The sequence below is a fragment of the Streptomyces sp. NPDC002680 genome (genome assembly GCF_042889145.1).
GTDB lineage: Bacteria > Actinomycetota > Actinomycetes > Streptomycetales > Streptomycetaceae > Streptomyces > Streptomyces adonidis.
The window spans coordinates 94,418-150,779 of sequence record NZ_JBIAQP010000002.1; the positions used below are offsets into that span (position 1 = coordinate 94,418).

At 69.7% G+C, this 56,362-nt stretch carries 51 protein-coding genes (1 of these 51 only partly in view); 35 read left to right on the plus strand and 16 right to left on the minus strand.

Annotated features, from left to right (window positions below; translation table 11 throughout):
• Window positions 1–310: 310 nt before the first annotated feature.
• Window positions 311–1,855 carry a hypothetical protein gene (locus tag ACFYXF_RS07020; RefSeq protein ID WP_389348551.1) on the minus strand — a complete coding sequence of 515 codons (1,545 nt, stop codon included), beginning with the start codon at window positions 1,853–1,855 and terminating at the stop codon, window positions 311–313.
• A 116-nt stretch (window positions 1,856–1,971) separates the two neighbouring features.
• On the opposite strand from ACFYXF_RS07020, the gene ACFYXF_RS07025 reads away from it, so the two are divergent.
• Window positions 1,972–2,277: a hypothetical protein gene (locus tag ACFYXF_RS07025; protein WP_389348552.1), complete on the plus strand. Its 306-nt coding sequence runs from the start codon at window positions 1,972–1,974 to the stop codon at window positions 2,275–2,277.
• Between the two features lie 21 nt (window positions 2,278–2,298).
• On the opposite strand, the gene ACFYXF_RS07030 is transcribed toward ACFYXF_RS07025, so the two are convergent.
• From ACFYXF_RS07030 to ACFYXF_RS07045, 4 genes are read right to left on the minus strand one after another with little or no spacing between them, the layout of a single operon-like run.
• Window positions 2,299–3,078, minus strand: coding sequence for a succinate dehydrogenase/fumarate reductase iron-sulfur subunit (locus tag ACFYXF_RS07030; RefSeq protein ID WP_389348553.1), 780 nt, complete (start codon window positions 3,076–3,078; stop codon window positions 2,299–2,301).
• Window positions 3,075–5,015 (minus strand): fumarate reductase/succinate dehydrogenase flavoprotein subunit, encoded by a 1,941-nt coding sequence (locus ACFYXF_RS07035; protein WP_389348554.1) that lies wholly within the window; start codon window positions 5,013–5,015, stop codon window positions 3,075–3,077. The genes ACFYXF_RS07030 and ACFYXF_RS07035 overlap by 4 nt, the downstream gene beginning before the upstream one ends.
• Window positions 5,015–5,836 carry a hypothetical protein gene (locus ACFYXF_RS07040; protein WP_389348555.1) on the minus strand — a complete coding sequence of 274 codons (822 nt, stop codon included), beginning with the start codon at window positions 5,834–5,836 and terminating at the stop codon, window positions 5,015–5,017. Before ACFYXF_RS07040 ends, ACFYXF_RS07035 begins: the two co-directional genes overlap by 1 nt.
• Before the next feature lie 20 nt (window positions 5,837–5,856).
• The gene (locus ACFYXF_RS07045) at window positions 5,857–6,147 is read right to left on the minus strand and encodes a hypothetical protein (protein WP_369034935.1); all 291 of its coding nucleotides are present in this window, start codon (window positions 6,145–6,147) and stop codon (window positions 5,857–5,859) included.
• Window positions 6,148–6,433: 286 nt separating this feature from the next.
• Here ACFYXF_RS07045 and ACFYXF_RS07050 point away from each other — a divergent pair, with 286 nt between their 5' ends.
• From ACFYXF_RS07050 to ACFYXF_RS07085, 8 genes are all read left to right on the plus strand, one after another.
• Window positions 6,434–8,674, plus strand: a complete 2,241-nt coding sequence (locus tag ACFYXF_RS07050; RefSeq protein ID WP_389348556.1) for an ABC transporter family substrate-binding protein — start codon at window positions 6,434–6,436, stop codon at window positions 8,672–8,674.
• A 147-nt stretch (window positions 8,675–8,821) separates the two neighbouring features.
• Window positions 8,822–10,729, plus strand: coding sequence for a translational GTPase TypA (gene typA / locus ACFYXF_RS07055; RefSeq protein ID WP_389348557.1), 1,908 nt, complete (start codon window positions 8,822–8,824; stop codon window positions 10,727–10,729).
• A gap of 397 nt (window positions 10,730–11,126) precedes the next feature.
• On the plus strand, window positions 11,127–12,176 hold the full coding sequence (locus ACFYXF_RS07060; protein WP_389348558.1) for an ABC transporter permease: 1,050 nt from the start codon (window positions 11,127–11,129) through the stop codon (window positions 12,174–12,176).
• A gap of 100 nt (window positions 12,177–12,276) precedes the next feature.
• On the plus strand, window positions 12,277–14,070 hold the full coding sequence (locus ACFYXF_RS07065; RefSeq protein ID WP_389348559.1) for an ABC transporter substrate-binding protein: 1,794 nt from the start codon (window positions 12,277–12,279) through the stop codon (window positions 14,068–14,070).
• Between the two features lie 111 nt (window positions 14,071–14,181).
• Window positions 14,182–15,159, plus strand: a complete 978-nt coding sequence (locus ACFYXF_RS07070; protein WP_389348560.1) for an ABC transporter permease — start codon at window positions 14,182–14,184, stop codon at window positions 15,157–15,159.
• A gap of 16 nt (window positions 15,160–15,175) precedes the next feature.
• On the plus strand, window positions 15,176–16,237 hold the full coding sequence (locus tag ACFYXF_RS07075; RefSeq protein WP_389348561.1) for an ABC transporter ATP-binding protein: 1,062 nt from the start codon (window positions 15,176–15,178) through the stop codon (window positions 16,235–16,237).
• Window positions 16,238–16,250: 13 nt separating this feature from the next.
• Window positions 16,251–17,372 carry an ABC transporter ATP-binding protein gene (locus tag ACFYXF_RS07080; RefSeq protein ID WP_389348562.1) on the plus strand — a complete coding sequence of 374 codons (1,122 nt, stop codon included), beginning with the start codon at window positions 16,251–16,253 and terminating at the stop codon, window positions 17,370–17,372.
• A 719-nt stretch (window positions 17,373–18,091) separates the two neighbouring features.
• On the plus strand, window positions 18,092–18,469 hold the full coding sequence (locus ACFYXF_RS07085) for a VOC family protein (protein WP_389348563.1): 378 nt from the start codon (window positions 18,092–18,094) through the stop codon (window positions 18,467–18,469).
• A gap of 15 nt (window positions 18,470–18,484) precedes the next feature.
• Here the strand turns inward: ACFYXF_RS07085 and ACFYXF_RS07090 are convergent, their stop codons facing one another.
• From ACFYXF_RS07090 to ACFYXF_RS07105, 4 genes are all read right to left on the minus strand, one after another.
• Window positions 18,485–19,522, minus strand: a complete 1,038-nt coding sequence (locus tag ACFYXF_RS07090) for an ABC transporter ATP-binding protein (RefSeq protein ID WP_389348998.1) — start codon at window positions 19,520–19,522, stop codon at window positions 18,485–18,487.
• A gap of 19 nt (window positions 19,523–19,541) precedes the next feature.
• Window positions 19,542–20,525, minus strand: a complete 984-nt coding sequence (locus tag ACFYXF_RS07095) for an ABC transporter permease (protein WP_389348564.1) — start codon at window positions 20,523–20,525, stop codon at window positions 19,542–19,544.
• Window positions 20,526–20,697: 172 nt separating this feature from the next.
• Entirely contained in the window at window positions 20,698–22,482 is a 1,785-nt protein-coding gene (locus tag ACFYXF_RS07100) for an ABC transporter substrate-binding protein (protein WP_389348565.1), read from the minus strand.
• A 103-nt stretch (window positions 22,483–22,585) separates the two neighbouring features.
• Entirely contained in the window at window positions 22,586–23,602 is a 1,017-nt protein-coding gene (locus ACFYXF_RS07105; protein ID WP_389348566.1) for an ABC transporter permease, read from the minus strand.
• Between the two features lie 238 nt (window positions 23,603–23,840).
• On the opposite strand from ACFYXF_RS07105, the gene ACFYXF_RS07110 reads away from it, so the two are divergent.
• Genes ACFYXF_RS07110 through ACFYXF_RS07130 form a run of 5 tightly spaced genes read left to right on the plus strand, consistent with a single transcriptional unit; the run spans window position 23,841 to window position 29,494 of the window.
• Complete coding sequence (locus ACFYXF_RS07110) at window positions 23,841–25,490, plus strand: ABC transporter substrate-binding protein (RefSeq protein WP_389348567.1); 1,650 nt, start codon at window positions 23,841–23,843, stop codon at window positions 25,488–25,490.
• A 52-nt stretch (window positions 25,491–25,542) separates the two neighbouring features.
• Entirely contained in the window at window positions 25,543–26,466 is a 924-nt protein-coding gene (locus ACFYXF_RS07115) for an ABC transporter permease (RefSeq protein WP_389348568.1), read from the plus strand.
• A complete protein-coding gene (locus ACFYXF_RS07120) occupies window positions 26,459–27,436 on the plus strand; it encodes an ABC transporter permease (protein ID WP_389348569.1) in 978 nt (325 codons plus the stop codon). Before ACFYXF_RS07115 ends, ACFYXF_RS07120 begins: the two co-directional genes overlap by 8 nt.
• 8 nt (window positions 27,437–27,444) lie before the next feature.
• Window positions 27,445–28,428, plus strand: a complete 984-nt coding sequence (locus ACFYXF_RS07125; RefSeq protein ID WP_389348570.1) for an ABC transporter ATP-binding protein — start codon at window positions 27,445–27,447, stop codon at window positions 28,426–28,428.
• Window positions 28,412–29,494: an ABC transporter ATP-binding protein gene (locus tag ACFYXF_RS07130; RefSeq protein WP_389348571.1), complete on the plus strand. Its 1,083-nt coding sequence runs from the start codon at window positions 28,412–28,414 to the stop codon at window positions 29,492–29,494. The genes ACFYXF_RS07125 and ACFYXF_RS07130 overlap by 17 nt, the downstream gene beginning before the upstream one ends.
• Window positions 29,495–29,653: 159 nt before the next feature.
• On the opposite strand, the gene ACFYXF_RS07135 is transcribed toward ACFYXF_RS07130, so the two are convergent.
• Window positions 29,654–31,774, minus strand: a complete 2,121-nt coding sequence (locus tag ACFYXF_RS07135) for a prolyl oligopeptidase family serine peptidase (RefSeq protein ID WP_389348572.1) — start codon at window positions 31,772–31,774, stop codon at window positions 29,654–29,656.
• Between the two features lie 176 nt (window positions 31,775–31,950).
• On the opposite strand from ACFYXF_RS07135, the gene ACFYXF_RS07140 reads away from it, so the two are divergent.
• On the plus strand, window positions 31,951–32,145 hold the full coding sequence (locus ACFYXF_RS07140) for a hypothetical protein (protein ID WP_006375723.1): 195 nt from the start codon (window positions 31,951–31,953) through the stop codon (window positions 32,143–32,145).
• 62 nt (window positions 32,146–32,207) lie between these two features.
• On the opposite strand, the gene ACFYXF_RS07145 is transcribed toward ACFYXF_RS07140, so the two are convergent.
• Window positions 32,208–32,846 carry a hypothetical protein gene (locus ACFYXF_RS07145; RefSeq protein WP_389348573.1) on the minus strand — a complete coding sequence of 213 codons (639 nt, stop codon included), beginning with the start codon at window positions 32,844–32,846 and terminating at the stop codon, window positions 32,208–32,210.
• A 367-nt stretch (window positions 32,847–33,213) separates the two neighbouring features.
• Here ACFYXF_RS07145 and ACFYXF_RS07150 point away from each other — a divergent pair, with 367 nt between their 5' ends.
• The 14 genes from ACFYXF_RS07150 to ACFYXF_RS07215 all read left to right on the plus strand — a co-directional run bounded on the left by ACFYXF_RS07150 (window position 33,214) and on the right by ACFYXF_RS07215 (window position 47,249).
• A complete protein-coding gene (locus ACFYXF_RS07150; protein WP_389348574.1) occupies window positions 33,214–34,140 on the plus strand; it encodes a helix-turn-helix domain-containing protein in 927 nt (308 codons plus the stop codon).
• Between the two features lie 52 nt (window positions 34,141–34,192).
• Window positions 34,193–34,795: a Uma2 family endonuclease gene (locus tag ACFYXF_RS07155; protein ID WP_389348575.1), complete on the plus strand. Its 603-nt coding sequence runs from the start codon at window positions 34,193–34,195 to the stop codon at window positions 34,793–34,795.
• A gap of 44 nt (window positions 34,796–34,839) precedes the next feature.
• Window positions 34,840–35,730, plus strand: a complete 891-nt coding sequence (mshB, locus tag ACFYXF_RS07160) for an N-acetyl-1-D-myo-inositol-2-amino-2-deoxy-alpha-D-glucopyranoside deacetylase (RefSeq protein WP_389348576.1) — start codon at window positions 34,840–34,842, stop codon at window positions 35,728–35,730.
• On the plus strand, window positions 35,727–36,206 hold the full coding sequence (locus ACFYXF_RS07165) for a DUF6113 family protein (protein WP_389348577.1): 480 nt from the start codon (window positions 35,727–35,729) through the stop codon (window positions 36,204–36,206). Before mshB ends, ACFYXF_RS07165 begins: the two co-directional genes overlap by 4 nt.
• Window positions 36,207–36,362: 156 nt before the next feature.
• Entirely contained in the window at window positions 36,363–38,840 is a 2,478-nt protein-coding gene (locus ACFYXF_RS07170) for a hypothetical protein (protein WP_389348578.1), read from the plus strand.
• 81 nt (window positions 38,841–38,921) lie between these two features.
• The gene (locus ACFYXF_RS07175) at window positions 38,922–39,395 is read left to right on the plus strand and encodes a hypothetical protein (protein WP_389348579.1); all 474 of its coding nucleotides are present in this window, start codon (window positions 38,922–38,924) and stop codon (window positions 39,393–39,395) included.
• Window positions 39,396–39,499: 104 nt separating this feature from the next.
• Window positions 39,500–40,432 carry an ABC transporter ATP-binding protein gene (locus tag ACFYXF_RS07180; RefSeq protein ID WP_389348580.1) on the plus strand — a complete coding sequence of 311 codons (933 nt, stop codon included), beginning with the start codon at window positions 39,500–39,502 and terminating at the stop codon, window positions 40,430–40,432.
• Window positions 40,429–41,169, plus strand: coding sequence for an ABC transporter permease (locus ACFYXF_RS07185; protein WP_389348581.1), 741 nt, complete (start codon window positions 40,429–40,431; stop codon window positions 41,167–41,169). Before ACFYXF_RS07180 ends, ACFYXF_RS07185 begins: the two co-directional genes overlap by 4 nt.
• A complete protein-coding gene (locus tag ACFYXF_RS07190; RefSeq protein ID WP_389348582.1) occupies window positions 41,166–42,341 on the plus strand; it encodes a sensor histidine kinase in 1,176 nt (391 codons plus the stop codon). The genes ACFYXF_RS07185 and ACFYXF_RS07190 overlap by 4 nt, the downstream gene beginning before the upstream one ends.
• A complete protein-coding gene (locus ACFYXF_RS07195) occupies window positions 42,338–42,955 on the plus strand; it encodes a DNA-binding response regulator (protein WP_389348583.1) in 618 nt (205 codons plus the stop codon). The genes ACFYXF_RS07190 and ACFYXF_RS07195 overlap by 4 nt, the downstream gene beginning before the upstream one ends.
• A 280-nt stretch (window positions 42,956–43,235) precedes the next feature.
• Window positions 43,236–43,718, plus strand: coding sequence for a ricin-type beta-trefoil lectin domain protein (locus ACFYXF_RS07200; RefSeq protein WP_389348584.1), 483 nt, complete (start codon window positions 43,236–43,238; stop codon window positions 43,716–43,718).
• 62 nt (window positions 43,719–43,780) lie between these two features.
• On the plus strand, window positions 43,781–44,629 hold the full coding sequence (locus ACFYXF_RS07205) for a hypothetical protein (protein ID WP_389348585.1): 849 nt from the start codon (window positions 43,781–43,783) through the stop codon (window positions 44,627–44,629).
• A gap of 251 nt (window positions 44,630–44,880) precedes the next feature.
• Window positions 44,881–45,774, plus strand: a complete 894-nt coding sequence (locus tag ACFYXF_RS07210) for a helix-turn-helix domain-containing protein (protein ID WP_389348586.1) — start codon at window positions 44,881–44,883, stop codon at window positions 45,772–45,774.
• A 77-nt stretch (window positions 45,775–45,851) separates the two neighbouring features.
• Window positions 45,852–47,249 carry a family 43 glycosylhydrolase gene (locus tag ACFYXF_RS07215; protein WP_389348587.1) on the plus strand — a complete coding sequence of 466 codons (1,398 nt, stop codon included), beginning with the start codon at window positions 45,852–45,854 and terminating at the stop codon, window positions 47,247–47,249.
• A gap of 39 nt (window positions 47,250–47,288) precedes the next feature.
• Here the strand turns inward: ACFYXF_RS07215 and ACFYXF_RS07220 are convergent, their stop codons facing one another.
• Together ACFYXF_RS07220 and ACFYXF_RS07225 are read right to left on the minus strand one after the other, a co-directional pair.
• Window positions 47,289–48,152 carry a transglutaminase-like domain-containing protein gene (locus ACFYXF_RS07220; RefSeq protein WP_389348588.1) on the minus strand — a complete coding sequence of 288 codons (864 nt, stop codon included), beginning with the start codon at window positions 48,150–48,152 and terminating at the stop codon, window positions 47,289–47,291.
• 17 nt (window positions 48,153–48,169) lie between these two features.
• A complete protein-coding gene (locus ACFYXF_RS07225; RefSeq protein WP_389348589.1) occupies window positions 48,170–49,168 on the minus strand; it encodes a GNAT family N-acetyltransferase in 999 nt (332 codons plus the stop codon).
• A gap of 141 nt (window positions 49,169–49,309) precedes the next feature.
• Here ACFYXF_RS07225 and fdxA point away from each other — a divergent pair, with 141 nt between their 5' ends.
• Together fdxA and ACFYXF_RS07235 are read left to right on the plus strand one after the other, a co-directional pair.
• Window positions 49,310–49,630 (plus strand): ferredoxin, encoded by a 321-nt coding sequence (fdxA, locus tag ACFYXF_RS07230; RefSeq protein WP_369034909.1) that lies wholly within the window; start codon window positions 49,310–49,312, stop codon window positions 49,628–49,630.
• A gap of 113 nt (window positions 49,631–49,743) precedes the next feature.
• A complete protein-coding gene (locus tag ACFYXF_RS07235) occupies window positions 49,744–50,838 on the plus strand; it encodes a bifunctional succinyldiaminopimelate transaminase/glutamate-prephenate aminotransferase (RefSeq protein ID WP_389348590.1) in 1,095 nt (364 codons plus the stop codon).
• 81 nt (window positions 50,839–50,919) lie between these two features.
• On the opposite strand, the gene ACFYXF_RS07240 is transcribed toward ACFYXF_RS07235, so the two are convergent.
• Both ACFYXF_RS07240 and ACFYXF_RS07245 read right to left on the minus strand, forming a co-directional pair.
• Window positions 50,920–51,240: an ATP-binding protein gene (locus ACFYXF_RS07240; RefSeq protein ID WP_389348591.1), complete on the minus strand. Its 321-nt coding sequence runs from the start codon at window positions 51,238–51,240 to the stop codon at window positions 50,920–50,922.
• 319 nt (window positions 51,241–51,559) lie between these two features.
• Window positions 51,560–52,522 (minus strand): heavy metal transporter, encoded by a 963-nt coding sequence (locus ACFYXF_RS07245; protein ID WP_389348592.1) that lies wholly within the window; start codon window positions 52,520–52,522, stop codon window positions 51,560–51,562.
• Between the two features lie 183 nt (window positions 52,523–52,705).
• Here ACFYXF_RS07245 and dapE point away from each other — a divergent pair, with 183 nt between their 5' ends.
• Window positions 52,706–53,785 carry a succinyl-diaminopimelate desuccinylase gene (dapE, locus tag ACFYXF_RS07250; protein ID WP_389348593.1) on the plus strand — a complete coding sequence of 360 codons (1,080 nt, stop codon included), beginning with the start codon at window positions 52,706–52,708 and terminating at the stop codon, window positions 53,783–53,785.
• A 126-nt stretch (window positions 53,786–53,911) separates the two neighbouring features.
• Window positions 53,912–54,670 carry a TIGR00730 family Rossman fold protein gene (locus ACFYXF_RS07255; protein ID WP_389348594.1) on the plus strand — a complete coding sequence of 253 codons (759 nt, stop codon included), beginning with the start codon at window positions 53,912–53,914 and terminating at the stop codon, window positions 54,668–54,670.
• Between the two features lie 182 nt (window positions 54,671–54,852).
• Here the strand turns inward: ACFYXF_RS07255 and folP are convergent, their stop codons facing one another.
• The gene (gene folP / locus ACFYXF_RS07260; RefSeq protein WP_389348595.1) at window positions 54,853–55,713 is read right to left on the minus strand and encodes a dihydropteroate synthase; all 861 of its coding nucleotides are present in this window, start codon (window positions 55,711–55,713) and stop codon (window positions 54,853–54,855) included.
• Window positions 55,714–55,905: 192 nt separating this feature from the next.
• On the opposite strand from folP, the gene ACFYXF_RS07265 reads away from it, so the two are divergent.
• Window positions 55,906–56,256: a DivIVA domain-containing protein gene (locus ACFYXF_RS07265; protein ID WP_389348596.1), complete on the plus strand. Its 351-nt coding sequence runs from the start codon at window positions 55,906–55,908 to the stop codon at window positions 56,254–56,256.
• Window positions 56,253–56,362: the start of a DNA-3-methyladenine glycosylase I gene (locus tag ACFYXF_RS07270; RefSeq protein ID WP_389348597.1), read on the plus strand. 472 nt of this gene lie beyond the right edge of the window; only the first 110 of its 582 coding nucleotides appear in the window; it begins with the start codon at window positions 56,253–56,255; its stop codon lies beyond the right edge, outside the window. Before ACFYXF_RS07265 ends, ACFYXF_RS07270 begins: the two co-directional genes overlap by 4 nt.

Consider the following 56,362-nt stretch of genomic DNA (forward strand, 5'->3'; position numbering starts at 1 on the left):
TGTGTCGTCGTGCGGCTGCGGGTCCGCCGTGACTGGTCGCGCAGTTCCCCGCGCCCCTTTGGGGGCGCTAGCCCCGCCGTGCCCGTTAGGTGAGCGCGCACTGTCCTGCCTTGGTGTGTCGTCGTGCGGCTGCGGGTCCGCCGTGACTGGTCGCGCAGTTCCCCGCGCCCCTTTGGGGGCGCTAGCCCCGCCGTGCCCGTTAGGTGAGCGCCCGCCGTCCTGCCTTGGTGTGTCGTCTTGCGGCTGTGGGGCCGTTGTGGCTGGTCGCGCAGTTCCCCGCGCCCCTTTGGGGCACGGCCCTTTGGGGGCGCTAGCCCCGCCTTGCCCGTGTTGCCGGGCCGCCGAACGAAGCCGGGGTGCCGCCTGTCAGGGCGTCGTCCTTTGCGTCCGGTAGGTCGCCGAGGAGGATTCCGCCCAGGACTGCTCCGGCGACGCCGTTCGTGTGTTCGGGGCGGCCGCCGTACGGGTTTCCGTGGGCGCGGATGTCCCGTTCGGCCAGTTCTCGGGACTGGTGGGCGAAGGTGTCGGCCTCCGTCGGGGCCCGGTCCAGCAGGCGGCGGGCCTCCGCGAGGCGGGTGCGGGCCTCGGCGCCCACCGCGCCCCGGTGGGTGCCGATCAGGCCGTCCGCGTCGGCTGTGGCACCGCGCGCGACGAGGCGGACGGCGCCGGGGACCGCCGCCAGGGGTGCGGTCACCTCCGCGACCCTGCGCAGGGCCTCCAGGGGGTCGTAGGGCCCGGCGGCGGCCTCTTCCCGCACGGCGGCCAGCGTGGCCTCGGCGCGCCGGACATGGCCCTCCAGGGCGCCGACGGGCTCCGCCGGCCGCTCCCGTGCCTCCACGACCGCCGCCTCCGCCTCGTCCAGGGCCTCCGGCAGCGCCTGTGCGGCGGCGGCCAGTGCGGAGGCGAGGCGGTCGACGCCGTCCACGAACACCTCGGCCTGGGCGATCGCGCCCTCGGCGGCACGCAGGTGCGATACCGCCCGGTCCGTCTCGCCCAGGTCGGCCGACTGGCGGGCCCTGTTGAGGCCGGTCGTGGCGAACACCAGCCGGTCCTTCGCCTGTTCGACCTGGGCGGAGGCGGAGAAGGACGCGGTGGGTGCGTATCGCTCACCCAGGGCGGCCAGGGTCGATCCGGCGGCTCCCGTACGGCCGTTCAGCTCACGGAAGCGCACCTCGGCGTGTCTCAGGGCGCCGCTCATGTCCTGTTCCAGGGCGCGCAGTTGGTCGAAGCCGGCGGCCTCCGCGTCCAGGCGCCGGCCCGCGTCCACACACCGCGCGACGATCTCGTCGAGGGTGTCACGGGAGGCGTCCGTCGGGTTGTCGTCGTACGTCTGGCGCAGCTGGAAGGCAGCCGCCAGCTCGGCCTCGGCGTAGCGCACGGCCTCCGTGAAGGGCACGACCGCCTCGGCCCCGAACAGCCCCTCCACGAAGCCGAGTTCCTCACGGCTGGTGCGTACGCAGTCGTCGGCCGTGACCAGCGATCTGCGGGCCTGCCGGTCGAGTTCCGGGGCCGGGGGCGGGACCTGGGCGGGCGCGGCGCCGGGAGTCGCGGGGGTGTGGGTCCGGGCCCGGCGTCTGCGGCGGGCGTAGGCGTACGCGGCCACCGCGGTCGCCGTGCCCGCCGCCACGAGGGGCAGGACCAGATCGCCCGTGGAGGTCTCGTCCTCCTGGGCCACGGTCCCGCGCGCGCTGCCGACCGCCGACACGGGCGCCTCGTGACGCTCGTGGTCCGCCGTCACTCCGGGCAGCACCAGCCACATCACCCCGATCGCGCCGCCCAGCGCGGCATGCGCCAGGCGCACGGGTATGTGGGAGGCGGCTCGCAGTGGCCGGCCCCTGGTAAGAGAGGGCGTCACATTTGTGAGCGTATGGGGGTGATCGCGGTCCCGCGACCGGGGTGGGGCAGGGGTGGTGGAAGGGGGGAAATGGGTAGGGTTTCCGGAGGCGTGTTCGAAGGTTCGAGGGGGCGGGGATGGACGCGTACGTGTTGGGGACGGCCGCACTGCTGGCGAGCGGTCTGTTCGTGTGCGGTGCGGTGGCGGTCCGCACCTACTGGCTGCTGCCGTGGCTGCGGAGCCGTACCGTACGCCCCGAGATGTGGGGCTACGGAGCGATGCTCTCCAGCGCGGGCCTGCTCCTGCAGATGACGTACGGGCCGGTGACCGTGTTCCACAACTCGGAGACCGTCGACTCCGCCGCGTTCATCACCGGCATGCTGCTGATGATCGCGGGCGCCTGGTTCCAGCTGCTTGCCTCGCGCCACCCCCTCGGCAAATGACCGGCCCGACCCACGGGAGACTCATGAACTCTCCGAACGCCTCCTGATCTTCGAACCCAGCCACACCAGCGGGTCGTATTTGCGGTCAACGGCCCGTTCCTTCAAGGGGATCAGCGCGTTGTCCGTGATGTGGATGCCCTCCGGGCACACCTCGGTGCAGCACTTGGTGATGTTGCAGTAGCCGAGGCCGTGCTCGTCCTGGGCGGTCTTCTTGCGGTCCAGGCCGGACTCCGCCGCCGCGTCCAGAGGGTGCATGTCTAGCTCCGCGACGCGCATCAGGAAGCGCGGGCCCGCGAAGGCGGGCTTGTTCTCCTCGTGGTCGCGGACCACATGGCAGGTGTCCTGGCACAGGAAGCACTCGATGCACTTGCGGAACTCCTGCGGCCGGTCCACGTCCTCCTGCATCATCCGGTACTCACCGGGGCCCAGTCCGTCCGGTGGCACGAAGGACGGCACCTCGCGGGCCTTGGCGTAGTTGAAGCCGACGTCGGTGACGAGATCCCGGACAACGGGGAAGGCCCGCAAGGGAGTCACCGTGATCGTCTCCTCACGGCTGAACACCGACATCCGGGTCATGCACAGCAGCCGGGGACGCCCGTTGATCTCCGCCGAGCACGAACCGCACTTGCCCGCCTTGCAGTTCCAGCGGACGGCGAGGTCGGGGGCCTGGGTCGCCTGGAGCCGGTGGATGATGTCGAGGACGACCTCGCCCTCGTTCACCTCGACCGCGAAGTCCTTCAGCCCGCCGCCCTGCACATCGCCGCGCCACACCTTGAAGCGGGCCTCGTAACTGCTGCTCACTCGTACAGCTCCTCGTCGGTGAGGTACTTGACCAGCTCCTCTTTCTCGAAGAGGGCGAGCAGGTCGGGGCGGACGGGTTCGGTGGTCTCGCGGGTGAGGACGACCAGGCCGTTCACCGGGTCCGTGGCCGCCAACCCGGCGGCGGGATCGGCGAGTTCGCACAGTAGGTTCACGTTGCGCCACTCGCGGTCCATCGTCGGATGGTCCTCACGGGTGTGGCCGCCGCGCGACTCGGTGCGCTCCAGCGCCGCCCGGGCCACGCATTCGCTGACCAGCAGCATGTTCCGCAGGTCGAGGGCGAGATGCCAGCCCGGATTGAACTGGCGGTGGCCCTCGACACCGGCCCGGTGGGCCCGTACCCGCAGCTCGGCCAGCTTCTCCAGCGCCTGCGCCATCTCGCCCTCGCGGCGGATGATGCCGACCAGGTCGTTCATGGTCTGCTGGAGCTCCTGGTGGAGGGTGTACGGGTTCTCCGCCGGGCGTCCCTCGTCCTTGCCGGGGGCCGGGCTCTCCGCGGAGAAGGGGCGCAGGGCCTCGGCCGCCGCCTCGTCTATCTGGGGCTCGTCCACGCGTGGGCGGGCGGCGAGCGTGTTGGCGTACTCGGCCGCGTGCAGGCCCGCCCGGCGGCCGAACACCAGCAGGTCGGAGAGGGAGTTGCCGCCGAGCCGGTTGGAGCCGTGCATCCCGCCCGCGACCTCACCGGCCGCGAAGAGGCCCTGCACGTTGCGCGCCGCCGCGGTGTCGGACTCGACCGCGATACCGCCCATGACGTAGTGGCAGGTGGGCCCGACCTCCATCGCCTCGGCGGTGATGTCGACGTCCGCCAGCTCCTTGAACTGGTGGTACATGGACGGCAGTCGGCGTCGGATGACATCGGCGGGCATGCGGGTGGACACGTCCAGGAACACTCCGCCGTGCGGAGTGCCACGGCCCGCCTTCACCTCCGAGTTGATGGCGCGGGCGACCTCGTCCCGGGGGAGCAGTTCGGGGGGCCGGCGGTTGTTGTCGGGGTCCTCGTACCAGCGGTCGCCCTCGGCCTCCGACTCGGCGTACTTCTCCTTGAAGACGTCCGGGATGTAGTCGAACATGAAGCGTTTTCCGTCGGAGTTGCGCAGCACACCACCGTCGCCACGGACTGACTCCGTGACGAGGATGCCCTTGACCGACGGCGGCCAGACCATCCCCGTCGGATGGAACTGCACGAACTCCATGTTCAGCAGCGGCGCCCCGGCGAGCAGTGCCAGCGCGTGGCCGTCGCCCGTGTACTCCCACGAGTTCGACGTCACCTTGAAGGACTTGCCGATGCCGCCGGTCGCGATGACGACGGAAGGGGCTTCGAGGACGAAGAAACGGCCGGTCTCGCGCTCGTAGGCGAAGACACCGGAGACCCGGTTGCCGTCCTTGAGGACGCGGGTGACCGTGCACTCCTGGAAGACCTTCAGCCGGGACTCGTAGTCGCCGGTCTCCTTCTTGTCCTGCTGCTGGAGGGAGACGATCTTCTGCTGAAGGGTGCGGATGAGCTCCAGGCCCGTGCGGTCGCCGACGTGCGCGAGGCGCGGGTACTCGTGGCCGCCGAAGTTGCGCTGGGAGATCCGGCCGTCCTTCGTACGGTCGAAGAGGGCGCCCCAGGTCTCCAACTCCCAGACCCGGTCCGGGGCTTCCTGCGCGTGCAGCTCCGCCATCCGCCACTGGTTGAGGAACTTGCCGCCGCGCATGGTGTCGCGGAAGTGGACCTGCCAGTTGTCGTGGCTGTTCACGTTGGCCATGGCGGCGGCGATCCCGCCCTCGGCCATCACCGTGTGCGCCTTGCCGAAGAGGGACTTGCAGATCACCGCCGTACGGGCGCCGCGCTCGCGTGCCTCGATGGCGGCGCGCAAGCCCGCGCCGCCCGCGCCGACCACGACAACGTCCCATTCCTGCCGGTCGACCACGGACATCAGAAGAACCTCGGATCATCGAAAGCGCCGGAGGCGACCAGGTACACGTAGAAGTCGGCGAGCGCCACGCTCACCAACGACGCCCAGGCGAGCTGCATATGACGGGCGTTCAGCTTCCCGACCCACTGCCAGGCGCGGTAGCGCACGGGATGCTTGGAGAAGTGCTTGAGCTTGCCGCCGACGATGTGCCGGCAGGAGTGGCAGGAGAGCGTGTACGCCCAGATCAGCGTGATGTTGAGCAGGAAGACCAGCGAACCGAGGCCCATGTGGCCCCAGTTGTAGTGCTCGTCACGGAAGGCCAGGACGGTGTCGTAGGTGAGGATCCCGGCGACCACGAGGGCCGCGTAGAAGAAGTACCGGTGCATGTTCTGGAAGACCAGCGGGAAGCGGGTCTCACCCGTGTACTTCTTGTGCGGTTCCGCGACCGCGCAGGCCGGGGGGCTCGCCCAGAAGCCCCGGTAGTAGGCCTTGCGGTAGTAGTAGCAGGTCAGGCGGAAGCCCAGCGGGAAGATCAGGATGATGATCGCGGGGGAGATGCCCCACCAGCTGCCGAAGAGGTCGGCGTTGGGGCCGTGCCGCATGGGCGCGCAGTTGTCCGCCAGACAGGGCGAGTAGAACGGCGAGACGTACGGGGCCGCGTAGTAGTCGGCGTTCGCGAACGCCCGCCAGGTCGAGTACACGATGAACGCCAGCAGACCGGCGGCCGTGGCGGCGGGCGCCAGCCACCAGCGGTCGGTCCGCAGGTGCGGGGCGTCGATGGCGGCGCGTGTACGGGTGCGTACACCGCCGCCTTGAGGATGGGGTTCCGTATCGGTGGCCAAGGAGAACTCCGGTCGGATTCTCAGGGGGCGTGACGGTCGTGGGCGCCGAGTCCTTCGTCGTCCGAGTCCGTCCAGAGGGTGTTGTCGTACGGGGTGTCGGAGATGGACACGAGGTCGGGGCGCCGGGGCTGTGCGAGCCCGGGAGCGGCCTCGCGGAGCAGTGCGAGGCTTTCGCGCAGGTGGTTGGCGTCGCTGCGGAGGCGGCGCAGTTCCAGGCCGCCCTTGCCGATCTGCTGTTCCAGGCGACCCATGGAGCGGAACAGGTCGTCGAGGCAGCGCTGGATGGACGTCAGTTCGTCGTTCACGGACATGACGTGACCTCACTTCCGTAGGCCGGGGGCCTTGGACGGCAACGTTCATGCGCCTGCGAGTGTTGCGCGTCACACCTGTCGGTGGGAAGGGATGTGCACCGATTGGCCGAGGCGTATGGGTGCATCCCTGGGTGCGCTGCGCCGCACGGGTGGGCTTCCCGGCTGTCGTCGCCGTGTCGCCGTCCGTTGCCGAACCCTTTCCTCTTCAGTGGCCGGATACATGCGATCAGCTCCATATACCGCCAAAAGTGATCATAACGCCCGCGGCCCTCGGAGGTAAGCAGAGATGTCCCACCACGGCGTCGGACTGCGCGCGGTCACGCGCTCGGTCGCCTTTCTCACGGCCGGCGTGCTCGCCGTGCCCCTGCTCACCGCGTGCGGCGGTGACGAGGACGAGGCGAGCAAGCCGCTCGCCGGGCAGGACATCGCCCCCGCCGCCCGCTCCCTGCTCGCCGACGGTGGCACCCTGCGCTGGGCCGTGGACTCCGTACCGGAGACCCTCAACACCTTCCAGGCGGACGCCGACGCGACGACCACCCGGGTGGCGCAGGCCGTGCTGCCGTCGATGTTCCGGCTCGACGCGAACGGGCGGCCGGTGCGCAACGCCGACTTCCTGGAGTCCGCGAAGGTCGTCGACACCGAGCCCCGCCAGGTCGTCCTCTACAAGCTGCACCAGCAGGCCGTCTGGAGCGACGGCCGGGAGATCGGCGCCGCCGACTTCGCCGCCCAGTGGCGTGCCCTGTCCGGCAAGAACTCGGCGTACTGGACCGCCCGCAACGCCGGGTACGACCGCATCGAGAAGGTGCAGCGCGGGGCGAACGATCTCGAGGTCAAGGTGACCTTCAGCCGTCCCTACGCCGACTGGAAGTCCCTCTTCTCGCCGCTGTACCCCAAGGAGGTCATGGGGACCCCGGACTCCTTCAACGACGGGGCCAGGCGGAAGCTCAAGGTCACCGCGGGGCCGTTCAGCCTCAAGAAGGTCGCCAAGGCGGACGGCGACGTCGTCCTCGTGCGCAGCCCGCGCTGGTGGGGGAGTACCCCCAAGCTCGACGGCATCGTGCTGCACGCCGTACCGCGCGACAAGCGCGCCTGGGCGCTCGCCGTCGGCAAGGTCGACATCGCCGAGATCGACCCCGCCGAGGCCGAGCGCATCGTGCTCGCCGCACGCGGCAAGTCGACCCCGCTCCAGGGCCCCGGCGCCGCGGACACCCCGGGCCGCGCCCTGCGTTCCTGGGCCGTCGCGCACGGCTCCGACGAGGAGGCCGCCGAGGAGGAGACCGTCGCGCGGAGCAAGGAGCGGGCGGCGAGCGCCAAGTACGCCGAACAGCAGGAGTCGCTGCGCGGGTTCGAAGTGCGCAAGTCCCTCGAACCCGCCTACACCCAGCTCGCCCTCAACGGCGCCGACGGCCCCCTCGCCGACGAGCGGGTGCGCCGCGCCGTCGCCCGCGCACTGGACCGGAAGGCGCTCGCCGGCCTCGTACTCAAGCCGCTGGGGCTGCCCGCCGTACCGGTCGGCAGTCATCTCGCGCTCTCCGGGCAGGCCGCCTACGCCGACAACAGCGGCGCGCTCGGCGGCCAGGACACCGACGAGGCCGAGGCCCTCCTCGCCGACGCCGGCTGGGTGCAGGGCGGCCCGCTCGGCAAGCCGAAGAAGAAGGACGGCGAGAAGGTCGCCGGGGGCGAGGGCAAGCAGGCCGCCTCGCCCACCGCCTCCCCGAAGGCCGCCAAGAGCAGCGGCGGTGACGAGGACGGGAACTACATCGTCGGCGACGACGACAAGCCGTACGGCGAGCCCGTCCGCGAGGATCATCAGGACCCCCGCGACTACCAGGGGACGAAGAACCTCGCCCAGGACGGCAAGCAGTCACTCCACAAGCACCCGGACCAGGGCGGTGCGCCCGCCGGTGCCTACGCGCCCAAGGGCACGCCCGCTCCCGCCGGGGCCGCCGCCGGGGCGCTCGCGAAGGACGGCAAGCCGCTGACCCTGCGGTTCGTGCTGCCCTCGGGGCCCGGCTCCGCCACGCTGCGGGCCGTGGGCGACCGGATCGCGCGGATGCTGGACCGGGTCGGCATCCGTACCGCCGTCACCAAGGTGTCCGACGACAGCTACTTCAAGGACCACATCGCCTCCGGGCAGTACGACCTGGCCCTGTACTCGTGGCCCGCGTCCGCCTTCCCCGCCACCGACGCGCGGCCCATCTACGCCAAGCCGGTACCCGCCGCCGACGGCTCGCTCAACGTCGAGCAGAACTACACCCGCGTCGGCACCGACCGGGTCGACCAGCTCTTCGACCAGGCCATCGCCACCCTCGACGAGGGCAAGTCGGCCTCGCTGGTCCGCAAGGCCGACGCCCGGATCTGGGCGGCGGGCGGATCCATTCCGCTCTTCCAGCGGCCCCAGCTCCTGGCCGTGCGGAAGAACGCCGCCAACCTGGGCGCCTTCGGCTTCCAGACGCCGGTCTACGAGGACATGGGCTTCCTGAAGAAGGGCGTCACGCCGGGCGGCAAGGCCTCGCCCCGATCGTGACGGTCGCCTCACCCGGACGGCCCGGCGAGCCCCCGCGCTCCCGGGCCCGTACCATGGGGTAAGGCCGTGGCATGTTCAGCCCGGCAGGGTCCGCGTAACACAGACGTACGCGCAGGCCATCCACTCAAGCCGGGAGTACGCCGCAATATGGCCACGCGCCACGACATCCGCAACGTCGCCATCGTCGCCCACGTCGACCACGGGAAGACGACACTGGTCGACGCCATGCTGAAGCAGGCCGGTGCCTTCGCCGCGCACGCCGCCGAGTCGCTCGACGACCGCATGATGGACTCGAACGACCTGGAACGTGAGAAGGGCATCACGATCCTCGCCAAGAACACGGCGGTGAAGTACCACCCGAAGGACGGGGGGGACGTCATCACCATCAACATCATCGACACCCCGGGCCACGCCGACTTCGGCGGCGAGGTCGAGCGCGGTCTGTCGATGGTGGACGCCGTCGTTCTGCTCGTCGACGCCTCCGAGGGGCCGTTGCCGCAGACCCGTTTCGTGCTGCGCAAGGCGCTCCAGCAGCGTCTGCCGGTCATCCTGTGCATCAACAAGACCGACCGCCCGGACTCCCGGATCGACGAGGTCGTCAACGAGACCTACGACCTCTTCCTGGACCTGGACGCGGACGAGGAGCAGATCGAGTTCCCCATCGTCTACGCGTGTGCGCGTGACGGTGTCGCCTCGCTGACCAAGCCGGAGGACGGCACGGTCCCGGCCGACAGCAACAGCCTGGAGCCGTTCTTCTCCACGATCCTGTCGCACGTCCCGGCCCCGTCGTACGACGAGGAGGCCCCGCTCCAGGCGCACGTCACCAACCTGGACGCGGACAACTTCCTCGGCCGTATCGCGCTGCTCCGCGTCGAGCAGGGCGAGCTGCGCAAGGGCCAGACCGTCACGTGGATCAAGCGCGACGGGTCCATGTCCAGCGTGCGCATCACCGAGCTGCTGATGACCGAGGCGCTCACCCGCAAGCCGGCCGAGATGGCGGGCCCCGGTGACATCTGTGCCGTCGCCGGTATCGCGGACATCATGATCGGCGAGACTCTCGCCGACCCCGAGAACCCGATCGCGCTGCCGCTCATCACGGTCGACGAGCCGGCGATCTCCATGACCATCGGTACGAACACCTCGCCGATGGTCGGCCGCGGCGGCACCGGCAAGGGTGCCGAGAACAAGGCCGTGGTCAAGGACCGCAAGGTCACCGCCCGTCAGGTCAAGGACCGTCTCGACCGCGAGCTGATCGGTAACGTCAGCCTCCGTGTCCTCGACACCGAGCGTCCCGACGCCTGGGAGGTCCAGGGCCGTGGTGAGCTGGCGCTCGCCATCCTGGTCGAGCAGATGCGCCGTGAGGGCTTCGAGCTGACCATCGGCAAGCCGCAGGTGGTCACCCAGGAGATCGACGGCAAGGTCCACGAGCCCGTCGAGCGCATGACGATCGACGTGCCCGAGGAGCACATGGGCGCCGTCACACAGCTCATGGGCGTCCGCAAGGGCCGGATGGACAACATGTCCAACCACGGCTCCGGTTGGGTCCGCATGGAGTTCGTCGTGCCCTCGCGCGGGCTCATCGGCTTCCGTACGGAGTTCCTGACCGGCACGCGCGGCACCGGTATCGCGCACTCCATCCACGAGGGCCACGAGCCCTGGTTCGGTGTGCTGGCGACCCGTAACAACGGTTCGCTGGTGGCCGACCGGGCCGGCGCCGTCACCGCGTTCGCGATGACGAACCTCCAGGAGCGCGGTGTGCTGTTCACCGACCCCGGCACCGAGGTGTACGAGGGCATGATCGTCGGCGAGAACTCGCGCTCCGACGACATGGACGTGAACATCACCAAGGAGAAGAAGCTCACCAACATGCGGTCGTCCTCGGCCGACTCGTTCGAGGCGATCGTCCCGCCGCGCAAGCTCTCCCTGGAGCAGTCCCTGGAGTTCTGCCGCGACGACGAGTGTGTCGAGGTCACCCCGGAGGCGGTTCGCATCCGCAAGGTGAACCTGGACGCCCGCGAGCGCGCCCGCTCCGCGAGCCGCGCCAAGCACGGCTGATCCGACGTCACGAGGACCCGGCCCCCACCTGGTGGGGACCGGGCCTTCGGCGTGTCCGCATATACCGGGTCGGAAACAGTTTCGGCCCCCTGCCGACATCTCTGTCCGTGGGCTGTGGAACGCTGTTCGGATACCGGTGAACCAACGATCAAGTTTCGGACATGTAAACAGAAAACGATCCCAGTATGTCCGTTTGGTGGATTTACTGTTCGACGTGTCAAGCGCGCGCAGGTGTCAATCTTTGCAATTTTTGCTCAAAATATCGACGGTAGGGAGATCCCTATGCCTTCCGGCCTTGACGCGCGTTGACTTACTTGGCGAAAGTTCCCCCAAACCACAGAACCCGCCGGTATCTGTGCTGCGCTCAACTCTCCAACCCCCCGGGGGAAGAACACACATGACCAGTCCAGCCAAGGCTGAAGGCTCCGGGCCCTCGATCGCCTTGGACCCCGAGCTCGACACGAACCCCGAGCCCGCCAAGGGCGAGAAGAGCCTTGAGGGCCGTTCTCCCGGCCAGTTGATGTGGCAGCGCTTCAAGCGTGACCGTACCGGTGTCATCTGCGCCTGCGTAGTGATTTTCTACTTCGTCATCGCGCTCGCGGCTCCGCTGCTCACCAAGCTCAGCGGGACCAACCCCTACACGCTGTACGGCCAGGACCCCACGTACGCGGAAGCCAATCCGGTCCTGGACGACTTCGGGCTGCCGCTCGGCTACTTCGGCGGTGTCTCGGGGGACCACTGGTTCGGTGTGGAGCCGCAGTTGGGCCGTGACCTGTTCGCCATGCTGATGTACGGCATGCGCACCTCGCTGTTCATGGCGGTGGGTGTGACCGTGCTGGTGATGTTCACCGGCGTCCTCATCGGTCTGATCGGCGGCTACGCCGGCGGCAGGACCGACTACTGGGTCGGCCGGGTCACCGACTTCTTCCTCTCGTTCCCCACGCAGCTCTTCTTCATCGCGTTCATGCCGGTGGTCACCTCGTTCTTCGTCGACCCGCGGGAGGAGACCCCCACGTACTTCCGCGCGCTGGCCATCCTGATCGTGCTCTGGGTGCTCGGCTGGATGGGTATGGCCCGGCTGATCCGCTCCACGGTGCTGTCGCTGCGTGAGCGGGAGTTCGTGGAGGCCGCGAAGGTCTCGGGTGCCTCGCCCTGGCGGATCGTCCGCAAGGAGATCCTGCCGAACGTCGTCTCCCCGATCCTGGTGCAGTTCACGTTCCAGCTGCCCAGCACCATTCTCACCATCGCGTTCCTCTCCTTCGCGGGTGTCGGCTTCGTCGAGCCCACCCCCGACTGGGGGCGCCTCTTCGCCGCCGCGTCCAATTACGCCGAGCAGGACCCGGCGTTCATGTTCTTCCCGGGCTTGGCACTCGTGATCTTCATCCTGTGCTTCAACCTCCTCGGAGACTCCGTACGGGATGCGTTCGACCCCAAGTCCGGGCGCTGAACCGTCCATTGGTGGGGGGTGACTGCCGCCCCCGCGTGGCCTGCCGGTCACGTCAGGCAGTACTCATGGATATCAACTGACAGGTAGGTGCATTCACCACATGAAGTCGCTCAACTCGCGCAGAACGCGGGCCATCGTGGTCGCCATCGCGGCCGGCTCCCTTGCTCTCACCGGTTGCTCCGAGAACAAGGGCGGCAGCTCCGGCAAGGACTCCAAGAAGGACCAGGCGGAGGCCGCCGAGCAGTCGAAGCCGGTTGTCTACGGCGACGCCGCCGCGTCGACCGGCCCCGCCGAGGAGGTGGCCGGCGCGAAGAGCGGCGGCACCATCCAGGTCTACCAGGAGTCGGGCCTGACCCACCTGGACCCGGGCCAGATCTACGTCTCGGACGCCGGCCAGGTCGCCAACCTGCTCTACCGCGGTCTGACCAACTTCGAGGAGGACGGCAAGGGCGGAGTCTCCGTCGTCGGAGACCTCGCGACCGACTCCGGCAAGTCCTCGGACGGCGGCAAGACCTGGACGTACACGCTCAAGGACGGCATCAAGGACCAGAATGGCAACGCCATCACGTCCGCCGACATCCGTCACACCATCGAGCGCCAGTACGCCGAGTTCATCTTCGACGGCCCGACCTACCTGCAGAACTGGCTGAGCGGCGCGGACTACCGCAAGGCGCTGCCGGACGGCGGCTTCGGTTCCAAGCACCTGCCGTCCACGGTCCTGGACACCCCGGACGCCAAGACGGTCGTCTTCCACTTCGACACGGCGCGTCCGGACCTTCCGCAGACGCTCGCCATGCCGGGCTACTCCGTCGTTCCGGAGAAGACCGACACCAAGGCGAAGTACGACACGGCCCCGGTCTCGACCGGCCCGTACAAGATCGCCGAGTACAAGGTCGGCAAGTCCATGAAGCTCGTCAAGAACGAGAACTGGGACCCGAAGACCGACTCGGTGCGTCACCAGTACGTGGACGGCTTCAACTTCGACTTCGGTGTCACCGAGTCGACCCAGACGAGCCGTCTGATCGCCGACCAGGGTGACTCCAAGAACGCCATCCAGCTCACTGGTGGCATCGAGGCGACCCAGATCCAGAAGGTCATCAGTGACCCCGCGGTGAACAAGCGCACGATCAAGGGCTACCAGCCCTACGTCATGACGCTGACGTTCAACCTGGACCGGGTGAAGAACAAGGCCGTCCGCGACGCGATCACCTACGGCGTCAACTCCAAGTCCCTCATCGCCGGTGAGGGTGGCGCCTACGGTGGCGACGCGGCCGCGAACCTCTTCGCCCCGACCCTGCCGGGCTACGAGGCCGCGTACGACCCCTACGGCCGTCTGAAGACGCCGGCGGGCAACATCGCGAAGGCCAAGGAACTCCTCAAGGACGTTCCGGCCGCCGAGAAGAAGCTCGTCTTCGCCTACTCCAACAGCGAGGCCGGTCAGAAGCGCAAGGTCGCCATCGAGGACGCGCTGACCAAGATCGGCATCGACGTGGTCGCCAAGGAGATCGACTCCGCGAGCTACTACGAGCAGATCGGCAAGGTCAAGAACCCGTACGACATGTACATCACGGGCTGGGGCCAGGACTGGCCGTCGCCGGGCACCGTCATCACGCCCATCTACGACGGTGACCAGGTCGCGGACGGTTCCTCGAACTACTCGCACATCAACGACCCGAAGGTCCAGGAGCTCATCAAGAAGGCCCTGACCCAGGAGCCGACCGAGGCTGCCGTGACCTGGAGGGAAGCGCAGCACTACATCCTGGAGAAGGTCAACCCGGCCGCTCCGCTCTGGTACACCAAGCAGTTCCAGCTCTACGGTTCGAACATCGGCGGTGCCCGCTACAGCACCGAGTCGAGCTACATCGACATCACCCGACTGTTCCTGACGTCGTAACTCGCTACGGCTGATCGCGGGGGTGCGCACCAGGCGGAGCGCACCCCCGCGGTTCCGTGAACCCGGTCCCATCCCGACTCCGCACGTCTCCGCAGAGAGCAGCCCCCCGCCATGTTTCAGTTCATCCTCCGGCGCACGGTCGGTGCCGTCGTCACTCTGTTCCTGATCGGCGCCGCCACGTTCTTCCTGTTCGTCGCCGCGCCCTCCGACTACGCCTCACTGGCCTGTGGCAAGGACTGCTCGCCCGCGAGACTCGAAGACATCCGCCAGGCCCTCGGCCTCAACCTGCCCATCGCGCAGCAGTTCTGGGACTTCATGTCCGGCATCGTGATGGGCCGTGACTTCCCGGAGGGCCACTGCAGTGCACCCTGCCTCGGCCAGTCGTTCTACTACAACGACATGGTCTGGAACCTCATCAAGGACCGCTTCCCGCTGACCCTGTCGCTGACGGTCGGCGCGCTGGTCGTCTTCCTGGTCGTGGGCATCGGCGCCGGCATGATCTCCGCCTACAAGCGCGGCTCACTGGTCGACAAGGTCGCCACCGGTTCGTCCATGGTGCTCAGCTCGTTCCAGATCTACTTCCTCGGCCCGATCGCGCTGACGGTCCTCGTCTACCAGACCGGCTGGATGGAAGACCCGAAGTACGTGCCGTTCACCGACGACCCGGTCGGCTGGCTCGTCGGACTGTCCATCCCGATGGTCGTCATGGCCACCATCTTCACCGCGCAGTACACACGTATGGCGCGCGCCTCGATGATCGAGCAGCTCGCCGAGGAACACGTCCGCACCGCACGCGCCAAGGGCATGTCACAGAAGTACGTCTTCTTCCGCTACGCCTGGCGCGGTTCGCTGATCCCGATCGTCACCGTGCTCGGTATCGACATCAGCGCACTGCTCGGCGGCGGTGTCGTCACCGAACTGACCTTCTCCCTTCAGGGAATCGGCCGCCTCGCGGTGGACGGCGCGAGCCAAAAGGACCTCCCGCTGACGATGGGCGTCATGTTGTTCGGGGCCTTTTTCATCCTGATCCTGAACATTCTTACCGACATCGTGTACGCCTACATCGACCCGCGCGTCCGGCTCTCCTAGGAAGAAACGAACCACCGTGACCACACTGACCAAGCCCGAGGGCGCACCGGCCCCGACCGGTCCGGACAGCTTCCTCTCGGTCCGCGATCTCAAGGTGCAGTTCTCCACCGAGGACGGCATCGTCAAGGCGGTCGACGGGCTCTCCTTCGACGTCGAGCGCGGCAAGACCCTGGGCATCGTGGGCGAGTCCGGATCGGGCAAGTCCGTCACGAACCTGACGATCCTCGGTCTGCACAACCCGAGGAGCACCACCGTCGACGGCGAGATCGTCCTCGACGGCAAGGAACTCGTCACCGCCACGGAGAAGGAGCTGGAGCAGCTCCGCGGCAACAAGATGGCGATGATCTTCCAGGACCCGCTGACCGCGCTCTCCCCGTACTACACGGTGGGCCGCCAGCTGTCCGAGCCGTTCATGAAGCACCGGGGCGCCTCCAAGAAGGAGGCCAAGGACCGGGCCGTACAGATGCTGGAGAAGGTCGGCATCCCGCAGCCCAAGACGCGCTTTGACGACTACCCCCACCAGTTCTCCGGCGGTATGCGCCAGCGCGCGATGATCGCCATGGCGCTGATGTGCGACCCCGACCTGCTGATCGCCGACGAGCCCACCACCGCGCTGGATGTGACGGTGCAGGCCCAGATCCTGGACCTGCTCAAGGACCTCCAGCAGGAGTTCGGCTCCGCGATCATCTTCATCACGCACGACCTCGGCGTCATCTCGAACATGGCCGACGACCTGCTGGTGATGTACGCCGGCCGGGCCGTGGAGCGCGGCACCGTCAAGGAGGTCCTGCGCACGCCGCAGCACCCGTACGCCTGGGGCCTGCTCAGCTCCATGCCCCGCCTGGACGGTGACATCGACGAGGCGCTGACGCCGATCCCCGGCTCGCCGCCCTCGCTGCTCAACCCGCCCTCGGGCTGCCCCTTCCACCCGCGCTGCGCCTTCACCGGCGAGGTCTCGGGCAGCCTCTGCACCGACGTACGGCCGTCGCTGGCGGACGGGCGCGCCTCCGCGTGCCATCTGTCGGCGGAGCAGAAGCAGACCATCTTCATCGACAAGATCCAGCCCCGGCTGCGCTAGGGAGCACCGCGACATGAGCGACAATCTCACCCTCCCCGCACAGCAGGGTTCCACCGGTACGTCGACCGAGGAACTGCTCAAGGTCGAGGGCCTCACGAAGCACTTTCCGATCTACGGCGGCTTCCCGATCAAACGAAAAGTCGGCGCCGTGCAGGCGGTCGACGGCATCGATCTGACCATCGGCGTCGCCGAGAGCGTCGGCATGGTGGGCGAGTCCGGCTGCGGCAAGTCGACCGCGGGCCGGCTCATCACCCGGCTCCTGGAGCCCACCGGCGGCAAGATCACGTACTCGGGCCAGGACATCACGCACGCCTCGCGCAAGCAGCTGGCGCCGGTCCGCTCCGAGATCCAGATGATCTTCCAGGACCCGTACAGCTCCCTGAACCCGCGCCAGACCGTCGGTACGATCATCAAGTCGCCGATGGAGGTCAACGGGATCGAGCCGACGGGCGGTCGGGAGAAGAAGGTCCGGGAGCTGCTGGAGCTGGTCGGGCTGAACCCCGAGCACTACAACCGCTTCCCGCACGAGTTCTCCGGCGGTCAGCGTCAGCGCATCGGGGTGGCCCGCGCGCTCGCCCTCCAGCCGAAGCTGATCGTGGCGGACGAGCCGGTCTCCGCGCTCGACGTGTCCATCCAGGCCCAGGTGGTGAACCTCCTCAAGAAGGTCCAGGAGGAGATGGGCATCGCGTTCCTGTTCATCGCCCACGACCTGGCGATCGTCCGGCACTTCTCGCAGCGCGTCGCGGTGATGTACCTCGGCAAGATCGTCGAGGTCGGCGACCGGGACTCGATCTACAACCGCCCGCGTCACCCGTACACGCACGCCCTCCTCTCCGCCGTCCCCGAGGTGGCGATGGACGACGAGACGGAGGCCCGCGAGCGCATCCGCCTCGCCGGTGACGTCCCGTCGCCGATCCATCCGCCGTCCGGCTGCCGCTTCCGCACCCGCTGCTGGAAGGCGCAGGACAAGTGCGCGAGCGAGGAGCCCCCGCTGGTCCAGATCTCCGGCAACCGCGAGAACCACCTGACGGCCTGCCACTTCCCGGAGGACCCGACAACAGAGGCCCGCGACGCGGACGTGGTCCTGGACCCGGCCCTGAAGGCGCTTGAGGCGGAGGACACGGCGGGCAAGTAGTTGGCGAGACGGGGGCGCGGGGCCAGTGGGCTCCCGCCCCTGGCGGAGGGCGCCTGAGGGGCACCCCGGAGGCCTGCCCAGGGGAGGGTGCCTCAGGGGGCGCCCCTGAGGCGTTTCCGGGGCGGGGGAGACGCTTTCACGCGGGTGGGGGGAACGCGCTTTCACGGGGGTACGGGAAGGCGCCTTTGGGGGAGACACAGGGCGGCGCCCTCCCAGGGGCGCGAGGGCGCGCTGTCCAAGGGGGTTCGCGCAGCCCGGCGCCAACGGGGTGCCGCCTGCGCCCACCCGTGCCGCCCCTAGCGGCACGCATGCCCGCAGCCAGGGCTAGGCGGGCCTGCTTGTAGCTTCTAGGGGCACGGGGAACTGCGCAACAAGCCCCCACCGGGCCGGGTTTTCAGGGGCACGGGGAACTGCGCAACAAGCCCCCACCGGCCCGGGCTTTAGGGGCGCGGGGAACTGCGCGACCAGCCCCCACCGGCCGGCAGCCGACATCGAACCGCCGTACCCCGCCCCCGCCCCCGACGCCGGCGCCTCAGGCACGCCGGGAGGGGGTCTCCCAGGGGCGCGAGGAACTGCGCGACCAGCCCCCACCGGCCGTCAGCCAGCACTCAGCGGTCGAACCCCGAACCTCGCCCCCTCAGCCCGCATATTCGCTCGACTTCCGCCCCCGCGTCCGGGACGCTCACACGCGACGTCCCTCACAAGGCCCGGAGGTCGGCTTGTCCTTCTCCACGATCCACAGCATCACCTTCGACTGCACCAACGACCCCTACGACCTAGGCCTGTTCTGGAGCCGGCTGCTCGGCCGCCCCCTCGCCGACGACGACAAACCCGGCGACCCCGAGGCCCTGATCGCCGACCCGGCCGGCGGCCCCAGGCTGCTCTTCGTGCGGGTCCCGGAGGGCAAGACCGCCAAGAACCGCGTCCACCTCGACGTACAGCCCCACGGCCGCACCAGGGACGAGGAGGTCGAACGCGCGATCTCCCTCGGTGCCCGGCTCGTCGCGGACCACCGCAGGCCCGACGGCGGCGGCTGGGCCCTCATGGCCGACCCCGAGGGCAACGAATTCTGCGTGGAGCGCGGCGAGTTGGGCTGATCAACATCAGCCACATCAGCCCGACTCCGCGGTGACGTAGTCGGCGTGGTACTCCACGCGCTGCGCCGACGTCAGATGACAGGCCGCGCCATGCCCGGCGGTACGGGGCAGATCGGGGCGCCGACTCGCACAGCGCCCCGCCGGCACCTGCTCCCGGAACGCGCAACGTGGCTCGAAGCGGCAGCCCGGGGGCGGGTCCAGGAGCGACGGGGGCGTCCCCGGGATCGGGGACAGTGGCACGTCCACCGGGGCGCTCAGGGTGGGCATCGAGCCCAGCAGGCCCCAGGTGTACGGGTGTTGGGGCGACCGCAGCACCTCGCGCCGGGTGCCGCGTTCCACCGCCCGGCCCGCGTACATCACCAGGATGTCGTCCGCCATACGGGAGATGACGCCCAGGTCGTGCGTGATGAAGACGATCGACGTGCCGAACTCCTGCTGAAGGTCCCCCAGCAGGTCCATGATCTGGGCCTGGACCGTGACGTCCAGGGCCGTCGTCGGTTCGTCGGCGATCAGGAGTTCCGGGTCGCACACCAACGCCATGGCGATCATCACGCGTTGGCGCATACCCCCGGAGAACTGATGGGGATAGTCGTCCGCGCGGAGCACCGGCTGGGGTATGCCCACCCGCCTCAGCATCTCCACCGCCCGCGCCTTGGACTCCCTCCTGGACGCGCCCGTGTGCTTCGCGTACGTCTCCGCGATCTGCCTGCCCACCGTGTGGTACGGCGACAGGGACGCCAGCGCGTCCTGGAAGATCATCGCCATCTTGCTGCCCCGGAGCCGCTCCAGCTCCCGTTCCCGCGCCGTCAGCAACTCCTTGCCGTCCAGCACGATCTCCCCGGCCAGCGTCGTGCGCGCACGGTCGTGCAGGCCCAGGATCGCCAGGTTCGTCACCGACTTGCCCGAGCCGGACTCGCCGACGATGCCCAGGGTCCGGCCCCGCTCGACGTCGAAGGAGAGCCCGTCGACCGCCCGTACGACAGCGTCGTCGGTGGCGAAGTGGACGCGCAGATCCCGTACGGAGAGGAAGGGGCCGGCAGCCGACTCGGCCATGGAGGTCACCAGGTCCCCTCTATGCCAGCCTGATCCGCGGGTCGATCAGCGCGTACACCGCGTCCACCACGATGTTCGCGACGACGATGGCGGCGGCGGCGACCAGGACCACCCCCAGCAGCAGCGGCAGGTCGTTGTCGCGCACCGCCTTGATGGACAGGGCGCCGATGCCGTGCAGGCCGAAGGTCTCCTCCGTGATGATCGCGCCGCCGAGCAGATAGCCGATGTCGAGGCCCAGGATCGTGACGATCGGGCCCATCGCACCCCGCCAGGCGAACCGGAAGAACACCGTACGGCGGGACAGGCCCTTGGCGCAGGCCGTACGGACGTAGTCCTCGGCGAGGGTCTCCACGAGCTGGGAGCGGGTCATCCGGGTGTAGTTGGCGGTGAAGATGATCGCGAGGACGAACCAGGGCAGCAGCAGGCCCTTGAACCAGGCCGCCGGGTCCTGGGTGAAGCCGACGCTGTCCTGGGGGCGGGGGAGGATGCCCCACTGGTCGGAGAGGTAGTACATGGCGACCACGCCGACGATGTAGATCTGCAGCGACGAGCCGACCAGCGAGATCGACGACGCGATCTTGTCGAGGGCCCGGCCCTGCTTCACCGCCGCCAGCATGCCCGTACCGACACCGAGGACCACGAACACCACCGAGCTGCCGAGGGCGAGGGACAGGGTGGTGGGGAAGCGGTTCGTGATGAGGCCGAGGACCGGCTCGTGGTTGGTGAAGGAGTAGCCGAGGCAGGGCGCCGCACAGTGCCCGAGGCCGGCGTAGTCACGGCCCACGAACACGCCCGCGAGCCAGTGCCAGTACTGCACCGGCAGCGGATCGTCGATGCCCAGGTTGCGCCGGACGAGCGCGAGCGTCTCCGGCGTACAGAGCTTGCCGCACGCGCTGCGGGCCGGGTCGCGCGGAGCGACGTAGAAGAGGACGAAGGTGATCGCACTGATGACGAGAAGAATCATCAGCGCACTGAACGTCCGGCGGAGTATGAAGCGGAACATGGCGATCGGTTTCCCTGGCGGAAACCCCGACACCGGCCCCTGGTGGGTGGGGCTGGTGCCGGGGTGGTCGGGTGTGCGGGGCGGGGAGGGGCGCCCCGCTAGGGGCCGCCCCTAAGGGGCGCGGGGAACTGCGCGACCAGCCCCCACCGGCCCGCAGCGAACGACGAACGACCTACGACTTCGCGAACAACTTGTAAAGCACGAACGACGAGTTCAGCGGGTCGTACTCCGCCCCGCCAACCTTGGTCCCGTACAGATAGAACCGCCGCTGATAGGTCTCCGGAATGATCGGCGCCTCCTTCTCCATCAGCTCCTTGTCCAGCGCCGCCCACGCCGCGTTCGCCTTCGTCTGGTCGGTCAGCGCCGCGGCCTTGTCGATCGCCGCGTCTACCCAACTCACCTTCAGCTGCGAGACGTTGTTCGCCCCGTTGGCGATCGTCCGGCCGTCGAAGAGCGGCTGGAGCATGGTGTAGCCGGTGGGCCAGTCCGGGGACCAGCCGAACCACATCACGTCGAAGGAGTTGTCGATCTGCTGGACCTGGTCGTAGTAGCTGGTCGACTCGACCGGCTTCACGACCGGGTCGAAGCCCGCCTCCTTGAGGGCGTTGGCGATGACGACCTTCGTCTTCTCGTAGGCGTCGTTGCCGCCCTGCGGGTAGGTGTAGACGATCTTCTGGCCGAGCTTGCCGGCCTCCTTGAGCAGCGCCTTGGCCTTCGCGGTGTCGCCCTGCGGCTTGGCCAGCTTGCCGTAGATGTCGAACTTCACCCGGCCGGCCATGTCGGGGCCGAGGATCGTGGTCGCGTAGTCGCCTGCGGACGGGCCGCCGTAGATGGTCCGGATCTGCTGCAACGGCCAGGCGTAGTTGAGCGCCTGACGGACCTTCAGGTCGGGGATCCGCTTGCAGTTGATGGCGTAGTAGTACAGGCCGGTGAGCAGTCCGTCGACGGTACGGCTCTTCAGCGCGGGCGTCGTCAGCACCTTCTGGATGCGCTCGGCCGGCACCCCGCTGTACGCCATCACCGCGTACTGGTCGGTCCCGGAGTCCGCGATCAGCCGGTCGGTGGTCTGGAGTGCCTCGGGGCCGAACTCGAAGGCGAACGAGTCCGGGTAGGCGTTGCGGATCGGGTCGGTCGCCGGGTCCCAGTGGGTGTTGCGGACCATCGTCAGAGACTTGTCGACGGAGTGCTGGGAGAGCCGGTAGGGCCCGCAGGAGAACGGGTCCTTGTCGTACTTCTCCTTGGTGTCGTGCTTCGCGGACACCGCTCCGTACGACTGCATCGCCAGCGTCCAGTTGAGGTCCGGGCGGGCCGTCTTGAGGTGGAAGGTGATCGTCTTCTTCGCGGTGTCCGTGACGACCGAGTCGAGGTGCTTGCCGTCGTACGGGCCCTTGTAGACCGAGCGGAAGTCGTTGCTGCCGGTCAGCGCGGCCTGGAGGTAGGTGGCGCCCTCGGTGGTGAAGCTGGCGAAGCCGCGCTCGATGCCGTGCCGTACGTCCTCGACGGTCAGCTCGCTGCCGTCCTCCCACTTCAGCCCGTCCTTCAGGGTGAAGGTCCAGGTCTTGCCGCCGTCCGCCATGGTGCCGGTGTCGGTGGCGAGGTCGCCGACGAGCTTCATCGCGCCGCCGTCGATGCGGTAGCCGGTCAGACAGCGGATGTAGAGGTTGCCGACCTCGGAGTTCCACGAGTAGTAGATGCGCTGCGGGTCGAGGTGCGAGAAGTCCTGCGGGCCGATCGGCCGGATCGTGCCGCCCTTCTTCGCGCCGGGGATCTCCGGCGCGGGCCCCGTGGAGTCCTCCTTGGTGCCGATGGTGACCGACGAGTACTTGTTCGTCCCGGCCGCGCCGCCCCCCGACGTACCGCCACCGCCTCCCCCGCCGCTGCTGCACGCGGACAGGACCATGGAGCCGCCGGCGGCTACCGAGGTGGCGATGACGAAGTTTCTGCGGGAGAGAGACATGGGGTGTCCTGCCTGAATCAGGGAGAAGGGGTGTTTCCCGGGGTTTCCGGATTTTTGTGCGGGGCCGGTGCGGGGCGGTGCGGGGGAGGGACGGCGCCGGAGCTCAGCGCCTCGTCTTCGGGTCCAGTGCGTCGCGCACCGAGTCGCCGAGGAGGTTGAAGGCGATCACGAAGATCACCATCGACAGACCGGGGAAGAGCATGTACGTGATGTCGTTCTGGTAGACCTGCGCCCCGCGCTGGATCATCACGCCCCAGTCGGGTGTGGGGTCGCTGAGCCCGACCCCGAGGAAGGCGAGCGCCGCCTCGGTGGTGACGTACATGGGCAGCGCGAGGGTCGCCTGGATGAGGACCGGGGTCCACAGGTTGGGCAGCAGTTCCTTGAAGATGATCCGGGACGGGGAGGCCCCGGTGACCTTGGCGGACTCCACGAACTCCCGCTCGCGCAGGGCGAGCACCTCACCGCGCAGCAGCCGGGCGATGGGCGCCCAGCCGAACGCGGTCATCACGGAGATCAGACTGACGACGGTCAGCCAGGTCGGGGTGTTCTCCTCCGGTGACACGAAGATCGAGATCATCACCGGCCAGAAGGCGATGAAGAACAGTGTGGAGGGGAACGCCAGCAGGATGTCGATGACCCGGCCGACGAAGCCGTCGATCCGCCCGCCCATGTAGCCGGCCGTGATGCCGACGACGATGCCGAGCAGGGTGACCAGCACGGTCGTCACCGTGGCGATGAGCAGCGAGTTGCGGATGCCGTACAGCAGCAGGGTGAAGACGTCCCGGCCGAGCTGGGGCTCGACGCCGAACCAGAAGTCGCCGCTGATGCCGCCGTTGGGTCTGATCGGGAAACCGAACTCGTTGAGCAGCCCGGTGCCGTTCTGGCCGTACGTCGTGTACGGGTCCTTGCCGTAGACCTTGGAGATCAGCGGGGCGGCGATGCCCGCGACGAAGAACAGCACGACCACGACGGCCGAGACGAGTCCGGTCCGGTCGCGGCGGAAGCGCAGCCAGGCGATCCGCCCCGGCGAGCGGCCGGTGCCGCCACGGGCCGGCGCGGTGGGCGTCGGCGGTACGGCACCGGAATCGGCCGCCACCCGGGGTGTGGTGGCGGAAGGCATAGACGAGGTCACATTGGGGACTTTTCTGCGCCGGTTCAGTCGCCGTCAATGTTTTGTTGACGCCTTTGATCTGGACTTTTGCCCTTTGACCCAGGGCAGGGCCAGCACTTGGTTCGGCTTTGGACGGCCATGACCAAAGCGGGAGGGAGACCCGTACGGGTCGCCCAGGCGTGCGTTATGGGTGCTGTGCGCCGATATTGACCGATAACGGTATGGCGCACTGAACAGGAGGCACTCCATGCGTGGAGCCACGCACGTCCGATGGGCCGCATGCGCGGTGGCGGTGGCCCTCGCGGCGACCGCCTGCGGGAGCGACGACAGCGACAGCGACAGCGGCGGCAGTGGCAGCGGTGACGGTTCCGGAGTGCTCAGCTCCTCCTGGGGCGACCCGCAGAACCCGTTGGAGCCCGCCAACACCAACGAGGTGCAGGGCGGCAAGGTCCTCGACATGGTCTTCCGCGGACTGAAGCGGTACGACGCCAAGACCGGCAAGGCCAACGACATGATGGCCGAGAGCATCGAGACGACCGACTCGCAGAACTTCACCGTCACCATCAAGGACGGCTGGAAGTTCAGCAACGGCGAGGCCGTCACCGCCAAGTCGTTCGTCGACGCCTGGAACTACGGCGCCAGCCTCAAGAACAACCAGAAGAACGCCTACTTCTTCGGCTACATCGACGGCTACGACAAGGTCCACCCCGAGGACGGCAGCAAGCAGACCGCCGACACCCTCTCCGGGCTCAAGGTGACCGGCACCAACACGTTCACCGTCAAGCTCAACCAGAAGTTCTCGACGTTCCCCGACACCCTCGGCTACTCGGCCTTCTCGCCGCTGCCGCAGTCCTTCTTCACGGACCACACGGCCTGGCTGAGCAAGCCCGTCGGCAACGGCCCGTACACGATCAAGTCGTACACCAAGGGCTCCCAGATGTCCCTGCGGAAGTGGGACGCCTACTCGGGCACCGACAAGGCGCAGAACGGCGGTGTCGACCTCAAGGTCTACACCGACAACAACACCGCCTACACCGACCTGATGGCCGGCAACCTCGACCTCGTCGACGACGTGCCCGCCTCCCAGCTCACCAACGTCAAGGCCGACCTCGGCGACCGGTACATCAACACGCCCGCCGGCATCATCCAGACCCTCGCCTTCCCGTTCTACGACAAGGACTGGGACAAGCCCGGCATGGAGAAGGTCCGCACCGGTCTCTCCCGCGCGATCAACCGCGAGCAGATCACCGACACGATCTTCCAGAAGACCCGCACCCCCGCCACCGACTGGACCTCACCCGTCCTCGGCGAGGAGGGCGGCTACAAGGCAGGCCTGTGCGGCGACGCCTGCGAGTACGACCCCGAGGAGGCCAAGAAGCTCATCGAGGAGGGCGGCGGTTTCCCCGGCGGCCAGGTCAAGATCTCGTACAACGCGGACACCGGCTCGCACAAGCAGTGGGTCGACGCGGTCTGCAACAGCGTCAACAACGCGCTCGACAACGACAAGGCCTGCGTCGGCAACCCGGTCGGCACCTTCGCCGACTTCCGCAACCAGATCACCCAGTCCAAGATGTCGGGCCCGTTCCGCGCGGGCTGGCAGATGGACTACCCGCTGATCCAGAACTTCCTCCAGCCGCTCTACTACACCAACGCCTCCTCCAACGACGGCAAGTGGACCAACAAGGAGTTCGACAAGCTCGTCAACGAGGCCAACGCGGAGACCGACCAGGCCAAGGCCGTCGAGCTGTTCCAGCAGGCCGAGGAGGTCCTGCGGGACGACATGGGCGCCATCCCGCTCTGGTACCAGAACGGCAGCGCCGGCTACTCGGAACGCCTCTCGAACGTGGCCCTGAACCCGTTCAGCCTGCCCGTGTACAGCGAGATCAAGGTCAGCTGAGCCGCCGGGACAGCCGTTCCCGGGCGGCTGTCCCACTACCTCCGGAGCCCTCATGGGACGGTACGTGATCCGGCGTCTGCTGCAGATGATCCCGGTCTTCATCGGCGCCACCCTGCTGATCTTCCTGATGGTGAACGTGATGGGCGACCCCATCGCGGGCCTCTGCGGCGACCGGCAGTGCGACCCGGCCACGTCCGCCCAGCTCCGCAAGGAGTTCGGCCTCGACAAGCCCGTCTGGCAGCAATACCTGACCTACATGGGCAACGTCTTCACCGGCGACTTCGGCACCGCCTTCAACGGCCAGGAGGTCACCGAGCTGATGTCGACGGCGTTCCCCGTCACCATCCGGCTCACGATCGTGGCGATCTTCTTCGAGATCGTCATCGGCATCACCCTGGGCGTGGTGACCGGCCTGCGCCGGGGCAAGCCGGTCGACACGGGCGTCCTCCTGGGCACCTTGGTCGTCATCTCGGTCCCGACCTTCGTCACCGGTCTGCTACTGCAACTCCTGCTGGGCGTCGAGTGGGCCTGGATCAAACCGTCGGTGTCGACGGACGCCACCTTCGACGAACTGATCGTCCCGGGCCTGGTCCTGGCCTCGGTCTCCCTGGCCTACGTGACCCGTCTGACCCGCACCTCGATCGCGGAGAACCGACGCTCCGACTACGTCCGTACAGCGGTCGCCAAGGGCCTCCCCAGGCGCCGCGTGATCACCCGCCACCTGCTCCGCAACTCACTCATCCCCGTGGTCACCTTCATCGGCACGGACGTCGGCGCGCTGATGGGCGGCGCGATCGTCACCGAGCGGATCTTCAACATCCACGGCGTCGGCTACCAGCTCTACCAGGGCATTCTCCGCCAGAACACCCAGACGGTGGTCGGCTTCGTGACCGTCCTCGTCCTCGTCTTCCTGGTCGCCAACCTGCTCGTCGACCTCCTGTACGCCGTACTCGACCCGAGGATCCGCTATGCCTGAGCAGCCGTACGAACCGGAGGGCGCCATCGCCGCGACCGGCATGGGCGGCGCCATGGACCTCGCGATGAGCGAGGCGGAGACGCTGGAGAAGCGCCCGGACGGCGACGGCGGCGGTCCGACCGAGAAACCGCGCTCCCTCTGGTCGGACGCCTGGCACGACCTGCGCCGCAACCCCGTCTTCATCATCGCCGGGCTGGTCATCCTCTTCCTGGTCGTCATCTCCATCTGGCCCTCGTCGATCGCCTCCGGCAACCCCCTCAAGTGCGACCTCGCCAACGCCCAGAAGGGCTCGGAGCCGGGCCATCCCTTCGGATTCGACGGCCAGGGCTGCGACGTCTACACGCGCACGGTCTACGGCGCCCGTACGTCCGTCACGGTCGGCGTCTGCGCCACGCTCGGGGTCGCGATCCTCGGGTCGGTCCTCGGCGGGTTCGCCGGGTTCTTCGGCGGGGTCTGGGACTCGGTCCTGTCCCGGATCACCGACGTGTTCTTCGCGATCCCGGTCGTCCTCGGCGGCCTCGTCCTGCTCTCCGTGGTGACCAGCTCGACGGTCTGGCCGGTCATCGGGTTCATGGTGCTGCTCGGCTGGCCGCAGATCTCCCGGATCGCCCGCGGCTCGGTCATCACCGCCAAACAGAACGACTACGTCCAGGCGGCCCGCGCCCTCGGCGCCTCCAACTCCCGCATGCTGCTACGGCACATCACACCCAACGCGGTCGCCCCGGTGATCGTCGTGGCGACCATCGCACTCGGCACGTACATCGCCCTGGAGGCGACCCTGTCCTACCTGGGCGTGGGCCTGAAGCCCCCCACCGTCTCCTGGGGCATCGACATCAGCGCGGCCTCCCCGTACATCCGCAACGCCCCGCACGCCCTCCTCTGGCCCTCCGGAGCGCTCGCGGTCACCGTCCTCGCGTTCATCATGCTCGGCGACGCGGTGCGCGACGCCCTCGACCCGAAGCTGAGGTGACCGGCGCCATGCTCCTCGAAGTACGCGACCTCCACGTGGAGTTCAGAACCCGGGACGGGGTCGCCAAGGCCGTCAACGGCGTCACCTACAGCGTGGACGCGGGCGAGACGCTCGCCGTGCTCGGCGAGTCCGGCTCCGGCAAGTCGGTGACGGCCCAGGCGGTGATGGGCATCCTCGACATCCCGCCGGGGAAGATCACCGGGGGCGAGATCCTGTTCCAGGGCCAGGACCTGCTCACCTTCAAGGAGGAGGAGCGCCGCAAGGTCCGGGGCGCCCGGATGGCGATGATCTTCCAGGACGCGCTGTCGTCCCTGAACCCGGTGCTCAGCGTGGGCGACCAGCTCGGCGAGATGTTCACCGTGCACCGCGGAATGTCCCGAAAGGACGCCCGCACCAAGGCGATTGAGCTGATGGAACGGGTCCGCATCCCGGGCGCCGCCCAGCGCGTACGGGACTATCCGCACCAGTTCTCCGGAGGCATGCGCCAGCGCATCATGATCGCCATGGCGCTGGCCCTGGAACCGGACCTGATCATCGCCGACGAACCGACGACGGCCCTCGACGTGACCGTCCAGGCCCAAGTCATGGACCTGCTCGCGGAGTTGCAGCGCGAACTGAACATGGGCCTGATCCTCATCACCCACGACCTCGGGGTCGTCGCGGACGTCGCCGACAAGATCGCCGTCATGTACGCGGGCCGGATCGTCGAGTCGGCGCCGGTCCACGACATCTACAAGGCGCCCGCCCACCCGTACACCAAGGGCCTGTTGGAGTCGATCCCGCGCCTCGACCAGAAGGGCCGCGAGCTGTACGCCATCAAGGGCCTCCCGCCGAACCTGATGAACATCCCGCCGGGCTGCGCCTTCAACCCGCGCTGCCCGATGGCGCAGGACATCTGCCGCGCGGAGGTACCGCCCCTCGCCGAGGTCGACGAGGACCGCAGAAGCGCCTGCTTCTTCTGGAGGGAGACGCTAGATGCCCACAACAACTGAGCCGATCCTCGAAGTGACCGGGCTGGTCAAGCACTACCCGCTCACCCAGGGCATCCTCTTCAAGAAGCAGGTGGGCGCCGTCCGGGCCGTCGACGGCGTCGACTTCGCGCTGGGCGCGGGCGAAACCCTGGGCATCGTGGGGGAGTCGGGCTGCGGCAAGTCGACGGTCGCCAAGATGCTGGTCAACCTGGAGAAGCCGACGGCCGGGACGATCAAGTACAAGGGCGAGGACATCACCAAGATGTCGGGGCGGGCGCTGAAGGCCGTACGCCGGAACATCCAGATGGTCTTCCAGGACCCGTACACCTCCCTCAACCCCCGGATGACGGTCGGCGACATCATCGGGGAGCCCTACGAGATCCACCCCGAGGTCGCGCCCAAGGGCGACCGGCGGCAGAAGGTCCAGGATCTGCTGGATGTGGTCGGTCTCAACCCCGAGTACATCAACCGCTATCCGCACCAGTTCTCCGGCGGCCAGCGCCAACGCATCGGTATCGCACGGGGGTTGGCGCTGCGCCCCGAGATCATCGTCGCCGACGAACCGGTGTCGGCGCTCGACGTGTCGGTGCAGGCGCAGGTGATCAACCTGATGGACCGCCTCCAGAGCGAGTTCGGGCTGGCGTACATCTTCATCGCGCACGACCTGTCGATCGTGCGGCACATCTCGGACCGGGTCGGGGTGATGTACCTCGGGCGGATCGTGGAGATCGGCCGGGACGCCGAGATCTACGACCACCCCACGCACCCCTACACCCAGGCACTCCTCTCCGCGGTGCCCGTCCCCGACCCCGAGGCCCGCGAGCACCGGGAGCGGATCATCCTCACCGGTGATGTGCCCTCCCCGACGAACATCCCCTCCGGCTGCCGCTTCCGCACCCGCTGCTGGAAGGCCCAGGAACGGTGCGAGCTGGAGGTGCCGCTGCTGGCGGTACCGGCGGAGTTCCGGCTGACGACGGGGCCGGCGGCGCATGACTCGGCGTGCCACTTCGCGGAGGAGAAGCACGTGGTGCCGACGGAGGCGCCGCCGACAGAGGCTGTGGACGATCATGGAGACGGGCTGAAATAGCAGTATAAATACACACGAACCGCGTTAACACGCAGGCAACTTGGCTGACCCGATCTCGATATATGGACAAGCCACTCTGAGGAACGTACGGCCGTGCGGGTGCCGTAAACGGGCCGGGGCTCGCCATGTAGCCCCGGCCCGTTGCCGTGCCCGGCCTGCCTAGTGGGTCAGCCTCAACGCCCGCTTCAGGAAGTCCACCTGAAGCAGCAGCAGGTTCTCTGCGACCTGCTCCTGCGGGGTCATGTGCGTGACGCCCGACAGGGGGAGCACCTCGTGCGGGCGGCCGGCGGCCAGCAGGGCCGAGGACAGCCGCAGGGCGTGGGCGAATACGACGTTGTCGTCGGCGGTGCCGTGCACGACCATCAGGGGCCGGTGCGGCTCGGCGGGAGCGGACAGCCCGTCGTCCGTCACGAGGGAACTGTTGGCGTACGCCTCCGGGGTCGCGCCCGGGTCGCCGAGATACCGCTCCGTGTAGTGCGTGTCGTACAGCCGCCAGTCCGTCACCGGGGCGCCCGCGATGCCCGCGTGGAAGACGTCGGGCCGCCGCAGCACGGCAAGACCCGCGAGCCAACCGCCGTACGACCAGCCGCGGATGGCCACTCGTGAGAGATCGAGCGGGTGGCGCTCGGCGAGGTCGTGCAGGGCCTCGATCTGATCGTCCAGGGAGACGGTGAAGTCCCCGTGGACCGCCTTCTCCCAGGCCGGCGACCGTCCCGGGGTCCCTCGCCCGTCGGCGACGACCACCGCGAAACCCTGGTCGGCGAACCACTGCGAGGTGAGGTGGGCGTTGTGCGCGGCGACCACTCGGGGGCCGTGCGGACCGCCGTAGGGGTCCATGAGGACGGGGAGGGGAGTGACGCCGTCGTAGTCGTTCGGCATAAGCAGGGCGCATGGAATTCGGCGTGCGCCCCCCTGGGTCAGAGTCACGCGCGGGGACAAACCGGGATCTTCAGCGTACGAGGTGACAGTCGCGGCACGCTTCCCGTCGCGCAGCACCTGCACCTGGGCCCCCGGCCGGTCCGGCACCGCCGACACGAGTACGGTCACGCCCCCGGCGCGAACCGCCGAGTGCACGCCGGGCTCTTGCGAGACGCGCTCCAGCCCGAGTTCGTTCACTCGATAGACGTGAACTTCGCCGATCTCGCTGCCGACGGCCTCCTCCCCGGCGGAGGCCGACACAAGAACATCGTCGGCGGAGACGTCCAGCACCGCCCGTACGTGCAACTGCGCCCCGGTGAGCGGCCGTTCCCCGACGGCGAGCACGCGCGCGCCACCCTCGTCGGCGATACGGACGAGCTGTCCGGAGGGGCTCCAACAAGGCACCCCAGGGAAAAGATCAAGCCAATGTGGATCTTCCTCCGCGTGCACCATCCGGGTCGCCCCGGTGTCCGGGTCCACGGCCAGGAAGAGCTGCCCGCGCTGGTCCCGCGACTGCACGAGAACCAGCGGCGCACCGGCCGCTGACCAGTGCACACGAGCCAGATACGGATACTTGGCCCGGTCCCAGACGACCTCCGTGCGCACGCCCTCAAGGCTGAACACGAAGAGCCGCACTTCGGCGTTCGGGGTGCCGGCCGCCGGATAGGCGACGCGCTGCGGCTCGCGTTCCGGATGTGCCGGATCGGAGATCCACCAGCGGCCGACGGGCGCGTCGTCGGCCCGTGCGACGAGCAGCCGGTCGGACTCCGGGGACCACCAGAAGCCGCGCGAACGGTCCATCTCCTCGGCCGCGATGAACTCGGCGAGCCCGTAGGTCACGGTCTCCGACTCGGGCTCGGCGATCGTGTCGGCCCGCTCACCGGCCAGGTCGGCGACGTGCAGAGCACCGCCCACGACGTAGGCGACGAGCCGCCCGTCGGGGGAGGGTCGGGGATCGATGACGGACCCCGTCACGGGGATCTCCCGCACTGTCCCGGCTTGCAGCTCGGCCACGAAGAGCCGCCCGGACAGGGCGAAGGCGGCCAGTTCGACGGCGGAGTCGGTGGCGTAGGAGACGATCCCGGCGCCCCCCTCACGACTCCGCTCCCGGCGTGCGCGCTCCTCGGCGGACAACTCCTCGTCGGCCCCGCCGAGAAGGGCGAACGGGTCGGCGGCGACCCGTTCCGTACCCTCGGGGAGATCAAGCACCCACAACTTGTTGGCCCGGTCCGTACCGGAGGAGGACCGCAGGTAGGCGACCCGTGAACCGTCGGGCGCCACGGTGAACGCGCGGGGCGCGCCGAGCGTGAATCGCTGGGTACGGGCGTGTCGGCGGGGGAAGGAGACAGGCTCGGTCGTCATGCCCCGACCATATTGGCCATGCGCCCCCTTGTGCGGCCGTGCGCCGACCGATGCGCGCGGACGAATAGATATGATCACTGGCGGCAAGTGGGTATGAACCTGCTGGCCACTGTATGGATTTACTGCCCCCATAGTCCGACCCCCCGCGTCCCTGGGCCCCTTGGAGGTGAGCCGCCGTGGCACTCTCGATTTCGGCGGTCGTGCTGCTGGCGATCATCGTCTTCTTGCTGATCAAGAAGTCAGGACTCAAGGGAGGTCATGCGGTGGTGTGCATGCTCCTCGGGTTCTACATGGCCTCGTCGACCTTCGCCCCGACGATCAGCGACCTGACGACAAGCATCGCGGGCATGATCGGCGACCTCAAGTTCTGACGCCCCGAAGGGCTCCGGAAGGTGTGTGACCGGAGCCCTGCCCTGCTACCGGCGGAGCGTCTTCACTCGATCTCGCCTGCGACGAGCGGGGTGATCCGCAGAGTCCGGACCGCCTCGTCGACCAGCTCCGTGATCTCCTCCGTGCGGGCGACCGTCTCCCACGTCGCCGTCACGACGATGAGACTCTCCATTCCGGGCGGGAAGACGGCAAACTTGATGAATTCGGCCGATTTCCGCCTGAAGCCGAACATGCGCTTCGCCTCAATCCTCGACTGCACACGCACGGCCGGCCCGGCAGGCAGCTCCAGATATGTCACCTGCGGCTCGCCCTTGGGCTTGGCGTTCCCCCACTCCAGGAGCAGCGGCTGGACCTCTTCCCGGGTGGGACGGGCGACACCCTCGTCGCCGTAGGAGTCGACCATGAGATTGGCGAGGGCCTCGCCGTTCTCGGCGTAGTACGCCGCCGCGAGGACCGGGATGTCGTCGTTCAGGTCCACGGCCCGCTCGACCAGGTCGTCGTAGACCGCGCTCTTCTCGATCTCCAGCGCCAGTGGAGAGAGCGTGTCGACAACTTCCCTGGCCAGCACCTCGGCTTCGGCCTTCGTGCCCTCTTTGAGCGTCAGGTCGATCCATCCGGGCCGAAAGTCGAATCGGCACTCGAAGGCCTCGACCAGGGGAGCGCCGTCGTCCGGTGTGGTCATGTCGTCTCTTCCAGCCCGCCTTGTGAATCGGTCGCGTACTACGACCGTACGCAACGACGGATGCCTCGTACCGGAACGCGGTCCAGCCCCGGATCCCGGCCCCCTGGGTCCCGGTGCGACCGGCGCTCTTTCCAAAGGAACATCTGGGGGAAAGGACCCTCACCAAGCCCCACCCCTCCCGCCCGCCGCGCAAACTCACTCGCGCGAGTGAACATCGCCAACTCGGCTGGATTCGCGACCGGTTGCCTGCCCTACGCTCAGCGCAGCAGCACCAACACCACAGACAACCGCAGACATGCGACGGCCCTCGCCGGGATTGCACTCCCAATGCGAGGGCCTGACCACCGAGGAAGAGGAAAGCTTCCCGATGGATACGCAAGACCCTAGCGTGCCCTCGCACGCCCAAGCCCGTAGCGCGGGCAAAAACCACTCTCCCCGGCGGCCCGATTCAGGCGTTTCCGGCGTCGTCCACGACAACGCCCGTCACACCACCCGCTTCACGGTGATCGGCAACCACCTCGCCCAGCACCGCGAGCTGTCGCTCCTCGCCATCGGGCTGGCCGTGCACATCCAGTCGCTGCCCACGGGCGCCCGCGTCGACATCAAGACCCTCGCCAGGAAGTTCCCGGAGGGCCCGGACCGTATCGCCGCCGCCCTGCGTGAACTGGAGGCACATGGCTACCTGCGCAGGCCCCGCGAACGCACCTCAAGCGGCCACATCGTCACCCGCACGGTCTCCTGCAACCGCCCCGGCCACCACACCGAGCGCCCTGCGGACACCGACGCCGGGCCCGACCGCCGTACCGACCACGGCTCCACCCCGCACCCCACGGGCTCCGCGCACCCGATCGCCCCGGCCCCGCCCAGGAAGCGCACCCCACGCAAGCCCCTCCCCGCCGTACCGCAGCCCTCGTACAAGGGGCCGGGACTCCTCCAGGCCGCCACCGAACTCCTCGCCGACCTGCGCCACCACCCCGGCCTGCTTCTGTCCGCCTGCGACACGGCCCACCTGGCCCCCGGTGTCGCCGCCTGGCTGGAGCGTGACGTCAGCGCCGGCGCCGTACTGCACGCGCTGACCAGCGACCTCCCACCCGAGGGAGTGCACCGCCCGGCCGCCTTCCTGGCCCACCGTCTCACCGCTCAGTTGCCACCCGTGCCACCGCTCCGCGCGCCTGCCTCGCCCCCAGCCGTCCGGCATCCGCTCCAGAACTGCGGCGGTTGTGAGCGTGCGTTCCGTGCCCCTGTGCCCGGTCGCTGCCGCGACTGCCGATCCGATCTCCTGGAGGCCGCCTAGCATGAAAGCGACGATCCTTGCCCCCGGGCACAGACGACGAGGAGCGAGCGCCATGACCATCGCCCCGGACGACGCGCGACAGGGCGCCTCCCGCCTGTACCGGACCATGCGGGACTTCGTTCAGTCGATGGACGACACCCTTCCCGGGAAGTTCGAGATCACCAAGGAAGGGATCGTGCACGACATGATGTCGCCGGGAGGGCCCCACGAGGTGACGGCAGCGCACGTCAGCCGCCGTCTGGAGAAGTCCATGCCGGACGAGTTGCTGGCCCACAGTGGCACGCCCGATGTGGAGGACGAGCCCGAGGGCATCATGCGCCACCCCGACGTCATGGTGATCGCGTGGGCCGATCTGAACGTCGAGGGCTCCATCGATCCCCGTACGGTCATCGCCGCCGTCGAAGTGGTCTCCAGGTCCAACCCCGAGAACGACTGGGTCACCAAGATGCGCGACTACCCCCTGATCGGCATCCCGGTCTACGCGATCTTCGACCCCCGCACCGGCACCGGCGCCGTCCTCACCGACATCCACCCCACCCCCGGCGGCCCCCGCTACGCCACCCGCAAGGACTTCGTCTACGGCGAGGACGTCACCATCGCCGACTGGACGATCCCGACGACCGGCCTGCCCCGCTACCGGGACGAGGACTCCTAGGAGGGCGCCGCAGGTCAATCCCCCGGGCCTCGTAGGCTGGGCCCATGAAGGAACTGCCCGACCGGCGTCTGCTTCTGGTGCACGCGCATCCGGACGACGAGTCGATCAACAACGGCGCGACCATGGCCAGGTATGCGGCCGAGGGCGCCCTGGTGACGCTGGTCACCTGCACCCTCGGTGAGCGTGGCGAGGTCATTCCGCCCGAGCTTGCCCATCTCGGTGGTGCCGCCCTCGGTGAGTACCGGCTGGGGGAGCTGGGCGCTGCCATGCGTGCCCTCGGTGTTGACGATCACCGGCTGCTCGGCGGGCCCGGGCGGTTCGGTGACTCCGGGATGATGGGGCTCGCCGACAACGACGACCCCGGGTGCTTCTGGCAGGCGGATGTCGACGAGGCCGCCGGGTACCTCGTCGAGGTGATTCTCGAAGTCCGGCCCCAGGTCGTGGTGACGTACGACCCGGACGGGGGGTACGGGCACCCCGATCACATCCAGGCCCACCGCGTCGCCATGCGCGCCGTCGAGCTGGCCGCCGAGGCCGGCTGGAGCGTCCCCAAGGTCTACTGGAACCGCGTGCCCCGGCCGGTCGCCGAGGAGGGCTTCGCGCGTCTTCGGGAGGCGCTGCCCGGGTTGCCGTTCGCCAAGGCCGCCGCCATCGACGACGTACCGGGGGTTGTGGGCGACGAGCGCGTCACCACCTTCATCGACGGCACCGCCCACGCCTCCGCCAAGGCCGCCGCCATGCGTGCCCACGCCACCCAGATCGAGGTGGCGGAGCCCTGGTTCGCCCTCTCCAACCAACAGGCCCAGCCGCTCTTCACCGATGAGTACTACGAGTTGGTGCGTGGTGAGCGAGTTGGGGGTGGTGAGCGTACTTCTGTACGTGAGACCGATCTGTTCGACGGGATCGCAGTGACTGCGGAGGGTGGTGCGCGATGAGTGCGAACGGGAAGGCGCCCGCGGGTGGACCCCGTGGCAAGGCGGCTACCGGGGCGGCCGGCGCGGGGGGCGGTGGCGGCAGTCTGCTGGCTCAGCCGCTTGTCGGGCCCTCTCTCGGGCGTTCGGTGGCCTATCTGGCGCTCTTCGTCCTCGGGGCCGTCGTGGGGGCCGCAGGCGGGCTCGTGCAGGCCGCCTGGTTCCCGGGTGGGCTGCTGCTCGCCCTCGGTGGAGCGGCCGGGTTGTTCCTCGGCGGGGCGCGTGCCGTGGGCAGTCGCGCCGGGGCGGTCGCGCCGGCGGCCGGGTGGATGGTCTCCGTCATCCTGCTCACCGCGAGCCGTCCGGAGGGGGACTTCCTGTTCGCCGCCGGAGTCGGCTCGTACCTCTTCCTCCTCGGTGGGATGGCTGTCGCTGTGATGTGCGCCACCCTCGGTCAGGGGCGGCAACCGGACGGGTCCGCCGTCCGACTTGGCAAGTGATGCAGCACTTCGCCGCCGCAACCGCGTGGGGGTCCCGTGATGGTTTCCCCGGCGGTCGTGGGATTCGTGCCAGGAGTGGCCAGTATGGTGGTGCGCGCCGCCGAGCTGCCCGCGTGAGGTCGCGTCGGGCGGCGGAGCCAACCGGGAGAACCTGCCTTGAGTCGTGAAACTGACAGTCCGTCCTCCGGGCCCAACGGGCGCGGGGGTGCCGCCTACCCCTCGGGGACACCGCCGTACGGCACGCCCATGGCGTCCGACGGCGGTACGGACGCGGGCCGTTCGGCCGCGGAGCCCGACGGGCCCAAGACCGAGACCACGCTGACGACCCGGATCCGGATCAACATCCCCGGATCCCGGCCCATTCCGCCGGTCGTCGTCCGGACGCCCGTCGCGGACACCGAGTCCCCGTCGTACTCGTCCTCCGAGGAGACCGGGTCCCACGCGCTGCCGAGAACGGGCGGCGGAGGCGACGGCAGAACGCCGGGCGCGGCCGCGTCCAACGGCGCCGCCGCGCCGTCCGCCGACGCCCCGGCCCAGCCCGGCGAGAAGACCAGCGACTGGTTCGCGCCGCGCAAGTCCGGTGCGCCCAAGGGCGGTCCGGGCGGCGGCGCGTCCAACGGCGCGGGTCTGCCCGGTGGTTCGGGTCCCGCACCCGGTGGCGCCCGTCCCGGCGGCCCCAACGGCACAGGCCCGGCGGGCGCTTCCCGTCCCGGCGGTCCCAACGGCGGCGGTTCCACGGGGTCTTCGCGCCCCGGCCTGGGGGTCATGGGCGCCGCGGGCAACGCGGGCGGCCCACGCGCCGCAGGAGGCGGTACGAAGGGTGCCGGGCTCCCCGGTGCCACCGGCGCCGGTCCCGTCGCGCCGGGGCACGGCGGCGGCACCGGTTCCTTCGACGTGTCCGCACTGGCGGCCGGGGCGGGCCCGCTGAGCACGTCCCCCTACCCGCCGGCCGGCGGCCCCGGGGCCGGTCCCCGGCCCGCAGACGGCCGAGGCGAGCCGCGCCGCGACGACCTGCCGTACTTCGCGGAGAACGGGCAGGGCGGGCAGAACGGACAAGGCGGGCGTGGCCCTCAGGGCGGCGGCCTCAACGGTCAGGCCGGCGGACCCAATGGCCAGGCCGGCGGTCCCAACGGGCAGGCCGGTGGCTTCGGCCCCCAGCACGACTTCGCCGCCCAGAACGACTTCACGGCGCCCAACGACTTCGGCGACTTCGGTGCCGCCCAGGCCGACTTCGGCGGCCCGAACGGTCCGAACGGCCAGAACGGCTTCGGACCCGGTGGTCCCGGCGGCCCGGGCGGACGCGGCCCCGCCGGCCCGACCGGCGGCCCCGTCACCGGCGACGGCCCGGTCGTCCCGCCCGTCGTCGGCGGCGCGTCCGGCGCCCCCGGTGTCTCCGGCACGGGACGCCTCGGCGGCGGCCTCAGCGACGACACCGCGATCCTCACCCCGCAGAAGCAGGCCCCCGAACCGGGCGCCGACGGCTACGGCGGGTACGGCGGCTCCGTGGACAACGTCTCCAGCTCCACCCTCACCAGCGGCATGCCCGTCGTCCCGGCCGACCGCAACTCCCCGTTCGGGCCGGGCTCGCACGCCGACGGCCCGCTGCCGCACACCCCGCCGAAGCTGCCCGAGCCGGTGTCACCGAGCACGCCCGCCGCTGCCGCCTCCAAGGGCAAGAAGGCGAAGAAGAAGGGCCGCAGCAAGCTGACGCTGCTCATCGTCGCCGTCTTCTTCATCGCCGGTGCCGTGTACGGCGCCGGGCTGCTGATGAACCACTCCGACGTGCCCAAGGGCACCACCGTGTTCGGCGTCGACATCGGCGGCGGCACCCGGGACGACGCCGTCAAGAAACTCGACGACGCCTTCGACAAGCGGATGACCCAGGCGCTGAAGCTGTCCGTCGACGGCAAGACGGTCGAGCTGAAGCCCGACCAGGCCGGCCTCCAGTTCGACACCCAGGCCACGGTCCGGGCGGCGGCCGTCAGCGACTACAACCCGGTGTCGGTGATCGGCTCGCTCTTCGGCCAGCAGCGGGTCGTCGACCCCGTCATGCCGGTCGACGAGGAGAAGCTGACCGCCGCGCTCCAGCGGGTGGCCGGCGGATCCGGCTCGGCCAGCGACGGCACGATCAGGTTCGAGTCCGGCAAGGCCGTCGCCGTCTACGGCAAGGCCGGCAAGGGCATCGACGCAGCCGCTGCCGCCGAGTCCGTCGAGAACGCCTATCGCAGCCAGGTGGAGAGCGGCACGAGTACGCCGGTCCAGGTCCCCACCAAGACGCAGGAACCGACGATCTCGAACGCCGAGGTCGACCGCATGATGAAGGCGTTTGCCGAGCCGGCCATGTCGGGCATTGTCAGGATCGAGGCGGGTGGGTTGGAGGTCAAGTTCAGCCCCCAGAACTCCCTGTGGAGAGTCCTCGCCGTCAAGCCGGTCGGTGGCAAGCTGGTCGAGTACTACGACAGGGCGGCGCTGAAGGAGCTGTATGGCGGCGCCTGGGACGGCGTGCTGATCACCCGGGGCAACGGCAGTAAGACCGCCGTGACGCCCGAAGACGTCGTCGGCGCCATGCGCAAGGCCCTGCTCGGCAAGACGGAGGCGGACCGCGTCGGTGTGATCGAGACCAACCCGAGTTAGTGGCGAGCGGTTCGAGAGGGCGCGCCCGCCCGGCTGCCGTGGCTCGGCGTGGCGCACTCGGCCAATGAGCGGCGCTACGGGGTGACCGACCCCGAAACCGTGCGCGTGTACGGCTGTCACCTGGCCCCGCCGGTCGGTGTGACCGCCGCGCAACTGGCCGAGGAGGCGCGGCAGGAGAAGAAGCGCAAGGCCCTCATGACGGATGCGGTCACCAAGGCCTGCATCGGCAGTGACGCGGCGGCGACCGGATCGGAGATCACGGGCGGCTGCCGCGGCACGGCACTGAAGCAACTCGGCATGCTCCGGAAGGACGCGTTGACCGCCGTCGACCCGGCGCAGCAGCAGGGCTGGAAACGTACGGAGGCGGACAGCCGGGCCAAGGCCGTGAACGCCAAGTGGAGTGCCCGTCAGGTGGACTACGTGACGGTCTGGCAGTCCGTCGAGACCACCTACCAGAACAAGATCATCAAGGCCAACGGGCAGGAACTCGAAGACGTTCGGCAGAGGTGGCGGAACGCTCTGCGGAAGGCGGCCCAGGCCCCTCCGCTGAGCTGAGCCGGCGGCCGGCCGCCGCCGTGGGGCACCATGACATCTGTCATCCCCGAGTCAGGACCGTCGGCACTGCCGGGCGGACCGGCCCCGCGGCCACGATGGATGCCATGGACCCCATGGAAACCACCCCGGTGGTCGCGTTCGACCAGGTCACCAAGAGCTATGGCGAGGTACGGGCCGTCGACGGGCTCGCGCTCACCCTCCGGCCCGGCGAGACCGTGGCCCTGCTGGGCCCCAACGGTGCCGGCAAGTCGACCACCCTCGATCTGCTCCTCGGCCTGAAGCAGCCCGACAGCGGTACGGTCCGCGTCCTCGGCCACACCCCCCGGGACGCCATCGTCGGCGGGCACGTCGGCGCCATGCTCCAGAGCGGCGGCCTGATGGACGAGGTCACCGTCCGTGAACTGGTGACGCTCGCCTGCGCCCTGCACCCCCGGCCCTTCCCGGTCGGCGAGGTCCTCTCCCGGGCCGGGATCACCCAGTTCGCCGACCGCAAGGTCAACAAGCTGTCCGGCGGCCAGGAGCAGCGCGTCCGGTTCGCGCTCGCCACGGCCGGGGACAGCGCCCTGATCGTCCTGGACGAGCCCACGACCGGCATGGACGTCACCGCCCGCCAGTCCTTCTGGGCGACCATGCGCGAACAGGCGGACCAGGGCCGTACGGTCCTGTTCGCCACCCACTACCTGGAGGAGGCGGACGCGATCGCGGACCGCGTCCTCGTCCTGCACCGGGGCCGCCTGCTGGCCGACGGCACGGCCGCCGAGATCAAGGCGAAGGCGGGCGCCCGCCGGATCTCCTTCGACCTGGAGTCCGACGCGGAGATCCCGGTGGAAGAGGCGCTCCTGCGCACCCTGCCCTTCCTCACCTCCCTCGACATCTCCGGCCGGACGGTCCGTATCCAGTCCGCCGACGCCGACGCGACCGTCCACGCCCTGTACGGCCTCGGCCTCTACCCCCGCAACCTCGAAGTGGCCGGCCTGGGCCTTGAGCAGGCGTTCGTCACCCTCACCGCCGCAGCCGAGGAGGCACGCACCTCATGAACGACCTCATCCGCCTCGAAATCACCCGGGCCCTGCGCAACCGCAAGTTCCTCTTCTTCTCGGTGATCTACCCGTCGGCGCTGTTCCTCCTGATAGCGGGCAGCGCGGACAGCACCACAAAAGTGACGGGCACGGAACTCACCCTCCCGACCTTCTACATGGTCGCCATGGCCTCCTTCGGCGCCCTGACGGCCGTCCTGATGGGCAACAGCGAGCGCATCGCCAAGGAACGCGAGAGCGGCTGGGTGAGGCAGCTGCGCCTGACCACCCTCCCCGGCCGTGGCTATGTCCTCGCCAAGACGGCGAGCGCGGCCGTGATCAGCCTCCCGTCGATCGTGGTCGTCTTCGTCGTCGCGGCGGCGGTGAAGGACGTCCACCTGGACGCCTGGAAGTGGCTGGCGCTCACCGGGACGATCTGGGTCGGCAGCCTGGTCTTCGCGGCCCTGGGAGTCGCCCTCGGCTATCTGGCGAGCGGGGACGCGGTCCGTCCGATCACGATGATCGTCTACTTCGGCCTGTCCATGCTGGGCGGCCTCTGGATGCCCACGACGAGCTTCCCCGACTGGCTGCAGGACATCGCGAAGTGGCTGCCCACGCACGCGTACGCTGCCCTGGGACAGTCCATAGAGCTGGGCAACGCCCCGCAGGTGAAGGACGTGGCGATCCTGGCCGTCTCGTTCGTCCTCTTCGCGGGCGGCGCGGCCTGGCTGTACCGGAAGGACACGCTGAAGGCGTGAGCAGCGTCGGCATCGGGCAGCGCCCGACGACCCGCAGGGCGCGGGTGGTGAAGTCCCTGTGGATCGGCATCTGGCTCGTCTACCTGAGCGCACCGGTCAGCGACCTCCTGCACGGCGGCCACAGCACGGGCGTACGCGTCCTCGGCTGGCTGGGCCTGGTGGTGTTCGTGGCCTGGTACGCGATCCTCGTCTTCCGTACGAGCCGTGGCGAGACGACCCTCCTGGTCGTGGGCTCCCTCGCGGTCCTCACCGCCCAGTCGACGCTCCTCGCCCTCACCCTGGGCCGCGAGTGGCTGGTCCTGTTCGTGTACGTGTCGACCGCGTCCGGCGCCGCCCTGACGGCGCGGATGGCCCGCTGGGCGATCGTGGCGGTGTCGGCCCTGATGACGGCGGTCGCCCTGGCGGTCCCCGACGGCCGCTCCTACCTGGCCGGGCTCCTCATCCCCGCCCTGCTCGGCGGCGCCGCCATGATGGGCGTACGTCAACTCGTGCGTACGACGATCGAGTTGCGCGAGGCCCGGGCCACGGTCGCCCAGCTGGCGGCCAACGAGGAACGGCTGCGCCTGGCGAGGGACCTGCACGACCTGCTCGGCCATTCGTTGTCGCTGATCACGCTCAAGAGCGAGCTGGCGGGCCGGATGCTCCCCGCCCACCCCGAGAAGGCGGCCCTCCAGGTGGCCGACATCGAGAAGGTCAGCCGCCAGGCCCTGGTGGACGTACGCGAGGCGGTGAGCGGCTACCGGCGTCCCCGCCTGGCCGGTGAACTGGCGGGCGCGAAGGTCGCGTTGACGGCGGCGGGCATCACGGCCGACCTGCCGACGACCGCCACGGAGACCGACATCGCCGAGGAGGCGGAGTCCGCCCTCGCCTGGGCGCTGCGCGAGGCGGTGACGAACGTCGTACGGCACAGCGGGGCCCGGCGCTGCACGGTCGAGGTGCTGAGCAGGCAGACCCTGGAGGGCCCGGTCCTCGAACTCTCGGTCGAGGACGACGGCATGGGCGACGGCTCACCCGGAACACCGGGCAACGGCCTGACGGGCCTCGCGGAACGCCTGGAGAAGACGGGCGGCTCCCTGGAGACGGCCCGTACGAGACAGGGCTTCCGGCTGGTCGCGAGGGTGCCGGCGAACCCGTCGCCCACCACTCCGACGGACGTAGGATCCGGTCCATGAGCCGCATGATCAAGGTCCTGTTGGCGGAGGACCAGTCGATGGTCCGCGAGGCGCTGGCCGCGCTGCTCGGTCTGGAGCCCGACATCGAGGTCGTCGCCCAAGTGGCACGCGGCGACGAGGTGCTGGCCGCCGCCCGGACCCACGCCGACCTGGACGTGGCCCTCCTGGACATCGAGATGCCGGGCGCCACGGGCATCGAGGCTGCGGCCCAGCTCCACCGGGAGTTCCCGACCCTGAAGCTGGTCGTCCTCACGACCTTCGGCCGCCCCGGCTACCTCCGCGCCGCCATGGAGTCCGGCGCGGACGCCTTCCTGGTCAAGGACGCCCCGGCCGCCCAACTGGCGGAAGCGGTACGCAAGGTGCTGGCGGGGGAGCGGGTCATCGACCCGACCCTGGCGGCGGCGGCCCTGGCGGACGGCGCCAATCCGCTGACGGACCGGGAGCGTGAGGTGTTGCGCGCGGCGGCGAACGGCGCGACGAACGCGGAGCTGGCGGCCATGTTGCACCTCTCCCAGGGCACGGTCCGCAACTACCTCTCGACGGCGATCCAGAAGCTGACGGCCCGAAACCGCACGGAGGCGGTACGGATCGCGAGGGAGAAGGGCTGGCTGTAAAGGGCCGGCTGTAGGAGTCCCGGTCGGGGCGGTGTCCTTCGGGAGCCGCCCCGACGCTGTTTCGCCGTCCGCTTTTCGTCCCGGGACAGGTGTGCCCCAGCAGGTCGGGAACCTGTCTGTCCCGACATGGCCGAAGCAGCCGGGATCAGGTTGTGGACGGGGTGTGAGCTGCACAAACTCATCTCACCGACCCCGCAGTTCGCCGCCGACGGTGACTGCGCGTCGGTTCCTGTGGCCGCTCACGGCCGACTCCCCGCATCCCTCGGAAGGGACTTTCCGCATGACTTCCGTACGCATTCTCCTGCCCTCTCTCGTGGCCGCCGCCGTGACCGTGCTCGGCGCGGCTCCCGCCACCCCCGCCTCCGCCACCTCGGCTCCCGTCGCCCGTGCGGCGGGCGCTGAGACGTACCGCAACGTGCACACGGGGCTGTGCATGGACGACAGCGACGGCGGCGGACTGCGCGGCTGGCAGTGCAACGGGCTCAACCACCAGAAGTGGACGGTCACCCGGCACGCCGCCGACGGCACCCGACAGCTCACGAACATGGCCACGAGCAGGTGCCTGGACGACAGCGCCGCCGGCCTGCGCACCTTTCCGTGCAACGGACTCGACTACCAGAAGTGGACGGTCGAGAAGCTCACCCAGAGCCGCATCCAGTTCAGGAACGTGAAGACCGGGGCGTGCATCGCCGACCCGGGCGAGAACAAGCGCCTGATCGCCCTGCCGTGCGTGACCAACTCGGCGAACCAGCAGTGGCAGTAGGGGGCCCGGCCCCTGATCCCACGCCCCGAACATCTCGAACATCTCGAACGAGGAGACCAACCATGTCCCCCCACGCCCGCAAGCTGCGCAGGATCCTGCCCGCCCTCGCCCTCACCTGTCTGACGGTCCCGGCACTCGCCGTCTCCGCCCACGCCACGACCCCGACCACGACGCCGACGAGTGTCTCCCGGGCCGACGCCTCCTTCCCCACCTGGGGGACGCGCTGGATCGTGCACGCCACGTCCGACATCAACTCGCCGTCCGTCGGCATGATCAACCAGAACTCCGCAGGTCAGGACCGCATCACCGCCGACTACCAGGTCGACACGGGCCGTCGGGTGTGCGAGGGCAGCGCCTGCTCCACCTTCATGGCCCACATCACCGCACCCGTCACGGGCTTCCTGACCGTCGTCGCCGTGGACATCCCCGAGGACCGGCTTCCCGGTGTCCCCGTGCAGGGCGATCCCGGCGGCGGCTCCCCGACCGGCTCGCGGCAGCAGACGCTGGAGCGGGCCGCGACCTGGCTCACCGCCAACGGCGGTCGTCCCGTTCCCTACAGCCAGTCCGCGCACTGGCGGGACGGCTACCGGCAGGACTGCTCCGGCTACGCCTCCATGGCACTCGGCCTGCCGACGCCCGGCACCAACACCGTGGGGCTGGCCACCAACCGGAACCTCACCCGCCCCATCGCGATGGGCGAACTCCAGCCCGGTGACCTCGTCATCGACGCCATCGGCAACAGCAACACCCGGCACGTCGTCATCTTCGAACGGTGGAACGACGCGGCCCACACCTCCTACACGGCCTACGAGCAGCGCAGCGGCCCCGGCACCACACACCGGACGCTGACCTACGGCCTGAACGGGGGCAGCGAGTACCGGGCCTACCGGCCCGTCCAGTACGGCGACTGACACCCCACCAGGTGTGCGCCCAGCCCTCCTCGGGCTGAGCGCACACCTCGCCGACAGCCCGAGCGACGGCACCCCGTTGGGCCGGAGGAGTGAATCCCGTGACCGGTGAATCGACTCTGCACGGGCCGGGACACCGTGCCGGTTGCGTCGCCATTGTCCGCTTCCATAGATTCCTGACCTGCTGGGACAGCCTGTCCCAGGTCATGAAGCACCAACGGGACACCGTTGTCGTACCTCGGGAGACGTCCGCCATGACGGACAGCGGCCGGAGTGACCGCCTGGCGGCGCAACGACAGCTCGGCGCGGCCCTGCGCGCCCTGCAACACCGGTCGGGGCTCACGCTGCGGGAACTGGAGAAGCGGGTCCCGGTCAGCGACACGTCGCTGTCGCGCTACTTCCGCGGCGACGGCGTCGCACCCTGGCCCGTCGTCGCCGAGATCGGCCGGATCCTGGGCGGCGACCCGAGCGAACTGCGCGCCCTGTGGCAGGCGGCCGACCGTATGTCGTCGTCCCCCCAGCTCCCGGCCGCGCCCACTCCGGCTCCGCCCGACGACAGCCCGCGCACTCCGGCTCCCGTCCCCGCGTGGTGGCGCCTCACGCGGGTCCGGGCCATCGCCGCGGTGGTCACCGTCGTACTGCTCGGAGCGGGTCTGACGGCGTACGGCGTCCAGCTCGACGCCGACTCCCCGGGTGAGCGGACCACCACGGCCGCCCTGGGCAAGCAGGGCCCGCACGCCGGGGTCGACGAGCGGCGGCCCGTGTTCTACGAGGCGGAGAAGGCGCGTCGTAAGGACCGGGTGATCGTCCGTGCCGCCACCGGGGCCAGCGGCGGCGAGACTGTCGCCTACATGGACTACCCCGACAGCTACGTCGAGTTCACCGTCGTCGTCGCGTCGGCCGGTCCCCGAGCCATGAGCGTGCGGTACAGCAACGGCTCCCAGGACACCGCCGGCGCCCCGGCATCCGCCTCGCACGGCCTCGCGGTCAACGGCGCCGTCGTGAACCCCGTCCACTACGTATACACCGGCTGGGAGAACTGGCGGCGGACCGAGCCGGTGACGGTGGCCTTCCGCGCGGGCCGCAACACGATCCGCTTCTCCAAGGGTGACCTGTACACCGAACTGGACGGCATCGAGCTGGCGTAGGGCCGTCGGCGCGGGACGCGGGACGCAGCACAGCCAAGCCCACCGATCTTCCGCCCCTGATCCAAAGGGACCGCCCCATGCCCTTCCCTCAGATGTTCTCCTCCCATGTGATCCGCCGACTGCGGAAACGACTCGCCTCTCTCGTGGCCCTCCTCTGTCTGGGCCTGGCCCTGGGCCCGCCCACGGGGCATACGGCTGTCGCGCCGCCGGTGGTGGACGGTTCGCCGTCGGTCGTGCTCGACCGCGACTTCGCGGACCCGGACATCGTCAGGGTCGGCGCCGTCTACCACGCCTACGCCACCAACAGCGGCGACCGTCACATCCAGCACGCCACCTCGCGCGACCTGCGGCACTGGACGCTCGACGACCGTGACATGCTGCCCGACCCCGGCTCCTGGGCGGCTCCCAGGGCCGAACTCGTCTGGGCGCCGGAAGTGTTCGACGGCGGCGGGGGCCTCACCATGCAGTACACCGCCCGCGACCGGGCCAGCGGCAGACAGTGCATCGGCGTCGCGCGGGCCGCCACGCCGGACGGGCCCTTCCGCCCGACCGGCGAGACCCCTCTCGTCTGCCCCGCGCGGGAGGGCGGCGCCATCGACGCCTCGACCTACACCGAGGGCGGGCAGCGCTACCTCCTGTGGAAGAACGACGGCAACTGCTGCCACCTCGGCCAGGACACCTGGCTGCACCTCCAGCCCACCACGTGGGACGGCACCCGTCTCACCGGGGACCCGGTCCGGCTGATCCGCCAGGACCAGCCCTGGGAGGGCCGCCTCGTCGAGGCGCCCACCCTGGTCAAACGCGCGGGGTGGTACGTCCTCCTGTACTCCGCGAACGCCTACGACACCAGCGCCTACGCGACCGGCTACGCCGTGTCCCCGCGCCTCACCGGCCCCTACACCAAGGCCCCCCGCCCCCTCATGTCGACGGACAGCTTCTCCGGCGCGGTCCAGGGCCCCGGAGGACAGGACTTGGTCGAGGGGCCCGACGGCCGTGACCAGATCGTCCTGCACGGCTGGCACGGAGGTGTCCGGACCCTGTACCGGGCCGATCTGGGCTGGGCCGACGGACATCCGGTGGTGCGCGGCAGCAAGGTCGTCCACGAGGCGGAGCTGGCGCGGCTGAACAACGTCGTCGTCCGTGCCGCCCCCGAGGCGTCCGGCGGCAGGGCGGTCGGGCACATCGACCACCCGGACAGCCGGGTCGAGTTCCGGGTGTTCGCCGCGTCCGCGGGACCGCACACCCTGTCGGTGCACTACGCGAACGGCTCACTGGACTCGGCGGGAACACCGGCCGCCGCCACCCATCGACTGTCCGTCGACGGTACCGACGCCGGCACGGTCCTCTATCCCCACACCGCCTGGGACAACTGGCAGACGGCGGTCCGGACCGTGTCGCTGCGCACCGGCTGGAACACGATCCGCTTCTCCAAGGGAGACCTGTTCACCGAACTGGACCACATCGAGGTGAGCTGAACCGCCTTGCCGCACAAGGGCACTTCAGCGTTCACAACCTCAGTTCAACCGAGCCCGAGCCGCCCGAGCCTGCCCCCGGACCCGCTCGGCACCCACCTCGTCGACCGCCTCGACAACCTCCGCGTACCCCTCCAGTTCAGCCGCCCCCACCAGGAACTCCCCCCGCCCCACCAGCAACTGAGCCCGCTCGTACCGCAACCGGGCCGGATGCGAAGGCAACAGCAGCGCCAACTCCACCGCCCACAAGGACACTTCCGACCGCTCCGGCCGAGCCGCACCCCACGCCCGCACGTTGTTCAGCACCCGCAACATCACATCCAACGGATCCGCAGGCACCAGCATCGAGGGATCCAACGCCTCCCCGGTCGCCCCGGCCACCAGCAACTCCGCGTCGCCCCCGCTCAACACCCGCCCCCCGTCGAAGGGATCGGCCAGCACCTGCTGGTCGACCGGCCCGAACCCCACGACGAAGTGCCCGGGCAGCGCCACCCCGTACACCGGCGCCCCCGCCCGCCGCGCGACCTCCATCCACAGCACCGACAGCAGAATCGGCAACCCCCGCCGACGTACCACCACTTCGTGCAGCAGAGAGGACTCCAGCCGCTGATAGTCGGCCGGGCTGCCCCGGAAGCCGAGACGCTCGCCCAGCAGCTGGTGCAGCGCCGTCGCCCAGGAACGCGGCCCGCCCGGCCGGAACGGCAACTGCCCGGCCAGCCGGTCGAGTTCCATCTGGACGGCGTCGACGCCGGCCTCGTCCAGCGCCCGGTCCGCGACCCCGCCCATCAACAGGCACAGCGTCGTCAGATCGGGCCGTTCGGACCGGGCTTCGTCGGCGAAGAGCCCGCGCAACTCGGCGGACCGTTCGGGGCCCGGGGGATACGGCGGAGGATGAGGGAAACGCATACCAGGCCCGTGCCCTCTCACGCCGATCGATAGTGGTGGTAGGAGTGATGCGCTCCGAATCCCGTCCCGGCGTACAGCGCCCGCGCCCCCGAGTTGTCCGCCTCCACCTGGAGCCAGGCGGCCGACGCCCCCTCCTCAAGGGCCCGCCCGGCCAACGCGGCCATGACAGCCGTGGCCAGCCCCTGCCGCCGCTGCCCGGGGTCCACCTCGACCGCCCCGAACCCGGCCCACCGCCCGTCCACGACACACCGCCCGATGGCGGCGGGAGGCTCGCCCGCACCCCCGGGCACGGTCGCGAACCACACCGACGGCCCGCTCCCCAGCACGGCCAGCGCCACTTCGCTCACCCCCTTGCGCTGATACCGCGAGAGCCACGCCTCATCGGCCTCCCGCGACAGCACCACCCGGTCCGGATCCCCCTGGTCGGCGACGGGCGCCAGCGCCCCGACCCACAGCTCCGCCGTCACCTCACGCGTCCACCCGCGCTCCTCCAGCTCCGCGCACAGCGGTTCCTGCGTACCCTCGGCGCCAGTCGCGGTCTGGACGTACGCGGGCAGGCCACGATCGGCGTACCAGCGGCGTACGACGGTCAGCGCCTCGTCGAGCGGCAGGCCGGGGTCGCCGAGCGGAAGCACGGAATTGGCGCGTCGCGTGAACCCGGAAGCCGCCCGCAGCTCCCACTCACCGAGCCGCTCGCTCTCCACGGGCTGCCAGGACCGCGCGGAGACCCGCGCCAGCTCCTGGTACGAGGCGGCGGGACCGCGTCGGCGGGCGGGGGCCGCCGGGACCACCTTGCCCGCGACCAGGGACGCCGCCGCGACCCGGACGCGCTCGCCGTCGCGCCGTGTGATCAGAAGCACACCCGCTTCTTCGTCCCATGATGTGAGAACACCTACTGTGTCGGTGAACTTCTCATTACCGGGGGCTTCTTCGTTCAGCCGTCGAACAGAGACACGTTTGCCCACGTCAGCAGCGGTGATACGGACCTCGAGACGGCCGAGAGCAGAGATTTCCACAGGTCAGTTCACCCCTCCTGTATGGATCATGCCTAGGAACGGAGATACTAGGTGCGGGCATCGACGACGCCGCGCTCCCGCGCGCCAGGTGGCGGAGCCTGAAGACGGCTCGCCAGCGCCCTATCGAGGAGGAACGACAGCGTGACCTACGTCATCGCGCAGCCTTGTGTCGACGTCAAGGACAAGGCGTGCATCGAGGAGTGCCCGGTCGACTGCATCTACGAGGGCTCCCGGTCCTTGTACATCCACCCGGACGAATGCGTCGACTGCGGCGCCTGTGAACCGGTCTGCCCGGTCGAGGCGATCTTCTACGAGGACGACACTCCGGAGGAGTGGAAGGACTACTACAAGGCGAACGTCGAGTTCTTCGACGAACTCGGCTCGCCCGGCGGCGCCAGCAAGCTGGGACTGATCGAGCGCGATCACTCCTTCATCGCCGCGCTGCCGCCGCAGAACGGCTGACGGCGGCCCGCAGAGCCCGCGCCGCCTCGGTCCCGTACGGCCTGATCGCCTTGATCATGACCGCCGTACGGGACCGAGGCGTTTGCCGTACGTACGAAAGTGAGCCAGTAATCGTGTCCTCCGCAGTCTCCGACCGCCTCCCCGTCTTCCCCTGGGACAAGCTGGAGCCGTACAAGAAGACGGCCGCCGCGCACCCGGACGGCATCGTCGACCTGTCGGTCGGCACGCCGGTCGACCCGGTCCCCGAGCTGATCCAGAAAGCGCTGGTCGCGGCGGCCGACTCCCCGGGCTATCCGACCGTCTGGGGCACGCCCGAACTGCGCGACGCGCTCACCGGCTGGGTCGAGCGCCGCCTCGGCGCCCGGGACATCACCCACCGCCACGTCCTGCCGATCGTCGGCTCCAAGGAACTGGTCGCCTGGCTCCCGACCCAGCTGGGCCTGGGCCCCGGCGACAAGGTCGCCTACCCGCGCCTCGCGTACCCGACGTACGAGGTCGGCGCCCGCCTGGCCCGCGCCGAGTACGAGGTCTACGACGACCCGACCGAGCTGGATCCGACGAACCTGAAGCTGCTCTGGCTCAACTCGCCCTCGAACCCCACTGGGCGGGTGCTGACCAAGGAGGAGCTGGCCCGGACGGTCGCGTGGGCCCGTGAACACGGCGTGCTGATCTTCTCCGACGAGTGCTACGTCGAGCTGGGCTGGGAGGCCGACCCGGTCTCCGTACTGCACCCGGACGTCTGCGGTGGCTCGTACGAGGGGATCGTGTCCGTCCACTCCCTCTCCAAGCGCTCCAACCTGGCCGGGTACCGGGCCGCGTTCCTGGCCGGTGATCCGGCGGTTCTGGGCCCCCTCCTGGAGATCCGCAAGCACGGCGGCATGATGACCTCGGCGCCCACCCAGGCGGCGGTCGTGGCCGCCCTCGGTGACGACACCCACGTGCGCGAGCAGCGCGAGCGGTACGCGGCCCGGCGTACGGCCCTGCGCGAGGCCCTCGTGCGCCACGGCTTCCGCATCGAGCACAGCGAGGCCAGCCTCTACCTGTGGGCCACCCGCGAGGAGTCCTGCTGGGACACCGTCGCCCACCTCGCCGACCTGGGCATCCTGGTCGCACCGGGCGACTTCTACGGCACGGCGGGCGAGACCTTCGTCCGCGTGGCCCTGACGGCGACGGACGAGCGGGTGGCGGCGGCGGTCGCGCGTCTGTAGAGGGCCATTGCCGCTGTACGACGGAGGGGCCCGGGAAAGATCCCCGGGCCCCTCCGCCATCACCTGGTCACCGCGCTCGGGTCAGCCCAGCGGCAGGCCCTGCAGGGGCAGCTGGCCGGCGCCGGGCAGGCCCTTCGTCGGGAGCGCGTCCGTCGGCAGGCCGCCCTTCGTCGCGGTCTTCGCGGTGTCGCCGAGGACGTCACCGCCGGCCGTCGCCGGCACGGCCTTCGTGACCGCGTCGACGTTCGCCGTGTCCAGGGCGGTCAGACCGCCGAGGTTCGGGGTGGCCGGCAGCCCGGCGGGCGCCGCGCTGGCGGAACCGGCCGCACCGACCCCGGCTGCCGCTCCCGCTGCGACGAGCAGCGCTGCACGGGCGATCCGGCGGGTCAGGGGGAGGGACATGATGCTCCTGAGTGTCGGTTGACTCTTGATCGTCCGGACTCGGACGCAGTGACTACCGCTCGAAGGCCCCTGAAGGTTGCGGCGCCCGAATGTAAAGAGTTGGCAATGCGTCGCATTATCGCCTGCGGATAAAAACGGGCAAAGGCCACCCGGTCCGAAAGTCGGGTGAATCCTTGTGACGCGTTGCAGCCCTTTGTTCGCAAGGGTTCTGACGGACAGCGGACGGATGTGGGAGCGACTCGGCGAAAACCCGCGCAGAGTCCCTCCCGGACCCGGCAGGAGTAACCCGTACGAGGGACTCCCCGCACTCCTGCCCGTACTACTGGGCGGTGACGATCCGGACCGCCTTCGTGTCCTTCTCCGTGTCCTTCTCCGTGCCGACCGGGCGCCACTCGCTGTCGGTGTTGCCGGCCGTCCAGCGGCGGCCCGCGTACGTGACGTTCTCGATGTGCAGCGCGGAGGAGTTGGCCACCGCCCAGTGCGCCAGCTGCCAGCCGCGCTGCTGGACCGTCGTCCCCGTGGCCGTGTCGGTGTCCGAGGGCACCGGAAGCGTCACGGTGGAAGGGGCGGTGGGGGAGGGTGTGGGGGTGGCGGCCGTCTTCCGGCCCACCTCCGCGGCGGCCACGGTCAGCGCATCGCGGCCGAAGTCCCGTACGAGCGCCGCCCGTACGGCGTCCGGGCCGCCGGCCGGGGTGGTGTCCAGACGGCCCTGGCAGGTCAGGGTGGCCGCCGCGCGGCCGGTCAGGGCCGCCGCCAGCAGCGTGGCGTCCGGTTCGTGCTTCGCGTACGCCTCCGGGTAGCCGCTGCGCTGCACGCGCTGTGCGGCCACGGTGAGCGGGAGGCGCTCGTAGCCGGAGACCTTGACGAGGTGGTCGTAGAACTCGCCCGCCGAGTAGGTCGGGTCCAGGATCTCCTTCTCGGTGCCCCAGCCCTGCGAGGGGCGTTGCTGGAACAGGCCCAGTGAATCCCGGTCGCCGTGGGTGATGTTGCGCAGGCCCGACTCCTGGAGGGAGGTCGCCAGCGCGATGGCCACGGCCCGTTCGGGCAGCCCGCGCGCGGTGCCGACCGCGGTGATCGTCGCCGCGTTGACCGCCTGCTCGGGGGTGAACTCGTACGCCGTTCCGTCGCCGTCGGCCGAGACGACCTCGCAGGCCGGATCGCCGGTCCCGCCGGTGACGTACTGCACCGCGAGATAGCCCGCGACGGCGAGCAGGACCAGGAAGGACGCCCCACGACGGAGGAGGCGGCCACGACGCTTGCGGTGGGGGGACGGCTCCGGCATCCGTACAAGGTACTGGAGAGTAGGGTCCGCGGTTTCCGTGTTCGGTGAGGAGGGAGGTCGGAGGGTGGTCGGAAGGGGGTGAAGGGGTGGTGTGGGGGCGGTGTGGGGCTCTGCCCGTGCTGTGCCGGTGCTGTTCCCGCGCTGTGCGGTGGCGTGTCCGGGCGGCGCGTTAGGGTCGTCGTCATGGCCGATACACCGCTTGACCTCACGTTGGACGCCGCTCGCCTGACCGCGTGGCTCGTCGACTTCCCCTCGGAGAGCGGCAGCGAGAAGCCCCTCGCGGACGCGATCGAGACGGCTCTGCGCACCCTGCCGCACCTCACGGTCGAGCGGAACGGCAACAACGTCGTCGCCCGGACGAACCTGGGCCGCGCGGAGCGCGTGATCCTGGCCGGCCACATCGACACGGTGCCGATCGCCGACAACGTCCCCTCGCGGCTGGACGAGGACGGGGTGCTGTGGGGCTGCGGGACGTGCGACATGAAGTCGGGGGTCGCGGTGCAGCTGAGGATCGCGGCCACGGTGCCGGCGCCGAACAGGGACCTCACCTTCGTCTTCTACGACCAGGAAGAGGTCGCGGCCGAGCTGAACGGTCTCAAGCATGTCGCCGAGGCCCACCCGGAGTGGCTGGAGGGCGACTTCGCGGTGCTCCTCGAACCGTCCGACGGCCAGGTGGAGGGCGGCTGCCAGGGCACGCTGCGGGTGCTGCTGAAGACCTCGGGCGAGCGGGCCCACTCGGCGCGCAGCTGGATGGGCTCCAACGCGATCCACGCGGCGGCCCCGATCCTGGCCAAGCTGGCCTCGTACCAGCCGCGTTACCCGGTGATCGACGGCCTGGAGTACCGCGAGGGCCTGAACGCGGTCCGGATCGGCGGTGGGGTCGCGGGCAACGTCATCCCCGACGAGTGCGTGGTGACGGTCAACTTCCGCTACGCGCCCGACCGTTCGGAGGAGGAGGCGCTGGCGCACGTGCGGGAGGTCTTCGCGGACTGCGGGGTGACGGAGTTCGTCGTGGACGACCACGGCGGCGCGGCCCTGCCCGGCCTCTCCCACCCGGCTGCCGCGGCCTTCATCGAGGCGGTGGGCGGCACCCCGCAGCCCAAGTACGGCTGGACGGACGTGTCGCGCTTCAGCGCGCTCGGCATCCCGGCCGTCAACTACGGCCCCGGGAACCCGCACTTGGCGCACAAGCGGGACGAACGGGTGGAAACCGGAAAGATCCTGGCGGGCGAGGAACGGCTGCGGGCCTGGCTGACGTCATGACCCGGCAGGGGTACGGGCAGGTGGCCGGGGCGGCGCTTCATGGCGGACATGCCTACGTCCCCCGTCCGTAACCGGCGGAGATCTACGCTGAGGTGGAACCACAGCAAGCGGAGGAAGGGAGCGGCCATGGCTACCGGCAACCCCGAGGGCAGCAAGCAGCCACCGGAGGAGCAGCGGCTCGGACCGGTGCTGCGCAGGCGCGGGCAGGTCCAGGCGAGCACCACCGACCAGCGTCTCCTCGACGCGGGCGGTCCCTCCGACTGGGTCCACACGGACCCCTGGCGGGTGCTGCGCATCCAGTCGGAGTTCATCGAGGGCTTCGGCACGCTGGCCGAACTCCCGCCCGCGATCAGCGTGTTCGGGTCGGCGCGTACGAAGGTGGACTCGCCGGAGTACGAGGCGGGCGTCCGCCTCGGGCGGGGTCTGGTGGAGGCCGGGTTCGCGGTGATCACGGGTGGTGGGCCCGGGGCGATGGAGGCGGCGAACAAGGGGGCGTGCGAGGCGAAGGGCGTCTCGGTGGGGCTGGGCATCGAGCTGCCTTTCGAGCAGGGGCTGAACCCCTACGTCGACATCGGCCTCAACTTCCGCTACTTCTTCGTCCGCAAGATGATGTTCGTGAAGTACGCGCAGGGTTTCGTGGTCCTCCCCGGAGGCCTGGGCACCCTGGACGAACTCTTCGAGGCACTGACCCTGGTCCAGACCCAGAAGGTGACCCGCTTCCCGATCGTGCTGTTCGGCAGCGAGTACTGGGGCGGCCTGATCGACTGGCTCACGAACACCCTGATCGCCCAGGGCAAGGCGTCGGAGAAGGACCTGATGCTGTTCCACATCACGGACGACGTGGAGGAGGCGGTGGCGCTGGTGTCGAAGGAGGCGGGCCGCTAGGTTTTCGCCCCCGCCGCCCCTACCCGTCCCATCCTCGGGGGCGCTGCCCCCGAACCCCCGCTCCTCAAACGCCGGAGGGGCTGACTATCCAGCCCGTCCGGCGTTTGAGGACAAAGGGGGGGTCTGGGGGCGCAGCCCCCAGGGATGGGACGGGTAGGGGCGGCGGGGGCGAGGAAAAGCCCCTACGCCAGCCCCCTCCGGGCCACCGTCGGTGGGCGGTGGCCCGCGATCGATGTCACCATTTCCAGGACCTGGCGGGTCTCCGCGACCTCGTGGACGCGGTACACCCGCGCCCCCAGCCACATCGACACCGCCGTCGTCGCCAACGTCCCCACCAGCCGTTCCTTCACCGGCCGGTCCAACGTCTCGCCCACGAAATCCTTGTTGGACAGCGACACCAGCACAGGCCACCCCGTCGCCACCATCTCCCCCAACCGCCGAGTCGCCTCCAGACTGTGCCGCGTGTTCTTCCCGAAGTCGTGCCCGGGATCGATCATCACCGACTCCCGGGGCACCCCCAGCGACACCGCCCGCTCGGCCAGCCCGACGGTCACCCGGAGGATGTCGGCCATGACGTCGTCGTACGTCACCCGGTGCGGTCGGGTGCGCGGCTCGGCGCCGCCCGCGTGCGTGCACACCAACCCCACCCCGTACCGCCCCGCGACCTCCGCGAGCCGCGGATCGACGCCGCCCCACGCGTCGTTCAGCACATCGGCCCCCGCCTCGCACACGGCCTCGCCCACGTCCGCCCGCCAGGTGTCCACGCTGATGACCACGTCGGGGAACCGGCGCCGCACCTCCGCCACGAAGCCGACCGTCCGCCGCGCCTCCTCCTCCGCCGTCACCTCCTCGCCGGGTCCCGCCTTCACCCCGCCGATGTCGATGATGGCAGCACCCTCCGACACCGCCTGCTCCACGCGCGTGAGTGCGGGCTCGTCGCGGAAGGTGGCTCCCTGGTCGTAGAAGGAGTCCGGGGTCCGGTTCACGATCGCCATGATCACCGGCTCGTGCGCGCCGAATTCACGCCTGCCCAGTCTGAGCATCGCCTGTGACCTCTCCTAGTACGTTCCCGGTATTCGGCCGCCTGCGGCCATGACTGCCAGACTCGCATGGCACGATCGGACCCTGCCGCATTGGGCTGCGGCACTTCCGATTCACCTGGTCCACTTGATCCACCTGATCCGTCCGACCCTTCCGATCCATCCGATCCATCCGAATTCCGTGGGGACCCAGCGATGTTGATGTTCTTGTTCCTGGTCGTCGCGCTCGCCGTCGTGGTCGCCGCGGTGACGCTGGCCGTGGTGGGCGGCGGCGAGAACGCCGTCCTGCCGGAGACCGCGCCCGAGCGGCTCCAGGACCCGCTGCCGCTCGACCGCCCGGTCGACCGCGGCGACGTCGAGTCCCTCCGCTTCCCGGTCGCCGCCCGTGGCTACCGCATGTCGGACGTCGACGACGCGCTCACCCGCCTCGGTGCCGAACTCGCCGAGCGGGACGCCCGTATCGCCGACCTGGAGTCCGCGCTCTCCGGCGCCCAGGCCGCGTCGCGGGTCACCATGGACAAGCCGGCCCAGGGGAGCGAGCAGTGAGCGAGGCCCTCGCCGGGCCCGACGGCGCTCTGCGCTGCCCCTGGGCGCTGTCCACGGAGGACTACGTCGCGTACCACGACGAGGAGTGGGGGCGCCCGGTCCACGG

What these genes read in the sequence shown, in the direction of transcription:
- ACFYXF_RS07205 (WP_389348585.1), top strand. Translation starts at nt 43,781, where the DNA reads ATGTCCCCCCACGCCCGCAAGCTGCGCAGGATCCTGCCCGCCCTCGCC.
- ACFYXF_RS07100 (WP_389348565.1), bottom strand. Translation starts at nt 22,482, where the DNA reads ATGTCTCTCTCCCGCAGAAACTTCGTCATCGCCACCTCGGTAGCCGCC.
- ACFYXF_RS07245 (WP_389348592.1), bottom strand. Translation starts at nt 52,522, where the DNA reads ATGCCGGAGCCGTCCCCCCACCGCAAGCGTCGTGGCCGCCTCCTCCGT.
- ACFYXF_RS07065 (WP_389348559.1), top strand. Translation starts at nt 12,277, where the DNA reads ATGAAGTCGCTCAACTCGCGCAGAACGCGGGCCATCGTGGTCGCCATC.
- ACFYXF_RS07095 (WP_389348564.1), bottom strand. Translation starts at nt 20,525, where the DNA reads ATGTTCCGCTTCATACTCCGCCGGACGTTCAGTGCGCTGATGATTCTT.
- ACFYXF_RS07240 (WP_389348591.1), bottom strand. Translation starts at nt 51,240, where the DNA reads ATGTCCCTCCCCCTGACCCGCCGGATCGCCCGTGCAGCGCTGCTCGTC.
- ACFYXF_RS07185 (WP_389348581.1), top strand. Translation starts at nt 40,429, where the DNA reads ATGAACGACCTCATCCGCCTCGAAATCACCCGGGCCCTGCGCAACCGC.
- ACFYXF_RS07145 (WP_389348573.1), bottom strand. Translation starts at nt 32,846, where the DNA reads ATGACCACACCGGACGACGGCGCTCCCCTGGTCGAGGCCTTCGAGTGC.
- ACFYXF_RS07115 (WP_389348568.1), top strand. Translation starts at nt 25,543, where the DNA reads ATGGGACGGTACGTGATCCGGCGTCTGCTGCAGATGATCCCGGTCTTC.
- ACFYXF_RS07070 (WP_389348560.1), top strand. Translation starts at nt 14,182, where the DNA reads ATGTTTCAGTTCATCCTCCGGCGCACGGTCGGTGCCGTCGTCACTCTG.
- ACFYXF_RS07125 (WP_389348570.1), top strand. Translation starts at nt 27,445, where the DNA reads ATGCTCCTCGAAGTACGCGACCTCCACGTGGAGTTCAGAACCCGGGAC.
- ACFYXF_RS07045 (WP_369034935.1), bottom strand. Translation starts at nt 6,147, where the DNA reads ATGTCCGTGAACGACGAACTGACGTCCATCCAGCGCTGCCTCGACGAC.
- ACFYXF_RS07130 (WP_389348571.1), top strand. Translation starts at nt 28,412, where the DNA reads ATGCCCACAACAACTGAGCCGATCCTCGAAGTGACCGGGCTGGTCAAG.
- folP (WP_389348595.1), bottom strand. Translation starts at nt 55,713, where the DNA reads ATGCTCAGACTGGGCAGGCGTGAATTCGGCGCGCACGAGCCGGTGATC.
- ACFYXF_RS07200 (WP_389348584.1), top strand. Translation starts at nt 43,236, where the DNA reads ATGACTTCCGTACGCATTCTCCTGCCCTCTCTCGTGGCCGCCGCCGTG.
- ACFYXF_RS07060 (WP_389348558.1), top strand. Translation starts at nt 11,127, where the DNA reads ATGACCAGTCCAGCCAAGGCTGAAGGCTCCGGGCCCTCGATCGCCTTG.
- typA (WP_389348557.1), top strand. Translation starts at nt 8,822, where the DNA reads ATGGCCACGCGCCACGACATCCGCAACGTCGCCATCGTCGCCCACGTC.
- dapE (WP_389348593.1), top strand. Translation starts at nt 52,706, where the DNA reads ATGGCCGATACACCGCTTGACCTCACGTTGGACGCCGCTCGCCTGACC.
- ACFYXF_RS07195 (WP_389348583.1), top strand. Translation starts at nt 42,338, where the DNA reads ATGAGCCGCATGATCAAGGTCCTGTTGGCGGAGGACCAGTCGATGGTC.
- ACFYXF_RS07090 (WP_389348998.1), bottom strand. Translation starts at nt 19,522, where the DNA reads ATGGCCGAGTCGGCTGCCGGCCCCTTCCTCTCCGTACGGGATCTGCGC.
- ACFYXF_RS07220 (WP_389348588.1), bottom strand. Translation starts at nt 48,152, where the DNA reads ATGCGTTTCCCTCATCCTCCGCCGTATCCCCCGGGCCCCGAACGGTCC.
- ACFYXF_RS07265 (WP_389348596.1), top strand. Translation starts at nt 55,906, where the DNA reads ATGTTGATGTTCTTGTTCCTGGTCGTCGCGCTCGCCGTCGTGGTCGCC.
- ACFYXF_RS07050 (WP_389348556.1), top strand. Translation starts at nt 6,434, where the DNA reads ATGTCCCACCACGGCGTCGGACTGCGCGCGGTCACGCGCTCGGTCGCC.
- ACFYXF_RS07105 (WP_389348566.1), bottom strand. Translation starts at nt 23,602, where the DNA reads ATGCCTTCCGCCACCACACCCCGGGTGGCGGCCGATTCCGGTGCCGTA.
- ACFYXF_RS07210 (WP_389348586.1), top strand. Translation starts at nt 44,881, where the DNA reads ATGACGGACAGCGGCCGGAGTGACCGCCTGGCGGCGCAACGACAGCTC.
- ACFYXF_RS07155 (WP_389348575.1), top strand. Translation starts at nt 34,193, where the DNA reads ATGACCATCGCCCCGGACGACGCGCGACAGGGCGCCTCCCGCCTGTAC.
- ACFYXF_RS07180 (WP_389348580.1), top strand. Translation starts at nt 39,500, where the DNA reads ATGGACCCCATGGAAACCACCCCGGTGGTCGCGTTCGACCAGGTCACC.
- ACFYXF_RS07150 (WP_389348574.1), top strand. Translation starts at nt 33,214, where the DNA reads ATGGATACGCAAGACCCTAGCGTGCCCTCGCACGCCCAAGCCCGTAGC.
- ACFYXF_RS07035 (WP_389348554.1), bottom strand. Translation starts at nt 5,015, where the DNA reads ATGTCCGTGGTCGACCGGCAGGAATGGGACGTTGTCGTGGTCGGCGCG.
- ACFYXF_RS07165 (WP_389348577.1), top strand. Translation starts at nt 35,727, where the DNA reads ATGAGTGCGAACGGGAAGGCGCCCGCGGGTGGACCCCGTGGCAAGGCG.
- ACFYXF_RS07135 (WP_389348572.1), bottom strand. Translation starts at nt 31,774, where the DNA reads ATGACGACCGAGCCTGTCTCCTTCCCCCGCCGACACGCCCGTACCCAG.
- ACFYXF_RS07110 (WP_389348567.1), top strand. Translation starts at nt 23,841, where the DNA reads ATGCGTGGAGCCACGCACGTCCGATGGGCCGCATGCGCGGTGGCGGTG.
- ACFYXF_RS07025 (WP_389348552.1), top strand. Translation starts at nt 1,972, where the DNA reads ATGGACGCGTACGTGTTGGGGACGGCCGCACTGCTGGCGAGCGGTCTG.
- ACFYXF_RS07080 (WP_389348562.1), top strand. Translation starts at nt 16,251, where the DNA reads ATGAGCGACAATCTCACCCTCCCCGCACAGCAGGGTTCCACCGGTACG.
- ACFYXF_RS07255 (WP_389348594.1), top strand. Translation starts at nt 53,912, where the DNA reads ATGGCTACCGGCAACCCCGAGGGCAGCAAGCAGCCACCGGAGGAGCAG.
- ACFYXF_RS07120 (WP_389348569.1), top strand. Translation starts at nt 26,459, where the DNA reads ATGCCTGAGCAGCCGTACGAACCGGAGGGCGCCATCGCCGCGACCGGC.
- ACFYXF_RS07215 (WP_389348587.1), top strand. Translation starts at nt 45,852, where the DNA reads ATGCCCTTCCCTCAGATGTTCTCCTCCCATGTGATCCGCCGACTGCGG.
- mshB (WP_389348576.1), top strand. Translation starts at nt 34,840, where the DNA reads ATGAAGGAACTGCCCGACCGGCGTCTGCTTCTGGTGCACGCGCATCCG.